This is a genomic window from Pseudomonas sp. P179 (genome assembly GCF_000478485.2).
GTDB lineage: Bacteria > Pseudomonadota > Gammaproteobacteria > Pseudomonadales > Pseudomonadaceae > Pseudomonas > Pseudomonas aeruginosa.
Map to the genome: position 1 here is coordinate 341,144 of NZ_KI517354.1, position 53,839 is coordinate 394,982.

Annotated in this window: 52 protein-coding genes and 2 pseudogenes (1 of these 54 only partly in view); 27 read left to right on the forward strand and 27 right to left on the reverse strand. The window is 68.1% G+C overall.

The genetic code is table 11. From position 1 onward, the window contains the following. From HMPREF1224_RS45265 to HMPREF1224_RS14190, 7 genes and pseudogenes are all read right to left on the reverse strand, one after another. Positions 1-268 (reverse strand): annotated as a pseudogene (locus HMPREF1224_RS45265) (ShlB/FhaC/HecB family hemolysin secretion/activation protein); the annotation flags it as partial. 312 nt (positions 269-580) lie between these two features. Further along, entirely contained in the window at positions 581-1,105 is a 525-nt protein-coding gene (locus HMPREF1224_RS14165; protein ID WP_003120098.1) for a hypothetical protein, read from the reverse strand. A 46-nt stretch (positions 1,106-1,151) separates the two neighbouring features. After that, positions 1,152-2,300, reverse strand: a complete 1,149-nt coding sequence (locus HMPREF1224_RS14170) for a PepSY-associated TM helix domain-containing protein (RefSeq protein WP_003113288.1) — start codon at positions 2,298-2,300, stop codon at positions 1,152-1,154. A gap of 117 nt (positions 2,301-2,417) precedes the next feature. Beyond that, positions 2,418-4,880, reverse strand: coding sequence for a ferrioxamine receptor FoxA (foxA, locus tag HMPREF1224_RS14175; protein WP_003113289.1), 2,463 nt, complete (start codon positions 4,878-4,880; stop codon positions 2,418-2,420). 143 nt (positions 4,881-5,023) lie between these two features. Further along, positions 5,024-6,010, reverse strand: coding sequence for an anti-sigma factor FoxR (foxR, locus tag HMPREF1224_RS14180; RefSeq protein WP_003113290.1), 987 nt, complete (start codon positions 6,008-6,010; stop codon positions 5,024-5,026). An 8-nt stretch (positions 6,011-6,018) separates the two neighbouring features. Beyond that, positions 6,019-6,537, reverse strand: a complete 519-nt coding sequence (locus tag HMPREF1224_RS14185; RefSeq protein ID WP_003089775.1) for a sigma-70 family RNA polymerase sigma factor — start codon at positions 6,535-6,537, stop codon at positions 6,019-6,021. A gap of 88 nt (positions 6,538-6,625) precedes the next feature. Further along, on the reverse strand, positions 6,626-7,540 hold the full coding sequence (locus tag HMPREF1224_RS14190; RefSeq protein ID WP_003089777.1) for a LysR family transcriptional regulator: 915 nt from the start codon (positions 7,538-7,540) through the stop codon (positions 6,626-6,628). A gap of 124 nt (positions 7,541-7,664) precedes the next feature. Between HMPREF1224_RS14190 and gtdA the strand changes: the two genes are divergently transcribed. The 5 genes from gtdA to HMPREF1224_RS14215 all read left to right on the forward strand — a co-directional run bounded on the left by gtdA (position 7,665) and on the right by HMPREF1224_RS14215 (position 12,471). Then, positions 7,665-8,726, forward strand: a complete 1,062-nt coding sequence (gtdA, locus tag HMPREF1224_RS14195; RefSeq protein ID WP_003106350.1) for a gentisate 1,2-dioxygenase — start codon at positions 7,665-7,667, stop codon at positions 8,724-8,726. Positions 8,727-8,738: 12 nt separating this feature from the next. Continuing rightward, positions 8,739-9,437 (forward strand): fumarylacetoacetate hydrolase family protein, encoded by a 699-nt coding sequence (locus tag HMPREF1224_RS14200; RefSeq protein ID WP_003089781.1) that lies wholly within the window; start codon positions 8,739-8,741, stop codon positions 9,435-9,437. A 77-nt stretch (positions 9,438-9,514) separates the two neighbouring features. Next, positions 9,515-10,861: an MFS transporter gene (locus HMPREF1224_RS14205; RefSeq protein ID WP_003113292.1), complete on the forward strand. Its 1,347-nt coding sequence runs from the start codon at positions 9,515-9,517 to the stop codon at positions 10,859-10,861. Between the two features lie 12 nt (positions 10,862-10,873). Next, positions 10,874-11,518, forward strand: coding sequence for a maleylacetoacetate isomerase (gene maiA, locus HMPREF1224_RS14210; RefSeq protein ID WP_003113293.1), 645 nt, complete (start codon positions 10,874-10,876; stop codon positions 11,516-11,518). Positions 11,519-11,559: 41 nt separating this feature from the next. Next, positions 11,560-12,471: a SphA family protein gene (locus HMPREF1224_RS14215; protein WP_003139136.1), complete on the forward strand. Its 912-nt coding sequence runs from the start codon at positions 11,560-11,562 to the stop codon at positions 12,469-12,471. On the opposite strand, the gene HMPREF1224_RS14220 is transcribed toward HMPREF1224_RS14215, so the two are convergent. From HMPREF1224_RS14220 to dsbD, 4 genes are all read right to left on the reverse strand, one after another. Beyond that, positions 12,453-13,787, reverse strand: coding sequence for a cytochrome P450 (locus HMPREF1224_RS14220; protein ID WP_010793051.1), 1,335 nt, complete (start codon positions 13,785-13,787; stop codon positions 12,453-12,455). The two genes, HMPREF1224_RS14215 and HMPREF1224_RS14220, sit on opposite strands and share 19 nt — an antisense overlap. Before the next feature lie 72 nt (positions 13,788-13,859). Continuing rightward, positions 13,860-14,630 (reverse strand): thiol:disulfide interchange protein DsbG, encoded by a 771-nt coding sequence (dsbG, locus tag HMPREF1224_RS14225; protein ID WP_003089790.1) that lies wholly within the window; start codon positions 14,628-14,630, stop codon positions 13,860-13,862. Next, on the reverse strand, positions 14,627-15,463 hold the full coding sequence (locus HMPREF1224_RS14230; protein ID WP_003089792.1) for a TlpA family protein disulfide reductase: 837 nt from the start codon (positions 15,461-15,463) through the stop codon (positions 14,627-14,629). Before HMPREF1224_RS14230 ends, dsbG begins: the two co-directional genes overlap by 4 nt. After that, positions 15,463-17,226, reverse strand: coding sequence for a protein-disulfide reductase DsbD (gene dsbD, locus HMPREF1224_RS14235; RefSeq protein WP_003103572.1), 1,764 nt, complete (start codon positions 17,224-17,226; stop codon positions 15,463-15,465). The genes HMPREF1224_RS14230 and dsbD overlap by 1 nt, the downstream gene beginning before the upstream one ends. Positions 17,227-17,388: 162 nt before the next feature. Here dsbD and HMPREF1224_RS14240 point away from each other — a divergent pair, with 162 nt between their 5' ends. Both HMPREF1224_RS14240 and HMPREF1224_RS14245 read left to right on the forward strand, forming a co-directional pair. Then, positions 17,389-18,069 carry a response regulator gene (locus HMPREF1224_RS14240; protein WP_003103570.1) on the forward strand — a complete coding sequence of 227 codons (681 nt, stop codon included), beginning with the start codon at positions 17,389-17,391 and terminating at the stop codon, positions 18,067-18,069. Then, a complete protein-coding gene (locus HMPREF1224_RS14245; RefSeq protein ID WP_010793052.1) occupies positions 18,066-19,388 on the forward strand; it encodes an ATP-binding protein in 1,323 nt (440 codons plus the stop codon). Before HMPREF1224_RS14240 ends, HMPREF1224_RS14245 begins: the two co-directional genes overlap by 4 nt. 175 nt (positions 19,389-19,563) lie before the next feature. Here HMPREF1224_RS14245 and HMPREF1224_RS14250 read toward each other — a convergent pair whose 3' ends face one another. From HMPREF1224_RS14250 to HMPREF1224_RS14265, 4 genes are all read right to left on the reverse strand, one after another. Next, complete coding sequence (locus HMPREF1224_RS14250) at positions 19,564-20,439, reverse strand: c-type cytochrome (protein ID WP_003103565.1); 876 nt, start codon at positions 20,437-20,439, stop codon at positions 19,564-19,566. Then, positions 20,436-21,089, reverse strand: coding sequence for a c-type cytochrome (locus HMPREF1224_RS14255; RefSeq protein WP_010793053.1), 654 nt, complete (start codon positions 21,087-21,089; stop codon positions 20,436-20,438). The genes HMPREF1224_RS14250 and HMPREF1224_RS14255 overlap by 4 nt, the downstream gene beginning before the upstream one ends. 114 nt (positions 21,090-21,203) lie before the next feature. Beyond that, positions 21,204-22,205, reverse strand: a complete 1,002-nt coding sequence (locus tag HMPREF1224_RS14260; RefSeq protein ID WP_010793054.1) for an LLM class flavin-dependent oxidoreductase — start codon at positions 22,203-22,205, stop codon at positions 21,204-21,206. Between the two features lie 150 nt (positions 22,206-22,355). Then, a complete protein-coding gene (locus HMPREF1224_RS14265; RefSeq protein WP_003089808.1) occupies positions 22,356-22,970 on the reverse strand; it encodes a TetR/AcrR family transcriptional regulator in 615 nt (204 codons plus the stop codon). 187 nt (positions 22,971-23,157) lie between these two features. Between HMPREF1224_RS14265 and HMPREF1224_RS46085 the strand changes: the two genes are divergently transcribed. Both HMPREF1224_RS46085 and ptrC read left to right on the forward strand, forming a co-directional pair. Next, a complete protein-coding gene (locus tag HMPREF1224_RS46085) occupies positions 23,158-23,277 on the forward strand; it encodes a PA2485 family small membrane protein (protein WP_003116878.1) in 120 nt (39 codons plus the stop codon). 16 nt (positions 23,278-23,293) lie between these two features. Beyond that, the gene (gene ptrC / locus HMPREF1224_RS14270) at positions 23,294-23,488 is read left to right on the forward strand and encodes a type III secretion system co-regulatory protein PtrC (protein WP_003089814.1); all 195 of its coding nucleotides are present in this window, start codon (positions 23,294-23,296) and stop codon (positions 23,486-23,488) included. 25 nt (positions 23,489-23,513) lie between these two features. On the opposite strand, the gene HMPREF1224_RS14275 is transcribed toward ptrC, so the two are convergent. Beyond that, entirely contained in the window at positions 23,514-23,786 is a 273-nt protein-coding gene (locus HMPREF1224_RS14275; protein WP_003089816.1) for a hypothetical protein, read from the reverse strand. 97 nt (positions 23,787-23,883) lie between these two features. On the opposite strand from HMPREF1224_RS14275, the gene HMPREF1224_RS14280 reads away from it, so the two are divergent. The 6 genes and pseudogenes from HMPREF1224_RS14280 (at position 23,884) to HMPREF1224_RS14300 (ending at position 28,942) form a co-directional block, all read left to right on the forward strand. Beyond that, a complete protein-coding gene (locus tag HMPREF1224_RS14280; protein WP_003122659.1) occupies positions 23,884-24,648 on the forward strand; it encodes an AraC family transcriptional regulator in 765 nt (254 codons plus the stop codon). A 26-nt stretch (positions 24,649-24,674) separates the two neighbouring features. Further along, positions 24,675-25,490 carry an AraC family transcriptional regulator gene (locus HMPREF1224_RS14285; RefSeq protein WP_003113300.1) on the forward strand — a complete coding sequence of 272 codons (816 nt, stop codon included), beginning with the start codon at positions 24,675-24,677 and terminating at the stop codon, positions 25,488-25,490. An 80-nt stretch (positions 25,491-25,570) separates the two neighbouring features. Further along, positions 25,571-25,945 carry a cupin domain-containing protein gene (locus HMPREF1224_RS14290; protein WP_003089825.1) on the forward strand — a complete coding sequence of 125 codons (375 nt, stop codon included), beginning with the start codon at positions 25,571-25,573 and terminating at the stop codon, positions 25,943-25,945. 376 nt (positions 25,946-26,321) lie between these two features. Beyond that, positions 26,322-26,795 (forward strand): hypothetical protein, encoded by a 474-nt coding sequence (locus tag HMPREF1224_RS45270; RefSeq protein ID WP_123822998.1) that lies wholly within the window; start codon positions 26,322-26,324, stop codon positions 26,793-26,795. After that, positions 26,783-27,947: pseudogene (locus HMPREF1224_RS14295) on the forward strand (peptidase domain-containing ABC transporter); the annotation flags it as partial. The gene HMPREF1224_RS45270 and the pseudogene HMPREF1224_RS14295, both read left to right, overlap by 13 nt. Next, entirely contained in the window at positions 27,947-28,942 is a 996-nt protein-coding gene (locus HMPREF1224_RS14300) for a TolC family protein (protein WP_010793055.1), read from the forward strand. The pseudogene HMPREF1224_RS14295 and the gene HMPREF1224_RS14300, both read left to right, overlap by 1 nt. A gap of 139 nt (positions 28,943-29,081) precedes the next feature. On the opposite strand, the gene mexS is transcribed toward HMPREF1224_RS14300, so the two are convergent. Next, positions 29,082-30,101 (reverse strand): oxidoreductase MexS, encoded by a 1,020-nt coding sequence (mexS, locus tag HMPREF1224_RS14305; protein ID WP_010793056.1) that lies wholly within the window; start codon positions 30,099-30,101, stop codon positions 29,082-29,084. A 220-nt stretch (positions 30,102-30,321) separates the two neighbouring features. Here mexS and mexT point away from each other — a divergent pair, with 220 nt between their 5' ends. The 4 genes from mexT (at position 30,322) to oprN (ending at position 37,336) form a co-directional block, all read left to right on the forward strand. Continuing rightward, positions 30,322-31,236 carry a multidrug efflux system transcriptional regulator MexT gene (mexT, locus tag HMPREF1224_RS14310; RefSeq protein ID WP_003089829.1) on the forward strand — a complete coding sequence of 305 codons (915 nt, stop codon included), beginning with the start codon at positions 30,322-30,324 and terminating at the stop codon, positions 31,234-31,236. A gap of 230 nt (positions 31,237-31,466) precedes the next feature. Further along, positions 31,467-32,711 (forward strand): multidrug efflux RND transporter periplasmic adaptor subunit MexE, encoded by a 1,245-nt coding sequence (gene mexE / locus HMPREF1224_RS14315; protein ID WP_003103549.1) that lies wholly within the window; start codon positions 31,467-31,469, stop codon positions 32,709-32,711. Positions 32,712-32,732: 21 nt separating this feature from the next. After that, positions 32,733-35,921 (forward strand): multidrug efflux RND transporter permease subunit MexF, encoded by a 3,189-nt coding sequence (mexF, locus tag HMPREF1224_RS14320; protein ID WP_003089834.1) that lies wholly within the window; start codon positions 32,733-32,735, stop codon positions 35,919-35,921. Then, entirely contained in the window at positions 35,918-37,336 is a 1,419-nt protein-coding gene (gene oprN / locus HMPREF1224_RS14325; protein WP_003113303.1) for a multidrug efflux RND transporter outer membrane subunit OprN, read from the forward strand. The genes mexF and oprN overlap by 4 nt, the downstream gene beginning before the upstream one ends. Positions 37,337-37,489: 153 nt before the next feature. Here the strand turns inward: oprN and HMPREF1224_RS14330 are convergent, their stop codons facing one another. Next, the gene (locus HMPREF1224_RS14330) at positions 37,490-38,005 is read right to left on the reverse strand and encodes a DinB family protein (protein ID WP_003089838.1); all 516 of its coding nucleotides are present in this window, start codon (positions 38,003-38,005) and stop codon (positions 37,490-37,492) included. A gap of 58 nt (positions 38,006-38,063) precedes the next feature. Next, on the reverse strand, positions 38,064-38,942 hold the full coding sequence (locus HMPREF1224_RS14335; RefSeq protein WP_003122653.1) for a LysR substrate-binding domain-containing protein: 879 nt from the start codon (positions 38,940-38,942) through the stop codon (positions 38,064-38,066). 127 nt (positions 38,943-39,069) lie between these two features. On the opposite strand from HMPREF1224_RS14335, the gene HMPREF1224_RS14340 reads away from it, so the two are divergent. From HMPREF1224_RS14340 to HMPREF1224_RS14350, 3 genes are read left to right on the forward strand one after another with little or no spacing between them, the layout of a single operon-like run. Next, the gene (locus tag HMPREF1224_RS14340; RefSeq protein ID WP_003109549.1) at positions 39,070-39,702 is read left to right on the forward strand and encodes an ankyrin repeat domain-containing protein; all 633 of its coding nucleotides are present in this window, start codon (positions 39,070-39,072) and stop codon (positions 39,700-39,702) included. Positions 39,703-39,719: 17 nt separating this feature from the next. Beyond that, on the forward strand, positions 39,720-40,175 hold the full coding sequence (locus HMPREF1224_RS14345; protein WP_003122651.1) for a nucleoside deaminase: 456 nt from the start codon (positions 39,720-39,722) through the stop codon (positions 40,173-40,175). Further along, positions 40,172-41,398 (forward strand): CynX/NimT family MFS transporter, encoded by a 1,227-nt coding sequence (locus HMPREF1224_RS14350; protein WP_003113304.1) that lies wholly within the window; start codon positions 40,172-40,174, stop codon positions 41,396-41,398. The genes HMPREF1224_RS14345 and HMPREF1224_RS14350 overlap by 4 nt, the downstream gene beginning before the upstream one ends. 43 nt (positions 41,399-41,441) lie before the next feature. On the opposite strand, the gene HMPREF1224_RS14355 is transcribed toward HMPREF1224_RS14350, so the two are convergent. Together HMPREF1224_RS14355 and HMPREF1224_RS14360 are read right to left on the reverse strand one after the other, a co-directional pair. Next, the gene (locus HMPREF1224_RS14355) at positions 41,442-41,609 is read right to left on the reverse strand and encodes a hypothetical protein (protein WP_003089849.1); all 168 of its coding nucleotides are present in this window, start codon (positions 41,607-41,609) and stop codon (positions 41,442-41,444) included. A 103-nt stretch (positions 41,610-41,712) separates the two neighbouring features. Then, positions 41,713-43,053: a leucine-rich repeat-containing protein kinase family protein gene (locus HMPREF1224_RS14360; protein WP_010793057.1), complete on the reverse strand. Its 1,341-nt coding sequence runs from the start codon at positions 43,051-43,053 to the stop codon at positions 41,713-41,715. Between the two features lie 117 nt (positions 43,054-43,170). On the opposite strand from HMPREF1224_RS14360, the gene HMPREF1224_RS14365 reads away from it, so the two are divergent. Further along, positions 43,171-44,424: an SMI1/KNR4 family protein gene (locus HMPREF1224_RS14365; protein ID WP_010793058.1), complete on the forward strand. Its 1,254-nt coding sequence runs from the start codon at positions 43,171-43,173 to the stop codon at positions 44,422-44,424. 3 nt (positions 44,425-44,427) lie between these two features. Here HMPREF1224_RS14365 and HMPREF1224_RS14370 read toward each other — a convergent pair whose 3' ends face one another. Together HMPREF1224_RS14370 and HMPREF1224_RS14375 are read right to left on the reverse strand one after the other, a co-directional pair. Continuing rightward, complete coding sequence (locus HMPREF1224_RS14370; protein WP_010793059.1) at positions 44,428-45,045, reverse strand: immunity protein Imm33 domain-containing protein; 618 nt, start codon at positions 45,043-45,045, stop codon at positions 44,428-44,430. A 251-nt stretch (positions 45,046-45,296) separates the two neighbouring features. Continuing rightward, positions 45,297-46,643 carry an OprD family porin gene (locus HMPREF1224_RS14375; RefSeq protein WP_003089861.1) on the reverse strand — a complete coding sequence of 449 codons (1,347 nt, stop codon included), beginning with the start codon at positions 46,641-46,643 and terminating at the stop codon, positions 45,297-45,299. Positions 46,644-47,005: 362 nt separating this feature from the next. Between HMPREF1224_RS14375 and HMPREF1224_RS14380 the strand changes: the two genes are divergently transcribed. Further along, positions 47,006-47,224: a hypothetical protein gene (locus HMPREF1224_RS14380; RefSeq protein ID WP_003089862.1), complete on the forward strand. Its 219-nt coding sequence runs from the start codon at positions 47,006-47,008 to the stop codon at positions 47,222-47,224. A gap of 157 nt (positions 47,225-47,381) precedes the next feature. Here the strand turns inward: HMPREF1224_RS14380 and catA are convergent, their stop codons facing one another. Genes catA through HMPREF1224_RS14395 form a run of 3 tightly spaced genes read right to left on the reverse strand, consistent with a single transcriptional unit; the run spans position 47,382 to position 49,802 of the window. Further along, complete coding sequence (catA, locus tag HMPREF1224_RS14385) at positions 47,382-48,314, reverse strand: catechol 1,2-dioxygenase (RefSeq protein WP_003113307.1); 933 nt, start codon at positions 48,312-48,314, stop codon at positions 47,382-47,384. 44 nt (positions 48,315-48,358) lie between these two features. Then, complete coding sequence (gene catC, locus HMPREF1224_RS14390) at positions 48,359-48,649, reverse strand: muconolactone Delta-isomerase (RefSeq protein WP_003089864.1); 291 nt, start codon at positions 48,647-48,649, stop codon at positions 48,359-48,361. A 31-nt stretch (positions 48,650-48,680) separates the two neighbouring features. Next, positions 48,681-49,802 (reverse strand): muconate cycloisomerase family protein, encoded by a 1,122-nt coding sequence (locus HMPREF1224_RS14395; protein WP_003113308.1) that lies wholly within the window; start codon positions 49,800-49,802, stop codon positions 48,681-48,683. Between the two features lie 161 nt (positions 49,803-49,963). Here HMPREF1224_RS14395 and HMPREF1224_RS14400 point away from each other — a divergent pair, with 161 nt between their 5' ends. Further along, on the forward strand, positions 49,964-50,836 hold the full coding sequence (locus HMPREF1224_RS14400; protein WP_003089870.1) for a LysR family transcriptional regulator: 873 nt from the start codon (positions 49,964-49,966) through the stop codon (positions 50,834-50,836). An 8-nt stretch (positions 50,837-50,844) separates the two neighbouring features. Here HMPREF1224_RS14400 and HMPREF1224_RS14405 read toward each other — a convergent pair whose 3' ends face one another. Next, complete coding sequence (locus tag HMPREF1224_RS14405) at positions 50,845-51,846, reverse strand: AraC family transcriptional regulator (RefSeq protein ID WP_003113309.1); 1,002 nt, start codon at positions 51,844-51,846, stop codon at positions 50,845-50,847. A gap of 316 nt (positions 51,847-52,162) precedes the next feature. Between HMPREF1224_RS14405 and antA the strand changes: the two genes are divergently transcribed. Together antA and antB are read left to right on the forward strand one after the other, a co-directional pair. Further along, positions 52,163-53,557: an anthranilate 1,2-dioxygenase large subunit gene (antA, locus tag HMPREF1224_RS14410; RefSeq protein WP_003113310.1), complete on the forward strand. Its 1,395-nt coding sequence runs from the start codon at positions 52,163-52,165 to the stop codon at positions 53,555-53,557. Further along, on the forward strand, positions 53,554-53,839 hold the 5' portion of the coding sequence (gene antB / locus HMPREF1224_RS14415) for an anthranilate 1,2-dioxygenase small subunit (protein ID WP_003158531.1). It continues 206 nt past the right edge of the window; only the first 286 of its 492 coding nucleotides appear in the window; it begins with the start codon at positions 53,554-53,556; its stop codon lies beyond the right edge, outside the window. Before antA ends, antB begins: the two co-directional genes overlap by 4 nt.

Consider the following 53,839-nt stretch of genomic DNA (forward strand, 5'->3'; position numbering starts at 1 on the left):
TTTCGTCGAGGTGCCCGGCGCCTTCCAGCTCGATGCGGCGGATCTCGAAGCAGCGCTCGTCGTCGCCGGAGGCATCCGCAGCGGCGGGCGCTCCCTTGCCGGGCAGTTGCTGGAGTTCCTCCAGGCGCTTGCGCTGTTCGTCCAGCAGGCGCTGCTGGCGGTCGCGGATCAGGTCGCGGTCGCCGGGGGAGGTGAAGGGGGCGGCGCTGGCAAGCAGCGGCAGTAAAACCAAGCCAGCGACAACCGCTCGATAGCTAGAACGCAACATCCGATGTCCTGCGAGTTCCCTTCAATATCCACCGCATAGCTAAACGACATGGGCGTGTTGAGGGGGGATTAGTCCAAAAGTAGGAATGCTAATCCAAACAGGGACAGGAGGGAATGGCACTTTGCCTTCATTGCGTCGTCCTGGCTGTACGGACGTTTCAGGATCGATGCGATGTCGTCATTTTCGTAATGGGAAGGACCTATCGGTCTCCAGGCAGCGCTCGGCCGGGTTCTGGTGAGCTGATTATTTGCGCTCGTGGCCCGGCAGAAAGAAGCCCCGCCAAGGCGGGGCTGCTTTGACGCAGACTCGAATTCACTTCACCGGCAGGTCCTTGCCCCACAGGCGCACCGCCTTGATCCCTTCCGCGCCGCCTTCGAAGACGAAGGTCTGGCGGATGCCGGCCTTGGCCGGAACGGTGACGTCGTCGGGGTTGGCGAGGGCGACCAGGGCGTTGGAGTAGCCGTCGTTGTCGATCACCAGCAGCGCGCCGGTCTGGGTCAGGTTGATCAGGCGCACGGTGGCGTCGCTGTCGTTCTTGAAGCCGAGGGTGACGGCCAGTTGCTGGTCGCGCGGCTCGGTCTTGAGCACTTCGACCTGGCCGATCTCGGCGAAGCCGGCGTTGTCGGAGACCACCTTGGCGCCATCGGCGCCCTGGGCCGACTGGCGGCCGCTGGTGATGCCCTCGCTGACCCCGCCGAGGAGGTTCTTGCCGGTCTCGATGGCCGAGGACACCGCGGCCTTGGCCGCATCCTTGACCGAGCTGCCCTCCTCCGCGGCCACGGCGCTGCCGGCGGCCAGGGGCAGGAGCAGTCCCAATGCGGCGATCCTTGCGTTCATTCGTCCATCCTCTGGTGGTGTGGGAGGCAGCCAGACTAACAGCCGTCTAGCGGCCGTTCCAGTGGCGCGCCCGGCGCTTGCGCCACCAGATGTAGACACCGGTCAGCGACAGCCCGGCGATGGCCAGGCCGAGGGCGGCGATGGCGATGCGTCCCGGCAGGCCGGCGATGCGCCCGCCGTGGATCGGGTACTGCAAGCGGTAGAAACGCTCTCCCCAACTGCCCTGCCCGGCGACTTCCTGGCCTAGCAGGCGGCCGTCGCTGCCGTGGAAGAACAGCCAGGACTTGCCCATGGGGTCGTCGTGGTCGCCGAAGCCGGCGCCGAAGAAGTTGTATTCGAAGCTGTAGTACAGCTCGCCGATCGGCTCGGCGATGCCCAGCCGCGCCGCTTCGACGCTGGCCAACTGGAAGGTGCGGTCGTAGTCCAGGCGGGTCTCCCCCAGTTGCTCCCTGGGCAGCCGCCCGCGCGCCTCGTAGACGCTCGGTTCGATCGGCGAGAACAGCGATACCAGCGGCTTGAACACCTGGCTCGGCAGGTTCAGGGCGACGCTGCTCAGCGCCACCGGCGCCAGCAGCAGCCAGAGCCAGAGGCCGCCGGCGCGATGCAGGTCGAAGTTGAAGCGGTAGGCGTTGCCGCGCTTGATCTTCCAGGCTGTCGTCCACTTGCTCCAGAACGGCCGGCCGCGCGGCAGGGTCAGCCAGGCGCCGACGAAGCAGTCGAGGAACCAGAACATCGCCACCCCGCCCATCAGGTACAGGCCCCAGTTCCCCGGCAGGGTCAGGTTGTGGTGGAACTCCAGGACCCAGGGAACCAGGTTCGCCGGCTGGAAGCAGCAGGCCGCCCAGAGGCGCTTGCCGACTTCCTCGCCGCTGACCGGGTCGAGGTAGAACACGTCGTGCTCGACCTTGGCGCCGGCCTCGCGCGGCACGGTGGCGAGCAACGCCGGATGCCCGCCCGCCTCGGGATACTCCATATACCACACCAGTTGTCGCGGATAGCGTGACTCGACGCGTTGCACCAGGCTGCCCGGGGAAAGGCGCTCGCCGCCCTCGCCCACGGCGTAGAAGCCGGGGTTCAGCCATTCGTCGATTTCATGATGGAAGGCCAGCAGGCTGCCGGTGAGACCGGCGAGGAAAAGGAACAGCGCGGTAGCCAGACCGACATAGCGGTGCAGCAGGACCAGGACGGGGCGCATGGGGGCTCCAGGTAACCAGGGTACGGCCGGCGACGCCGGCGAATGCCCGGCGCGTACGTTGCGCGCCGGGCTGCTTGGCCGGTACCGCGGCGCTGGCGCCGGGGCCCGGGAGGACGGTCAGAACTGGTAGTTCACCGTCGCGGTGACGTTGCGCTTCTCGCCGAAGTAGCAGAAGTCCAGGCTGTAGCAGGACGCCACGTAGTCCTTGTCCAGCAGGTTGTTGGCATTGAGGCTGACGTCCAGGCCTTTCAGGCCGAGCTTGCCGAGGTCGTAGCCGATCCGCGCGTCGACCAGGGTGTAGTCCGGCACCCGCAAGGTGTTTTCCTTGTCCGCCCAGGTCTCGCCGACGTAGCGAGCGCCGCCGCCGATGCTCAGACCGCTGAGCGGGCCGGCGTCGAAGGCATAGTCGGCCCACAGCGAAGCCATGTGCTTGGGCGCCTGGTTCGGCGTATGGCCCTGGTTGCCGTCCAGCGACTTGGTGTAGGTGATGTCGGTGTAGGTGTAGCTGCCGAGCAGTTTCAGGTTGTCGCTGAGCTGGGTATGGGCCTCCAGTTCGAGCCCCTGGGAGCGCACTTCGCCGACCGAGGTGTAGAAGTTGTCCTGGGGTTCCTTGGAGGCGACGTTTTCCTGGGTGATATGGAACAGCGAGGCGGTGTAGAAGCTGTTGCTGCCCGGCGCCTGGAACTTCAGGCCGAGTTCCCACTGCTTGCCCTCGGTGGGCGCCAGGGGCGTGCCGGAGGCGTCGGAATAGGCGTTCGGGTTGAACGACTCGGAGTAGCTGACGTAGGGCGCCAGGCCGTTGTCGAACAGGTACAGCGCGCCGATCCGCCCGGTGAATTTCTCCCAGTCGTCGTCGGCCTTGCTGCCGGTGCTGCGGTTCTTGTCGGTGACGCTGACCCAGTCCTGGCGCAGGCCGAGCGAGAAGCGCCACTGGTCGATGTCGATCAGGTCCTGGAGGTAGACGCCGGTCTGCTCCAGGCGGCGGGTGTGGTTGTCGTCCGGGAAATAGCTGATGGCGTCGTCGCCGTAGACCGGGTTGAACGCGTCCAGCGCCGAGGCCGAGCCGGAACGCCAGTCGACCACGGTGCGCCGGCGCTGGTAGTCGAGGCCGGTGAGCAGGGTGTGGCGCGCCGCGCCGGTGGCGAATTCGGCCTGCAGCATGTTGTCGACGATATACGCCTGCAGGTGCTCGCGGGCGCCGCTGAAGTAGCGGTTCAGCTTGTTCGGCTCGCTGGCGCTCCAGCCGTAGGCGTAGACCTGCGACAGGTCGACGTCGGAGTCCAGGTAGCGGAAGTTCTGCCGCGCCGACCAGACGTCGTCGATGCGGTGCTCCAGCTGGTAGCCGAACATCCGCTGGGTGCGGTCGAAGTCGTCCTTGCTCGGCTCGCCATCGAAGAACTCGCGGGAGATGTGCCGGCCGTTGTGGTGCGACAGGGTGCCGTCGGCCGGTACGCCGCCGTGGTAGCCCCCGTTGGGATCGTGTTGCAGGTAGCCTTGCAGGGTCAGGGTGGTGTCGTCGCTGAAGTCGATGGCCAGGGTCGGGGCGATGGCGTAGCGCTCCTCCTTGACGTGATCGAACTGGGTGTCCGAGCCCTTGCCGAGACCGATCAGGCGGTAGGCGATGCGCTTCTCCTCGTCGAGCGGCCCGCTGAAATCGAAGCCCATCTCCTTCTGGCCCATGTTGCCGATGCTGCCGGTGATCTGGCGGTAGTCCTCGTACAACGGCTTCTTGCTGGTCAGCGCCACCAGGCCGCCCGGCAGGCTACGGCCGTAGAGCACCGAGGACGGCCCCTTGAGCACATCGATGCGTTCGAGGAAGTACGGGTCGACCTGCATCGAGCTGAAGGTACCGCTGTCGCCCATGGCCTTGAGCCCGTCGAGGTAGATGTTGTCCACGCTGTTGTCGGCGAAGCCGCGCATCACCACGTAGTCGTAGCGGTTGGAGGCGCCGACCTGGCCGGTGAAGATGCCGGGGGTATAGCGCATCGCCTGCTGCACGGTCTTGGAGGCGGTGTCGTCGATCTGCTCGCGGGTGATCACCGAGACGGTCTGGCTGGTTTCCAGCAGCGGCTTGCTGGTCTTGGTGGCGATCTGGCTATGGGTGGCCAGGTAGCCATCGGTGCTGCCCAGGTTGTTGCCGAGGGCGAAGACCTCCACCGCCTGCATGTTCAGCACATCGCCGTCCTTTGCCGGCGCCTCGCGCAAGACGAAGCTGCCGTCGCCCTGGTCTTCCGCTTCCAGCGGGGTGTCGGCGAGCAGCCGGGCCAGGCCCTGCTGCACGGTGAAACTGCCGCGCAACCCCTGGGAGCTGTAGCCACCGGTCTGCGCCGGAGTGGCCGAGAGGGTGATGCCGGCTTCGCGGGCGAAGCGGTTGAGCACGTCGCCCAACTGTCCGGCGGGGATCGCATAGGGCCGCGCCTGTTCCGCCGCCGCTTCGGCGGCCGAGGCGCAGAGCGGCGCCGCGCCGGCCGCCATGGCCAACGACAGCAGGGCCGCGCGCACCGAACGGCTCAGGCGCGAGGCGCGGGGGAAATCGAGGGACGACGGGGCATTGCGGAGGACGACGGCGGTGGCGGTCATGAACGGGATCCGTTGGAGTCGTTGAAGGGTGTTCAATCGGTAAAGCCGGACCAGTCGCGGAAAGCCGACAAAAATAATGAAAATAATTTTCAGTGCGTTTTGCTCCGGACGAAAGCAAGCGTCCACGCGGCCGCCGGCGCGACTCAGGCGGCGACCACCCTCACCCACCAGCGGGTATGTCGCTGCAGGCGCACCGGCAGGGTCCGCGCGAGCACCTGCAGCAGCTTGTCGGTGTCGTCCAGGCGATAGACCCCGGACAGGCGCAGGTCGGCGACCTCCGCGGCGCAGCCGAGGTAGCCGTTGCGGTAGCGGGCGACCTCGGCGAGGAAATCGGCCAGGCGCATGTCGCGGGTGACGATGAGGCCATCGGCCCAGGCCACGGCGTCCATCTGCGGCCGTTCGAGGCGCCGCACGCCGTCGGCGGCGATCCGATAGCTCTGCCCCGCCTCGGCCACCGGAGCCTGCAGCGGACGCGCGCCGAAGGCATCGATGCGCACCGAACCCTCGCTGACGCTGAGACAGGTGGCGGCATCTTGCAGGCGTACGTTGAAACGGGTGCCGAGGGCCTCGAACAGCCCTTGCGCGGTACGTACCCGCAGCGGCCTGTGCGTGGGCGATTGCGTATCGGCGCCGCTGGCGAGGAAGATCTCGCCGCGGGCGAGGAGAATCAGGCGCTGGCCGGCGTCGTAGCGCACGTCGACCGCGCTGTCGGTGTTCAGTTGCAGGCGGGTGCCGTCGACCAGCTCGATACTGCGCCGCTCGCCGGTGGCGGTGCTGTAGTCGGCGCTCAGGCGCTGCCAGGGCAGGCTATCGCGACCGACCCAGGCCACGGCGCCGCCGGCCACCAGCAGCGACAGCAGTTTCAGCGCCTGGCGCCGCTGCAGGCGCTGCGCGCTACTGTCCAGGGTGCCGTAGGCGACCCCGCCGGGCAGCGCCTTGAAGCGTCCTTGCAGTTCTTCGTTGAGCGCGCTGACCTGCTGCCAGGCCCGCTCGTGCTCGCCGTGCTCCGCGCGCCAGGCCGCGCAGGCGCGCTGCAGGCGATCGTCGGCCGGCTGCGAGCGCAGGCGGACCAGCCAGTGGATGGCCTGCCTGACCACCGCTTCGTCGACCCTACCGCGCGTCCCGTCCACGGCTCCGCTCATTCGCCGTAGCGCAGCAGGTAGCAGTGGTACAGCGCCTCGGCCACGTAGCGCTCGACGCTACGCTGGGAAACCCCCATGCGTTCGGCGATCTGCCGGTGGCTGAGGTCTTCGCACTGGGCCAGGAGGAAGGCGGTGCGGACCTTCGGCTTGAGCCCGTCGAGCATCCGCGAGATTTCCTCCAGCAGTTCCAGCACCAGTTCCCGCGCCTCGGGCGACGGCGCCTGTGCCTCGGGCAGGTGGGCGATGCTTTCGAGGTAGGCGCGCTGCAGTTCCTCGCGACGCCAGTGGTCGATCACCAGGCCGCGGGCGATGGTCCGCAGGAACGCGCGCGGCATGCCGATCTCGCGCAGTTCGCGCTTGAGCAGGATGCGCAGGAAGGTGTCCTGGGCCAGGTCCGCCGCGTCCGCCGCGCAGCCCAGCTTGCCGCGCAGCCAGTTCTGCAACCAGCCATGGTGCTCGCTGTACAGCGCATGCATGGCGCGATGGTGGGCGCTGAGAAGGATCGGGGCGGACATGGGAAAGTCGGGGTGACACATGAATGATAATGAATCGCATTGTCGAGAAGCCGCGGCCTTTTTGCAATAGCACCCGCCGGCCGGCGCCCTACTCGGCCGCCGCGCCTTCGCGCAGGCAGGCCAGCAGGTCTTCGCTGGCACGGTCGCGGTGCGGTTCGTCGCGCCAGCACATGCCCACCGCGCCCTCGCCGGGAATCTCCAGCGCCAGCCTGGCCACCAGGCCGAGCCCGGCAAGGTGCTCGACCACCCGCGCCGAGCCGATGGATAGCATGTCGCTGCCACGCAACAATTCGATGTTGGCCAGCATCGACGATGACTCCAGGCGGTAGGCCGGCGGCTGCCGGCCGCCCTGGGTCAGGGCCATGTCGAGCTTGCTGCGGATCGGCGAGCCGGGCGGCCAGACGATCCAGTCGTAGCGCCGCACGTCTTCCCAGTCCAGCGCGGCGGCCTGGGCCAGGGGGTGACCGGGGCGCGCCATCACCACGATCGCCTCGCTGTAGAGCACCTCGCAGCGCAGGCTGGCGCGCGGCGCATAGTTGTCCAGGCGCCCCACCACCACATCGAGCTGGCGTTTCTCCAGCCGCTCGAGAAGGCCGTTCATGGTGCCTTCGAGCAGTTCCACCTGGGCCCCGGGGTAGCGTCCGAGGAACGCCCGCAATGCGCGCGGCACCAGGCTCGGCGCGGAGGCCGGCGACGTGCCGAGGAGCACCCGGCTGCCGCTGCCGCTGCGCATCGCCTCGAGGTTCTGCCGCGCCCGCTCCATCTCGGTGAGTACGCGCTGGGCGTGGTTGAACAGGGTCATGCCATAGGGCGTCGGGCGCAGGCCACGGGCGTGACGCTCGAACAGCGGCGCGCCGACGTCCTCCTCCAGTTCCTTGAGCCACTTCGACAGGCCCGGTTGGGTGGTGTGTGCGGCCCGGGCGGTGCCGCTGAGGTTGCCGGTCTCCATCAGGCTGACCAGCAGTTGCAGGTGTTGCAGGCGCAGGCGGCGGGTCCAGTCCATCGCAAGCCATCCTCGAATACGTATAGGTCGATGTCTAAATATCATTATTCGGTTATGCCTTCACCTCGAATAATGACTACCAGACCGAGGCGGCCCCGCCTCCTCCCGCCGGAGATTCATCGGTATGCATAACGACAATTCCACCGAGAAGCGCGCCGACTTCTATCGACGCATCCGCCAGCAGCACCTCACCCCGCTCTGGGAAGCCCTGCACAGCCTGGTCCCGGCGCAACCCGCCGGCGGCTGCCAGGCGGCGCTGTGGCGCTATCGCGAACTGCGCCCGTTCCTGCTCGAGGCAGGCGACCTGATCAGCGCCGAGGAAGCGGTGCGCCGCGTGCTGGTGCTGGAGAACCCGGACCTTCCCGGCCAGTCGGCGATCACCCCGAGCCTCTACGCCGGCCTGCAACTGATCCTGCCGGGCGAGATCGCCCCCAGCCACCGGCACACCCAGTCGGCCCTGCGCTTCGTCGTCGAGGGCTACGGCGCCTACACCTCGGTGGACGGCGAACGCACCCGCATGGAGCCGGGCGACTTCATCATCACCCCGTCCTGGACCTGGCACGACCACGGCAACCGCGCCGCCGCGGAAGGCGGCGAGCCGGTGGTCTGGCTGGACGGCCTGGACATCCCGATGCTGCGTTTCTTCGGCGCCACCTTCGCCGAAAACCATGATGAACCGGTACAGCCGTTGCGACGTGGCGAAGGCGACAGCCTCGCCCGCTACGGCAGCAACATGCTGCCGCTGCGCCATCAGCCGACGACGCCGACCTCGCCGCTGTTCAGCTACCCCTACGCGCGCAGCCGCGAGGCCCTCGAGCGCCTGGCGCGCCTCGAACGGCCCGATCCCTGGGAAGGCCACAAGCTGCGCTACGTCAACCCGGCCACCGGCGGCTGGGCCATGCCGACCATCGCCACCTGCCTGCAACTGCTGCCGGCCGGCTTCCTCGGGCAGCCCGCGCGCAGCACCGACGCCAGCGTCTATTCGGTGGTGGAAGGCAGCGGCGTGGCGCAGATCGGCGGCCGGCGCTTCGCCTTCGAGGCCAAGGATCTGTTCGTCGTGCCCTCCTGGGCCGAGCTGCGCCTGGAAGCCGGCGCCACCGACTGCGTGCTGTTCAGTTTCTCCGACCGCCCTGTGCAGCAGGCGCTCGGCATCCTCCGCGAATCCCGCGAAACCCTCGCCCACTGAAGGACCCGTCCCATGAACCATCTCTTCGCGCCCGAAGCACCCGTCAGCCTCACCATCCATGGCAGCGACCAGACCTTCCCGGTGCGGCGGGTCTACTGCGTCGGCCGCAACTACGCCGCCCACGCCCGGGAAATGGGCTTCGATCCCGAGCGCGAGCCGCCGTTCTTCTTCTGCAAGCCGGCCGACGCGGTGGTCCCGGTCGCCGCCGGCAGCACCCTGGAGCTGGCCTACCCGAGCCAGACCGGCAACTACCACTACGAGATCGAACTGGTGGCGGCGATCGGCAAGGGCGGCTGCGACATCCCCCTGGAGCAGGCCGAGGAACACGTCTGGGGCTACGCGGTGGGCCTGGACATGACCCGCCGCGACCTGCAGATGCGCATGCGCGAGATGGGCCGGCCCTGGGAGATCGGCAAGGCCTTCGACCGCTCGGCGCCGATCGGCCCGCTCTACCCTGCCAGCCAGGTCGGCCATCCGCGCCACGCCGCCATCAGCCTCCAGGTCGACGGCGAGGATCGCCAGCGCAGCGACATCGACCAGTTGATCTGGTCGGTGGCGGAAACCGTCAGCTACCTGTCGCGCTTCTTCGAGCTGCGCCCCGGCGACCTGGTCTTCACCGGCACCCCGGAAGGCGTCGGCGCGGTCGAGCGCGGCGAGCGGATGCTCGGCGCCATCGACGGCCTCGGCGAACTCAGCGTCCGCGTGGTCTGACCCACCGCCCGCGCACGGCGCGGGCCCACCCTGCCCTTCATCCGGGCTGTCGCCAAGGCGACGGCCGAGGAACGCTCATGCCTACGCCCGACAAGAACAACAAGATCGACGTCCAGGCTTTCATCGATGCGCAGGCGGTTTCCGCCTTCCAGTTGCGAGTCCTGTCGCTGTGCTTCCTGATCGTCGCCATGGACGGATTCGACACCGCCGCCATCGGCTTCATCGCCCCGGCCCTGGCCCACGACTGGCAACTGAGCCCGGCGCAACTCAGCCCGATCCTCGGCGCCGCGCTGGCCGGCCTGGCCCTCGGCGCCTTCGCCGCCGGCCCGCTGGCCGACCGTTTCGGACGCAAGAGCGTGCTCCTGCTCTCGGTGCTGTTCTTCGGCGGCTGGAGCCTCGCCTCGGCCTACGCCGGTTCGGTGGAAACCCTGGCCCTGCTGCGCTTTTTCACCGGCCTCGGCCTGGGCGGGGCGATGCCCAACGCGATCACCCTGACCTCCGAATACTGCCCGCGCCGGCACCGCGCGCTGATGGTCACCGCGATGTTCTGCGGCTTCACCCTCGGCTCGGCGCTGGGCGGCCTGCTCGCCGCGCGGATGGTCCCGGCGTTGGGCTGGGAAAGCGTGCTGCTGCTCGGCGGCGGCCTGCCCCTGGCGAGCCTGCCGCTGCTCTGGGCATGCCTGCCGGAGTCGGTGCGCTTCCTCGCCCGCCGCGCACCGGACGCGGCGCGCCTGCGGCGCATCCTCGAACGCCTGGGGCGCCTGCCCGACGGCTGGGCCGGACGCCTCGAACTGCCCGCCGACGAGTCCGACGGCACCTCGCCCCTGCGGCAGATCCTCGGCGCCGAGCTGCGCGGCGGCACCCTGCTGCTCTGGGCCACCTTTTTCATGGGCCTGCTGATCATCTACCTGCTGACCAACTGGCTGCCGACGCTGATCGGCGGCACCGGCTTCAGTCTCGGCGAGGCGGCGACGATCAGCGCCATGTTCCAGCTCGGCGGCACCCTCGGCGCACTCCTCCTGGGCAGCGCCATGGATCGCTTCGACGCGCACCGGGTGCTGAGCCTGGCCTACGTCGGCGGCGCCCTGTTCATCCTCGGCATCGCCAGCCTCTACCACAGCTTCGCCCTGCTGGCGCTGTGCGTCGCCGGCGTCGGTTTCTGCATCAGCGGCTCGCAGGTCGGCGCCAACGCCCTGGCCGCCGATTTCTATCCGACCCGCAGCCGCGCCACCGGGGTCAGCTGGGCCCTCGGCCTGGGCCGCATCGGCTCGATCGTCGGCTCCCTTAGCGGCGGCGCCCTGCTCGGCCTGGGCCTGGGCTTCAGCGGCATCCTCGCCCTGCTGGTGATCCCGGCGCTGCTCGCCGCCGTGGCCGTGCATCGCCTGGGCCGGCGCCGGGCCAGGCCTTCTCCCACCACTCTCTGAACAGGACTTTCCATGCAGCTCTACAGCTTCTTCAACAGCTCCACGTCCTATCGGGTGCGTATCGCATTGGCCCTGAAAGGTCTGGATTACCAGGTAGTGCCGGTCAACCTGCGGCAGGGCGAGCAACTGCGCCCGGCCGACCGCCAGCGCAACCCGATGGGCGCGCTGCCGACCCTGGTCGACGCCGACGGCCGTCGGTTCAGCCAGTCGCTGGCGATCATCGACTATCTCGATGCCGTGCAGCCCGAACCGCGCCTGATCCCTCTCGACCCACTGCATCGCGCCCAGGCGCTGGAACTGGCCCTGCTGGTGGCCTGCGACATCCATCCGCTGAACAACGTGCGGGTGCTCAAGTACCTGACCCAGGTCCTCGGCATAGACGCCGAGGACCGCCAGCGCTGGTACGCGCACTGGGTCGCCGAGGGCCTGGCGGCGGCGGAGACCCTGCTGAACCGACACCGTCGCGGCGCCTTCTTCGCCGGCGCCGCAGCGGGCATCGTCGAGTGCTGCCTGGTGCCGCAACTGGCCAACGCCCGGCGCATGGGCTGTGACCTGGCGCCCTACCCGGCGTTGCTCGAACTGGAGGGGCGCTGCCTGGCGCTCGAAGCCTTCCAGCGCGCCAGCCCCGAGCGCCAGCCCGACTACCTGCCGGACTGACGCGCTGCCCCGTGGAAAACAACAACAAGAAGGACACGCCCATGACCACCCGCATCCGGGCCAGCCTGCTGGCCCTGCCCCTGCTGCTGCCCTCGTTCCAGGCTATCGCCGCGCTGCCGGGGATGAACCTCGGCCAGACCTCCTTCCTCGACGGCAAGGCCCTGCCCGGCACGCTGTTCCAGCAGTTCGTGAATATCTACGAGGCCGACGACTTCATGGACGCCAACGGTCACCGGCGCCCGCTCGACAACCGCCTGCGCACCCTGCTCGCCACCAGCCACTTCGCCCACATCAGCCAGCACCAGCTGTTCGGCGCCTACTACGGCGCGGAAATCCTCGTCCCGGTGCTGCTCGCCGATCCCGACTTCGAACCCCACGCCGGCAGCGCCAACGGCCTCGGCAACCTGATCGTCAGTCCGTTCATCCTGCAATGGCCGCAGACCGAGCTGTTCGGCCGGCCCTACTGGCAGCGCCTGAACCTCGCCTTCCAGTTACCCACCGGGCGCTACGACAGGCATCGGGCGATCAATCCCGGCAGCAACCACTGGAGCTTCAACCCGCACTACGCGCTGACCTGGGAATTCGCCGAAGGCTGGGAAGCCAGCGCTCGCCTGCAGTACCTGTTGCCGGGCAAGAATCGCGACCCGGCGCCGCCGTTGGCCGACGACTACCTGCAGCCGGGCCAGGCGTTCCACGCCAACTACTCGGTATCGCTGGCGCTGGATGCGCATTGGCGAGTCGGGTTGTCCGGCTACAGCCTGCGACAGATCACCGACGAGCGGGTCGACGGGCACGACCGCCCGGACTCCCGCGAGCGGGTCGATGCCATCGGCCCGGCGCTGATGTTCGGCTGGGGCAAGTCGCGGCTGTTCCTCAACGCCTATCACGAATACGGCGCACGCAACCGCAGCGAGGGCAGCCGGCTGATCCTGCGCTACTCGCAGGTCTTCTGAGCGTCGCCTTCCGGGACGATCGGCAAGCGCTCCAGGGTGCGGAACACCGAGCTGCGCCGCCAGCGCAGGTCCGTCGGTTCCGAGGCCAGGGCGAAACGGCGACGCACCAGGCCGCGCAATGCGCATTGCAATTCGAGCCGGGCCAGGTACGCGCCCAGGCAGTAGTGCGGACCATGGGCGAACGCCACGTGCTGCTTGGCGTTCGCTCGCTGCAATTGCAGACGGTCGGGGGCGGCGAACATCTCCGGGTCGCGGTTCGCCGCGAGGAAGCTCAGCCAGACCTTCTCTCCAGGCGGAATCCGCTGGCCGCCGATCTCCACCTCCTCCAGGGTGCAACGCACGCCGCCGCGCACCGCGCCGTCGAAGCGCAGCAGTTCCTCCACCGCGTTCGCCGCCAGCTCCGGGCACCGCCGCAGCAGATCGAGCTGGTCGGGATGGGTGAGCAGCGCCAGCGTAGCGTTGCCGACCATGCTGATGGTGGTTTCGAACGCGGCCATGAACACCATGGCATAGGCCGCCACCAGGTCCTCGAGGCCCAGTCCGGCCTCCAGCATCGCGGCGCCGTCGAGGATGCTCGGCGCCGCGCCGGACGGCGGGCGCGAAGAGCCATCGCTCCAGCCGCGCGCCTGGCGTTGCAGGTAGTCGCTGAAGGCGGCCGCGCTGCGGTTGATCTGCCCGGCATCGCCGTGGCTGGCGGCGAGATCGAGCCCGGCGGCCAGGTCGCGGCCCCAGGGCAGCAGTTGCCCGGTGTCTTCGCGGGGAAAGCCGAACAGCTCGGCGGCCACCCGGATCGTCAGCGGTTCGGCGAAGTCCCTGAGCAGATCGGGCTCGCGGCGCTCCAGCAAGCTGTCGAGGAGCTCTTCCACCAGCGCCTCGATGCACGCCTCCCAGCGGCGCACGGCGTCGGGGCCGAAGGCCGGAGCGAACAGCCTGCGCAGGCGGGTGTGCCGCGGCGCGTCGTTGAACAGCATGAAGTTGTCGTAGAAGCGCGCCAGCGGTTGCAATTGCTGGTGGCCGAACCAGCTGGCGCCGCCCTGGCGGACACCGGCGGCGCCAAGGCGAGCGGGGTCGGCGGAGAAACGGCGGTCGCGCAGGCACGCCGAGACATCGGCATAGCGACTGATCCACCAGATCGAGGCCTGGTCGCGGCAGACCGGCGCACGGGAGCGGATCAGCCGCAACAGCGGATAGGGATCGGCGACGAAGTCGGGATGGTAGGTGTGGATGTCGAAACCGTCGCTCCGCGGAGCGAGCGCCGGACGCTGAGCGTCATGGCGCGGCTGCGCGCTGCCTTCCTCGCTGAATGCGTCGTCCATGGCCCTCGCTCCGCTGGGTTGGCGTAACGCAGGGAGTATAGATGGCCGGCGGCTCGGCGCCGGCCCGGAGGATCAGCGCGGACCGAGGATCTCCGCCAACTGGTCCGGCTGCGGCGCGCCCTGTTGCTGCTGCATGCGCCCCTCGGCATTGAGATAGAAGATCGCCGGGGTCGCCGCGGCGCCCATCGACTCCATCAGTTCCATGTTGCCGGCGAGCTGCTTGCGCACCGCCGCCGGGATCTTCGCCAGCGGCTTCAGGGTGCTGGCCTTGCCCGCCTGCTCATGGTCGTGCAGGGCCTTCTGCGGGTCCTTGCTGGCCAGCAGCGCAGCGGACTTGGCTTCGCTGTCCTCGCGAATGATGCCGACCATGATATGCCGCAACTGCACCTTGCCGGCATCCACCCAGGGTCGCGCCTGCTCCCAGAACATGGTGCAGTACGGGCAGTTCGGGTCGCTGAACAGGTAGACCACGCGCGGCGCGTCGGCACGGCCATCGGCGATCCAGGCGCTCTGCTCCATCTTCTGCCACATTTCCTTGGCCAGCGGCGCATACACCAGGCGCTCCAGCGGTTCGCGGCTGAGGTCCTTGCCCTGGGCGTCGAACAGGTGGCCGGTGAGTACGTGCTTGCCGTCGGGCGTCAGGTACAGCGCCATGCCCTGGTTCTGGTATTCGGCGGCGTAGCCGCGCAGGCCATCCGGGGCGTCGAAGCTGCCGAGGATGCGGGCGCCCTTCTCCTGGACCATGCGGATCGGCGCCGGCAGCTCCTCCGCCGCCGTGGCCAGGCCGGCGTTGAGGAGGGTCAGGCCCAGGCCAAGGGTGATCAGGTTGCGCGGCAGTCTCATTCGGAACTCCTGGTTGCGGGGGCGGCAGCGGCCGGCTCGAAGGCTTCGAGGTAGCGCGCCAGGCTGCCGCGGGACAGTTCGCCGAGATGGCTGCCCAGCAGGCGGCCCTCGGCGGTGTAGAAAACGGTGGTGGGCAAGGCGACCGAGCCGACCTGCTGGCCAAGCTGCCCGCCGTTGTCGAACAGCAGGTTGTCCAGGCGCAGGTTCTCGCCCTGGAGGAAATGGCGCACGGTCTCGGCGCTCTCGCCCTGGTTGGCGAAGAGGAACACTACGTCGGGATTCTCCGCCTGCGCCTGTTGCAGCACCGGCATCTCGCGCCGACACGGCGGGCACCAGCTGGCCCAGAGGTTGATCACCAGCGGGCGGCCCCGGAAATCGGCCAGTTGCACCGACTCGCCGGCGGCGTTGCGCAGGCTCAGTTCGGGCAGGCGCGTACCGCGCTCGTAGATGCCCAGGCCCAGGCTGCCAAGCAGCCAGAACGCCAGTCCGAGGCTGGCGCCGACACCCAGCGAGCGACGTAGCGCCGGTCGCCGCCAGGCCCAGAACAGCGCGCCGAGCACAGCGGCGAGCAGGCCTGGCCAGGCGAGGAAACCGCCATCGCGGATATCCAGCATCTGTGCGAAGTCGCCACGGTACTGCGGCCAGTAGCGCACCACGAAGGCCAGGCGCGCCACCAGCAGGCCGAGCAACAACAGGTTGAACAGCACCGGCTCGGCGTTGCGCCCGCCACCGCGCGCCGCCAGCCAACCGCCGAGCAGCGCGGCGCCGAGGGCGAGGAACAGCAGCAGGTGTTGCAGCGAGACCACCAGCGGCCCCAGGGAAAAACTCAGCATCAGCCGCGCTCCCGGGTCGCCTGCCAATGGGCGAGGAAGCCGCCGGCGTCGACTTCGCCGGTCAACCGGCGCGCGCGGCGCTCCTCGCCTTCCGGGCCGATCCAGATCAGGCTCGGCGGGCCGGGTACCTGGTAGCGGTGCAGCAGCTCGCGGCTGGCGGCGTTGTCCGCGGTCACGTCGAGCCGCAGCAGGCGCACGCCCTGCAGGGCGGCGAGCACATCGGGCTTGGCGAACACCTGTTTCTCCATGATCCGGCAGGACACGCACCAGTCAGCGTAGTAGTCGAGCAGCACCCATTGTCCCTCGGCCTTGGCCGCAGCCAACTGACGGTCCAACTCGGCCGGCTGGCTCACCGTGAGGAACGCCTCGTGCGCGCTGGCCGTCGGCGTAGCGCCCCGGTTCGCCGCCGCATACACCTGTAGCGGACGCCAGGGGTCGTCGGCCCCGGCCGCGGCGCCCAGCAGCATCGCCGCGCCCCAGAGACCGAAGATGCAGCCCGCCGCGCCGAACAGCACCGCGTGCCGCGCCAGGCCTCGCGCTGTGTGCAGCGCGGCGTAGGCCAGGACCAGCAGCAACGCGCCGCCAAGGCCGATCCACAGCGCCTCGCCGAGCAGCGGACGCAGGAGTATCCAGGCGGTGCCGAGGAAAAGGAAGCCGAACACGCCCTTGACCAGGTTCATCCAGGGACCGGGCTTGGGCAGGAAGCGGCTGCCGACCGTCACCAGCAGCAACAGCGGCATGCCGATGCCGAGGCCCAGGCTGAACAGCACCAGGCCGCCATGCAGGGCATTGCCGGTCTGCGCGATATAGAGCAAGGCGCCGGCCAGCGGCGCGGTCATGCACGGTCCCACCAGCAGCCCGGACAACGCGCCGAGCGCAGCGGCACCGGCCAGGCTGCCGCCCTTGCGGCCGCGACTGAGACCGTCGAGGCGGTCGCGCAGGGCAGCCGGCAGTTGCAGCTCGAAGAAGCCGAACATCGGCAGCGCGAGGAACACGAACAGCGCGGCGAAGCTGCCCAGCAGCCACGGCTGTTGCAGCCAGGCCTGCAGGTTGCCGCCAAGCAGCGCCGCGACCACCCCGAGTCCGGCGTAGACCAGCGCCATGCTCAGCACGTAGCTACCGGCCAGCAGCAGGCCTCGACGAGGGCCGGCGCCGCTACCGACCACCAGCCCGGCGAGGATCGGCAGCATCGGCAGCGAACAGGGAGCGAACGCCAGCAGCAGGCCGAGGCCGAAGAACAGCAACAGGCTCCAGGCCAGGTTGCCGGCCTGCAGGCTGCCGGCCAGGCCCTGGTCCTCGGCGACTTCGCCGCTCGTCCCGGCGGCGGCAGGGCCGGTACCGCCCAGGTCGAGCGCCTGGCTCTGCGGCGGATAGCACAGGCCGGCATCGGCGCAGCCCTGCCAGCCCAGGCGCAGTTGTCCGGCGGCGGCCGCCGGCAGGGTCAGTTCCAGGCTCTGGCGATAGACCTGCGACTCGCCGAAGAACTCGTCGCTGTGGCTTTCGCCGGGCGGCAGCTGCGGCTGCAAGGCCGGGTCGAGTCCGTCGAAGCGCAGGCGCTTCTGGTACAGGTAGTAGCCCGGCGCGATCTGCCAGCGCAGTTGCACCTGGCCGTCGTCGAGGCGCTCCCAGGTGAAGCGGAAGGCTTTCTCCACCGGCAGGAAATCCGTCTGCGTCGCGCCGCGCGGCGCGAACAGGTCGTCGCCCGGTTGCGCCTGGGACAGGCCCGGCAGCAGGAGCATCAGGAGCAGGATCAACACACGCATGGATAACGCCTTCTACGATGAACTCGGCGGCAGCATGGCCAGCGACGATTAACAGGCCGTTAACGCGGCCACGGGAAAACCCCGGCGACGCGCCGGGCGGGGCATAATCCTGGCTTAATTCGCCCGCTTCAGACTCCTATCCCTTTAACCAGCGATACCGCCATGCATGTACTGCTCACCGAAGACGACGACCTGATCGCCAGCGGCATCGTCGCCGGCCTCAACGCCCAGGGCCTGACCGTGGACCGGGTGGCCAGCGCCGCCGATACCCAGGCGCTGCTCCAGGTGGCGCGCTTCGACGTGCTGGTCCTCGATCTCGGCCTGCCCGACGAGGACGGCCTGCGCCTGCTGCAACGCCTGCGCCAGCAGGGCGTCGACCTGCCGGTGCTGGTGCTGACCGCGCGCGACGCGGTGACCGACCGGGTCGCCGGGCTGCAGGCCGGCGCCGACGACTACCTGCTCAAGCCCTTCGACCTGCGCGAACTCGGCGCCCGCCTGCATACCTTGCAGCGGCGCTCCGCCGGGCGTTGCGTCAACGTCATCGAACACGGCCGCCTCAGCTACGATCCGAGCACCCGCGAAACCTGGCTCGACGGCCGCCCCGTGGAACTGTCGCGACGCGAACAGGCGCTGTTGCAGGCATTGCTCAACAACCGCGGGCGGATCCTCAGCGGCGAGCAGCTCAAGGACAGCGTCTATGGCTTCGGCGACGAGGTCGAGAGCAACGCCCTCAACGTCCACATCCATCACCTGCGGCGCAAGCTCGGCAACGCCATCGTGCAGACCGTGCGCGGCCTCGGCTACCGCCTCGGGCCGGCGCGCGGCGACGGAGACGACGCATGAGCCTGCGCCTGCGCCTGACCCTGATCCTCGGCTCGGCCTTCATCCTGCTCTGGTCGCTGGCCGCGGCCTGGATGCTCTGCGACCTGCGCGGGCAGATGATGCGCTCCTTCGACCAACGCCTGGCGGCCTCGGCGCGGATGGTTGCCGGCCTGCTCCAGCAGTTGCCGCAGCCGCAGCCGGCGGACGGCCAGACCACGCGCCTGAGCGCGGAGCAACTGGGAATTCCCAACGGCATGGCCTGCCAGGTCAGCTCACTGCGCGGCGAAGTCCTGGCGCAGAGCCATGCCACCCCGGAGCGGGCGCTGGACAGCACCGCCAGCGGCTTCCGCGACCAGGAAATCAACGGCGTGCTGTGGCGCAGCTTCACCGTGCAGGCCGGCGATCTGCGGGTCAGCACCGCCGACCGCCTGGAAGAGCGCGACGTGCTGCAACGCTCGGTGGTGGTGGCCGCCGCGGTGCCGGTGACGGTCGCCCTGCTCGGCAGCCTGGCCCTGCTCTGGCTCGGCGCCGGCCAGGGCCTGGCGCCGCTCAAGCGGATTCGCGACGCCCTCACCCGACGTGGCGCCGACTCGCTGGAGCCACTGGAGCTGGCGGCCCTGCCGAGCGAACTGAAGCCGCTGGTGGAAACCCAGAACCAGTTGTTCCAGCGCATCGCCCAGGCCATCGAACGCGAGCGACGCCTGACCGGCGATGCCGCCCACGAGCTGCGCAGCCCGCTGACCGCGATCAAGACCCACCTGCAGGTCGCGCGCATGACCGAGGGCGCCGCCGCCGAGCAGGCCCTGGCCCACGCCGAGGAAGGCGCCGACCGTCTGCACCGGACGCTGGACCAGCTGTTGCTGCTGGCGCGGGTGGAAGGCAGCCTGTCGTTCGACGACGGCGTGCAATGCGGCGCCGAGGACGCCGCCCGGGTAGCCATGCACGACGCCGGCCACGGCGACGTGCGGATGTTCGAGCTGAAGCTGGCCGACGGCTTGTCCGAGGCGCCGCTGGAAGTCCCCTCGGTGCTGGCCATCGCCGCGCTGCGCAACCTGCTGGACAACGCCCTGCGCCACACCGCCGCCGGCACCCGGGTGGAGCTGGCGGTGGAAACCGCGCAAGGCTGCGCGCGCTTCCACGTCCGCGACCACGGTCCGGGCATCGCCGAAACCGACCTGCCGCACCTCACCCGGCGTTTCTGGCGCCACGGCAAGAGCGGCGGCAGCGGGCTCGGCCTGGCCATCGTCCAGGCTATCGTGCAACGCTGCCAATGCCGGCTGGACTTCGACAGCCGCGCGGACGGCCTGCGGGTGACGCTGGAAATGCCGCTGCGCGAGTGATGCGCGGGCCCACCCGCCAACCGGCCCCCGTAGGGCGAATAGCCGCCCGCGGCTATCCGCCGGACCGAGGCCCAGGCATCGGCGGATAACGCCGTTGGCGTTATTCGCCCTACCCCCGCGCCGACCTGCTTCCGCCGGACCGGGTCTCCGTCCTGCGGACGCCAGGCCACGAGGGTCAGATTCCCTGTCCCAGCAGCACGCCGTTGACCTTCTGTCCGTACAGGTTGACGCCGTCGTTGGCATGGAACTTCTGCCGCGTCTTCTCCACCGAACCGTCCACCAGGCGCGGGTCCTGCGGGCGCTCGTGGCTGTTCATGAAGGCGGCGACGTCCCAGGCGTCGCGGTCGCTGAGGGTACCGGGCTTGCCCAGCGGCATGTTGTACTTGATGAAGGAGGCCGCGGTGTTGATGCGGTGCATGCCCGCGCCCCAGTTGAAGGACTGCGCGCCCCACAGCGGTGGGAACACCGTCTGCCCCAGAGCCATCTGGCCCTGGCCGTCGGCGCCGTGGCAGATCGCGCACTGCGCGGCATAGACCTTGGCGCCGCGCTCGATGCTGTAGCCGCCTTCCGGCGGGGCCACGTCCGGATAGCCGCGTCCGGGCAGGCTGACCCCGGTCGGCGCCTGGCTCGCCAGCCAATAGGCGTAGACGGTCAGGGCCTTGATCTCCGGGCTGTCGGCCGCCGGCACCTTGCCGTTCATGCTGAACTGGAAACAGCCCTGCAGGCGCTCGGCGAACGTATTGACCTTGTTGTTCTTGGCGCGGAACGCCGGATAGACCGGATAGGCCGCCCACTGCGGCGCGGAGTTGGCCCGGCGGCCCTGGTCGAGATGGCAGTTGACGCAGTTGAGCTGGTTGCCGACCAGATGCGGCGCGTTCTTCCGGGTTTCCACGAACAACGCCTGGCCCTGGCGGACCATTTCGCCGAAGGCGTTGTCCGGGAGGCTGCTTTCCGCCGGCGGCTGGAACGGCTCCGAGGGCGCCGTTGCCGCGTGGACGGGAGCGACCAGCAGGCCGGCGACGGCCAGGGAAAGGATCGACGGCATGTTCATGGCTGGCCTCCTGCCTGACCGAGGGTGGCGAAGAACTGGCTGACGCTGCGGATCTCCTCTTCGCTGAGGGATTTGGCGATATGTCCCATCAGATCGTTCGGGTCGTTGCGGCGAGTGCCAAGCTGCCAGGCGCGCAACTGGTTGCTCAGGTACATCTCGCCCTGCCCCTGCAACGGCGGGAAGGCCTCCCCCACGCCGATGCCGGCCGGACCGTGACAGGTCACGCACTCGGGAATGTTGCGCTCCCAGGCGCCACGTACCGCCAGGGTCTCGCCGGGGCTGCGCGGGGTGGCCACGCGCGACAGCTCCACCGGCTTGGGCGCCGGCATTGCCGCGAGGGTATTGGCGAGCGCCTGGATCTCGTCGTCGCCGAGAGCATCGGCTATGCCCTTCATCACCGGGTGCTCGCGACTGCCGCCCTGCTTGAGGTCGTGCAGCTGCTTGCTCAGGTAGGCGGCGGGAAGGCCCGCCAGGCGCGGAAAGCCGGCGGCGGCCAGGCCCATGCCATCGGCGCCGTGGCAGGTGACGCAGGCCGCGGCGGCCGGGTTGGCGCCGCCCTGTGTGTAGAGTTTCTGGCCGTCGACGGCGGCCTGGGCCGTCGCCGCCAGCAAGGCGGTCAATGAAAACAGCAGTCGGTGTGCAACCGGCATGGCAGGGTTCCTCTCTGGCTTATTGTTTTTAGTTCTAAGTTTAGAACCAAAAAACCTATCGCCGAAAGACCCTACCGCACGCAGGTCTACATCATTTTCCCTACAGGCCCCGGATCACGCCCCTTTCAGCCCCGCGACGATTTCGCAAGAGCGCAGCCGATGGGCGTGCTCGTAGAAGTCGCTGGTGAAGATAAGCTCGTCGGCGCCGGTCTGCTCCAGGAGGATCTCCAGGCGCGCACGAACCTTCTCCGGACCGCCGATCACCGCCAGGCCGAAGAAGCTGCCGACCGCATCCTGCTCGTGGGGCAGCCACAACGGCGCCATACTTTCCACCGGCGGCTTCTGTTTCAGGCTCTCGCCGCGGATCAGCGCCAGCACGCGCTGGAAGGCGGTAGTGACGAGGAACTCGGCCTCTTCGTCGGTAGGTGCGGCGATCAGCGGCACGCCGATCATCGCGTAAGGTTTGTCGAGTACCGCCGAGGGCTGGAAGTTGCTGCGGTAGATGCGCAGCGCCTCGTGCAGGTAACGCGGTGCGAAATGCGAAGCGAAGGCATAGGGCAAGCCTTTCTGCGCCGCCAGGTGAGCGCTGAACAGGCTCGAACCGAGTAGCCAGATCGGCACCTGGGTACCCTCGCCCGGCACCGCCAGCAGGCTCTGCTGGGAACGGCGCGGGCCGAGCAGCATTTCCAGCTCGGCGACCTGCTCGGGGAAGTCGTCGCCGTTGCCCAGGCGGTCGCGACGCAAGGCGCGCATGGTCGCCTGGTCGGCGCCGGGGGCGCGGCCAAGGCCGAGGTCGATGCGGCCCGGGTAGAGCGTCTCCAGGGTGCCGAAGTTTTCCGCCACCACCAGCGGCGCATGGTTCGGCAGCATCACCCCACCCGAGCCGACGCGGATCCGCGAGGTGCCGCCGGCGATATGGCCGATCAGCAGCGCGGTGGCGGAGCTGGCGATGCCATCCATGTTGTGGTGCTCGGCCAGCCAGAAACGGTTGAAGCCCAGGCGCTCCACATGGCGCGCCAGGTCCAGGGAGTTGTGCAGGGCTTCGGCCACGCTGCCGCCGGTGCGCACCGGCACCAGGTCGAGCATGGACAGGGGAATATCAGCAAGCGTTGTCATGAAAGCTCCAATCGGCAGCGGGCGATGGCCGGGGCGCGAGACACGCGCGGAAGGACCTCGCCCGGGGTTTGGATCAATTCTATATCACGCGTTATAGTTTTTGCCCACGGAGAATCCATGGGCTTTTTCCAGTCAAGGCGCGCTGTGGCGTCAGGCGGCCTCGACCGCCAGCAGGGAATCCCAGGCCGCCATCGCGCAGCGGCCGATGGCCAGCAACTGCTGGCGGCTGGCGCCGTCGCGGGCCTGGATCGACAGGCCCTGGAGCACGCTGCTGTAGAAACTGGTGAGCGCGTCGAGATCGGCTCCGGCCGGCACGTCGCCGTCGGCCACGCCTCGTGCGAAACGCTCGCGCAGCAGGCGCGCGGCGCGCCGCCGGTGATCGCGCAGGTAGTCTTCGACGCCTTTGTTGGCCGGCGAGAAATTGGTCGTGCTGAGGTCGACCAGGCAACCGCGCGGCTTGCCTTCCGTGGTGTAGCTGACGGCGGCGCTTTCCAGCAGCGCGGCGATCGACTCGCGCGCCGTCGGCAGGGCGAAGGCGCCCTTGGAAAGCTGGCACTCCTGGCTCAGGTAGAGTTCCACCGCCGAACGGAACAGCGCCTCCTTGGAACCATAGGCGGCATACATGCTCGGCGCGCAGATGCCACCCATGGCCTCCTTCAGCGCGGCCATGGTCGCGCCTTCGTAACCGGCCTCCCAGAACACGTCGAGCGCCCGGCGCAATGCCTGTTCACGATCGAAGCCGCAGGGGCGTCCACGCTTGGCCATGGGAATTCCTGAGAAAAAAACACGTCATATGGTAACACCGGCGAACAGTCGCAAGGCTGGAGGGGGTCGCTTGATCCATCACCGCGCTCGATATACACCATGCAGGCTTTTTACTTCTGCCGGTTCTCCCGCTGGGCAAACATGCTCTCCAAGGGCAGACGCCCACCCTTCCCCAGGAGAACCGATCATGTCCAGCTTCAGCGCCCTCGCCAGCTACTTCGCCGCTTCCGCGTTCTACAGCAATGCAGTGACCCCTACTCGCCCGGTTCAGGCCAGCGCGCCCGCATCGACCAGCGAGAAGAAATGAACCCAAGGAGGCATCCATGCTCTCAGCCCGCTCCCGCAAGGCCCCGACCTATGGCGTCACCTATGTGAGCCTCGAGGATTGCACCCTGCACTTCGAGACCGAGTACATCATCGAGCGCCGCGACGGCAGCCTCGCGCACATGCCGATGCGCACGCCGGTCAGTGAGCGCGAAGCCCTGCAACGCCTGATCGAAAGCTGCATCGACGACTGATACCTCCAGTGCCCGTGTGCCGCTCTCAGGAGCGGCCAGCGGCGTTTTCCCAATCCGCCACCAGCGTCCGCAGTCGCGCGTCGCGCAGTTCGAAGAGTTCCAGCAGCCCCAGTGCCCGGATCGCCGGCAGCAGGGCGCGCAGGTCTTCTTCAGCCTGCCGCCGTTGCGCCGCGGGCAGTTCCTCCTCAAGCAGCAGCCGGGCGTTGGCGATGAACGCGCCGACGCTGCCCTTGCGTATCTCCACGCCGCCCAGGCGGATGCGGTCCTGTCGGTCGGGAAGGATGTCTTCGGCTTTCATGGCGTGCTCCAGGCAAGAATGATGAGCCGCCAGGCTACATCCGCAGTCGAATGGCCTATTATCCATCCCGAGCCAATCATCGTCGCTTTTCCGCCAAATGCTTCCGGAACCCCTGCCCGTCCCGCTCTTCGCCCTGCGCATCGACCGCGCAGCCAGCCGCACGGCCTCCCACCGCCATGCCTGCGGCCAGCTCTACTGCCTGGAGCGCGGTCTTCTGGTGGTCGAGGACGAGCATGGCCGCCAGGCCCTGCCTCCGCGCCAGATCGCCTGGATCCCACCGGGTCACCCACACTCGGCGCACTCCCACGGCAGCCTGGCGGGCTGGAGCGCCTACCTCGCCGCCGAACACTGCCGCGACCTGCCCCGGCACCCCGGCGTGCTCGCCTGCTCGGCTTTCGTGGCGCTGATCGTCGAACGCGCCACCCGCTGGCCGACCGGCTCCGCCTGGAGCACCGAACGCGAGAACCTGCTGCGCGTGCTGCTGGACGAACTGCGCCACGCCGTGCCCCAGCGGACCCGCCTGCCCTATCCGGGGGATTCGCGCCTGCGCAGGATCGCCGAGGCATTGCTGGCCAACCCCGGCGATCCGCGACCGGCGGCCGAATGGGCACGCTGGGCGGGCCTCAGCAGCCGTAGCCTGAGCCGGCTGTTCGGCGCCGAGACCGGTATGAGCTTCGCGCAATGGCGGCAACTGGCGCGACTGCACGCGGCCGTCGAACGGCTGGCAGCGGGCCAGGCGGTCGGCGAGGTCGCCTGGTCGCTCGGCTACGAAAGCCCGAGCAGCTTCGCCAGTGCCTTCCGCACAGTATTCGGCGAGACGCCGTCCGGCTATTCCAGTCGCGCCAACGAAGCGCTAGCCTGAACCTTCCGCGCCACGAGCCTTTCCCCATGAGCCACGCCAATACGCCCCGCGACTGGGTTCGACGCGCCCCGCAACACGGTGCGGTGGAACGCATCGAGGCTTACTTCGCCGGCCACGGCTACGATCCGCATCGCCACGACACCTATGCCATCGGCCAGACCCTGGCCGGGGTGCAGAGCTTCCGCTATCGCCGCAGCCAGCGCCACAGCCTGCCGGGCGGCTGCCTGGTGCTGCATCCCGACGAGCTGCACGACGGCGAGGCCGGCAGCCAGGAAGGGTTCCGCTACCGGATGCTCTACGTCGAGCCGGCGCTGATCCAGCAGGCCCTCGGCGGCCGGCCGCTGCCGTTCGTGCGCGGGGGCTTGTCCGACGACCCGCGCCTGATCGCCGCCAGCCGGGCCCTGCTACAGGCCATGGATACCCCGCTGGAGCCGCTGGAAGAACAGGACGCCCTGTTCGAACTGGCCCACGCCCTCGACGCCGTGGCCGGCAACCGGGCGCGCGGCAGGCGCCACTTCGACTTCGTCGCCGCCGAGCGCGCCCGGCAGTACATCCACGCGCACCTGGAGCGCCCGCTGGGCCTCGACGAACTGGCGCAGGTCGCCCAGCGCGAACGCTGGAGCCTGTCGCGCGATTTCCGCGCGCTGTTCGGCACCAGCCCCTACCGCTACCTGATCCAGCGCCGGCTGGACATCGCCCGCCGGCTGATGCTCGGCGGCCAGACGCTGGCCGAAGCCGCGCTTGCCGCCGGTTTCGCCGACCAGAGCCACATGACCCGCCATTTCGGCCAGAGCTACGGCCTGCCGCCGGCACGCTGGCTGCGTATGCTCGGCCGCGCCTAGCCAGGTTGCACGATCATCCAAGACCGCCCGCTCCGTAGCCGCCTACCCTGGCGCCAGAGACCAACCACCGGAGCGCACCGATGTCCACCAGCACAACCCAAGCGATCAACTTCGCCGCCAAGCTCGCCCTGTTCGACGACCGCTGGCAACCCAGGGTGATCGCCCAGATGAACGACTACCAGTTCAAGCTGGTGAAGATCGAAGGCGACTTCGTCTGGCACAGCCACGCCGACACCGACGAGACCTTCATCGTCCTCGCCGGTCGCCTGCGCATCGATTTCCGCGACGGCGCGGTGCACCTGGGCCCCGGCGAGATGTATGTGGTGCCGCGCGGCGTGGAGCACAAGCCGTTCGCCGAGGGCGAGGTGCGCATGCTCCTGGTGGAGCCCTGCGGCGTGCGCAATACCGGCGACCAGGGCGGCGAGCGGACGGCCGTCAACGATCTGTGGATCTGAACGAATAAGCAGTGTGCTTTGGCGGCAATGTATATTCGCGCCGCCATAGCGCCTACATATACATGCAAACCTGCCATTGGAGACATCCTCTAAAACACAGCACGCTCAAGAATAAAAACTGCCAAGGCACATAATAAATTTCCAAAACCGCCAGAAACGACACATCTCCACATCCTTCAAAAACCCCTCCCAAGGGCATTTCAAAAGCGCCACCCCACCTAGACCGTCAAACATGCTTCTGTCTACTCCATGATACCCAAAGCCTCTCACGCAAGAAAAATCCATTAGTTTTCACAGAATTCTCTTACACACATCAAAAACGATATCGTGCTAAAAAACTAACGCCACACCACCCCAACCAGCAGGGAATATAAAATTGTCAGAACACAATTTTAGCAAACTCAAAATCAGGAGAAGTCCTACACTCATAATTTCCGGCTACGGAGCGGGAATCGCCATACTCTTCTCAATCTTCAATGACCAACTAGGAATGGAGAAAAAATGGCTAGCAACCATTGACGCAACATTATCAATCTGCGCCATAATATTTTACACAGGAATCATTCATCTTATTTCAACAACAAAAGCGCTTAAAGAGCTAAACAAAGAAAAATCTAACCAACTAGAGCCACGAAAACGCATTCAAACACTTAGCGGGCTTCTAATCATGATCTCCACAGGTTTATTCGGCCTCTATCTGATTGGCAATAGCGATATATCACCAGGAGCAAAACTGTCATCATCTACAACCGGCCTAATACTACTTAGCTCTTGCATTATCGCTTTACTAATAACTTTTGAAAAAATCTCAAAGGAGTTATCAGGTGCGCGAACTAAATCGCCGCCATGAGCCTCTACGCCCTCGGCCGCTGGATCTGGTACCGGCCGTTGCGCAACGCCACCGAGGAGCAGATCGTCGAAGCTGTTCCAGCGCCAGGACGAGCGCCGCTCGGTATGGCTCGGCCTGCTGGTGGAACAGATCAACGCCGGCCTGCGTACGCAGAAGCTGCAACTGTTCTACCAGCAGCTCAACGGCCTGCTGTTCGGCGTGGAGAACCTGCTGGTGATCTGGCTCGGCGCGACCATGGTGATGGACGGCCAGTTCAGCGTCGGCATCCTGATGGCCTTCAACGCCTACAAGTCGCAGTTCGACAGCCGCGTCGGCAGCCTGATCGACAAGTTCTTCGAGCTGCGCATGCTCCAGTTGCAGGGCGAGCGCCTGGCCGACATCGTGCTCCAGGCCCCGGAGGTCAGCCACGGCGACATCCTCCCGGAGAACCTCCGCGAGCGCGAGGCGAGCATCGAGATCCAGGGCCTGCGCTACCGCTACGCGGAACAGGAGCCCTGGGTCCTCGACGGCCTCGACCTGCGCATCGCCGGCGGCGAGTCGGTGGCCATCGTCGGCCCCTCGGGCTGCGGCAAGAGCACCCTGTTCAACGTCCTGCTGGGCATCCTCCCGCCAGTGGAGGGACAGATCCGCATGGCCGGCCTGGACCTTGCGCAACTGGGCCTGGACGGCCTGCGCGAACTGGTCGGCACGGTGCTGCAGGACGACGTGCTGTTCGCCGGTTCGCTCAGCGACAACATCAGTTTCTTCGACCCGCAACCGGACATGCCCTGGCTGCTGCAGTGCGCGCAGATGGCTGCCATCCACGATGACATCCAGGCCATGCCGATGGGCTACAACACCCTGGTCGGCGACATGGGCACGGTGCTCTCCGGCGGCCAGAAGCAGCGGGTGATGCTGGCCCGGGCGCTGTACAAGAAGCCGCGCATCCTGTTCCTCGACGAAGCCACCAGCCACCTCGACGTACACTGCGAACAGCGGGTCAACGCCGCCATTCGCGCGCTGCGCATCACCCGCATCATGGTCGCCCATCGGCCCGAGACCATCGCCTCGGCGGACCGCGTGATAGTCCTCGGCCAGGGCAAGGTAAGCCTCGACGAAAGCACCGCGCGCCTGGCCGAACGCCAGGCCGCCGCGGCGCGGGAGCAGGCCTGATGCGTGCCCTCGCCGGCCTGTTGTGCGGCCTGCTCGGCCTGGTTCCCGGCGCCGCCGCCTACGAGCCGGACGTGTTCGGCACCGCCGGCCAGGTCGCCGGCCAGGCCTACTACGACGCCCTCGCCGCCCAGCGCAGCCTGGCCGCCTCGCGGCAGGTCGCGGAGCTGGCGGCGCAGAACCTGGAAGCCGCCGACGCCAAGTACCGGGCCGGCGCCGCCGCCCTTTCCGATCGCCTGCAGGCGCAGACCGCGCTGTCCCAGGCGAGCCTCGCCCAGGTCCGCGACGAAGGCGCCCTGAGCAACGCCCTCGGCGTCATCGCCCTGTGCATGGGCCTGGCGCCGGATACCCCGCTGCGCCTCTCCGGCGAGCTGGAGGCGCAACCCGACACCGGCTTCGTCAAGGCCATCGACGAGATGCTCGCCGAAGCCCGCCGCGAGCATCCGGCGCTGCTCGCCGCCCAGGCGCGGCTGAAAGCCGCCGCCGCCTCGGTGGAGGAAAGCCGCGCCGCCGGCCGGCCGAGCCTGGCGCTGAGCGCCAACCTGGCACGCAGCCATAGCGACCAGGCGATGGCGTTCAACGGCGATACCCGCGAACGCGACCGCAGCATCGGCCTGCAACTGAACATCCCGTTGTTCGAAGGCTTCGAACGCACCTACCAGGTCCGCAACGCCCTGGCCCTCCGCGAAGCCAGCGAAGCGGAGCTGGCCGACACCGAGCAGCAGGTTTCGCTGGAGGTGTGGAACAACTACCAGTCGCTCAGCGTCGAGACCCGCAGCCTGGCGCGCACCCGCGAACTGGTCGAACAGTCGCGGCAAAGCCTGGAGGTGGTGCAGGGCCGCTACCGCTCAGGGGTCGGCAGCATGATCGAGCTGCTCAACGCCCTGACCGCCTACGCCAGCGCCGAGGACCAGCACATCCGCGCCCTCGGCAACTGGCAGACCTCGCGCCTGCGACTGGCGGCGAGCCTCGGTCGCTTGGGGCTTCAAATGATCTGAAGCCGGATTACAGATATTTTCAAGAAGAGTCGAACTGTCCCTTTGCTCTCCTAACGCGCTGGCGACCAGAACCCAGAGACCTCTGTCCCCCACGAAAAAGCCCGGCTCGATGGCCGGGCTCTTTCGCTGCGGGTCGTCCTCAATCGGCGACGTGGATCACCACCCGGCCACGCTTCGGACAGGTTTCCATGTAGCGGTGCGCCTCGACCACCTGGTCGAACTCGAATACCCGGTCGACCACCGGTTTGAGCAGGCGATCGCGGGTCAGTTGCTCGATGTGCGCGAGGGCCTTGCTCACCGACTCGTCGTTGCGTTCCAGGCCCATCTCCGGATGACCGGTGAAATCCATCAGGCAGTGGCGGTAGAACTGCAGGTGCTTCTTGAACGCGGCGCAGGCCGGGAACGCCGACTCGTTGCCGCCGTTGCAGCCATACAGCACCAGCTTGCCGCGGGTGGCGGAGACATCGCCGAGCAGGGTCATCTGCGGGCCGCCCAATTCGTCAAGGATGACATTGACGCCCTTGCCCTCGGTGAAGCGCTCGACTTCCAGGACCAGGTCCTGCTCGTCGGTCACCACCACCTTGTCGGCGCCCTGCTCGCGGAGGAACTCGCGCTCCTCGGCGGACTTGGTGGAAGCGATCACCCGCGCGCCGAGAGCCTTGGCCAACTGGATCGAGACCGGTCCGTACATGCGCGCCGCCTCGGTGATCAGCACGGTCTGCCCGGCCTTCAACCCGGCCAGGTCGACCAGGCCGAAATAGGCCACCAGCAGGCCGGTGTAGTAGACGCTGGCCTCCACCGGGGTGAGTACCTCGGGGTATACCGCCAGGGCCGCGCGCGGCATCAGCACCACGTCGCCATAGGCCGGATAATGATCGGGGGTATGGGCGGGGAAACTGGCCACGCGGGAACCCAGCGGCAGGTCGCCGACGCCGACGCCGACCGCCAGCACCTCGCCGGCCAGTTCGAAGCCGAGACCGGACGGCAGCGCAGCCTGCTCCGGGGCCAGGTTCTGACGCCAGAGCACATCCTTCCAGCTCACGCCGATCGCCTGGACACGCACCAGGACTTCCCCTGCGGCCGGCGCCGGGGTCGGCAGCTCTTCGCATTTGAGGACCTCTGGCGGGCCAAACTGATGAAAACGGATCACTCGGGACATCGCAAACCTCTGCAGTGCATCACGGGGTGAATAACCTCATGGGTTGTGACTGTATCCGCCCATGCCTGACAAAACCACCCGTCGTTATTGATAATGGCTATGCCTGTCAGTGATCCTATGCCCCTCCGGCACCTCGCCAGGCCCCGCCCCGTCTCGCACGCAAGGCTTGACGGCGAGCCCCCGCGGTTGCAGCCTCTAGCCCCTGGAAACGAGGAACGCCATGAACCGAAACGACCTGCGCCGCGTCGATCTGAACCTGCTGATCGTGTTCGAGACTCTGATGCACGAACGCAGCGTGACCCGCGCCGCAGAGAAACTGTTCCTCGGCCAGCCGGCCATCAGCGCCGCGCTGTCGCGCCTGCGCACGCTGTTCGACGACCCGCTGTTCGTCCGTACCGGACGCAGCATGGAACCCACCGCGCGAGCCCAGGAAATCTTCGCCCACCTGTCGCCGGCGCTGGATTCCATCTCCACCGCCATGAGTCGCGCCAGCGAGTTCGATCCGGCGACCAGCACCGCGGTGTTCCGCATCGGCCTTTCCGACGACGTCGAGTTCGGCCTGCTGCCGCCCCTGCTCCGCCGCCTGCGCGCAGAGGCGCCGGGGATCGTCCTCGTCGTGCGCCGCGCCAACTATCTATTGATGCCGAACCTGCTGGCCTCGGGGGAGATCTCGGTGGGCGTCAGCTACACCGACGAACTGCCGGCCAACGCCAAGCGCAAGACCGTGCGCCGCAGCAAGCCGAAGATCCTCCGCGCCGACTCCGCGCCCGGCCAGCTGACCCTCGACGACTATTGCGCGCGACCGCACGCGCTGGTGTCCTTCGCCGGCGACCTCAGCGGCTTCGTCGACGAGGAGCTGGAAAAATTCGGCCGCAAGCGCAAGGTGGTCCTGGCGGTGCCGCAGTTCAACGGCCTCGGCACCCTCCTGGCCGGCACCGACATCATCGCCACCGTGCCCGACTACGCCGCCCAGGCGCTGATCGCCGCCGGCGGCCTACGCGCCGAGGACCCACCGTTCGAGACCCGGGCCTTCGAACTGTCGATGGCTTGGCGCGGCGCCCAGGACAACGATCCGGCCGAACGCTGGCTGCGCTCGCGGATCAGCATGTTCATCGGCGATCCGGACAGTCTCTGAGCCCTCCGGCAGCTACCCGCACGAGGCGTCGCAACGGGAAAATCGATCGCGCGCCGCGGGTGTGCGGCTTATTCCATCGAAAGCACTGTCCATAACCATCGACTGTTACAGAAAACGAAAAACCATGTATCACTGTTCGTGATAATCAAAATCTCGTCGTTCGATTAGTTCCCTGCCGGAGCAGCCCGCAGACTTCGCCAATCCCGAAAAACCGACTGGCGGAGTCAAGCATGGAACAGTCATCCCACTTCTCCTGGCGCTACCCCCTCGCACTCGCGGCCGTACTGGTCCTGAGCGCCTGCGGCAAGGCCCCGGAAACCACCCAAGGCATGGCGGCGCCCAAGGTCAGCGTCGCCGAAGTCATCGAACAACCGCTGAACGAGTGGGACGAATTCACCGGCCGCCTGGAGGCCCCGGAGTCGGTGGAGCTGCGCCCGCGGGTGTCGGGCTACATCGACCGCGTGGCCTTCCATGAAGGCGCACTGGTGAAGAAAGGCGACCTGCTGTTCCAGATCGACCCGCGCCCGTTCGAGGCCGAGGTCAAGCGCCTCGAAGCCCAGCTGCAACAGGCCCGCGCGGCCCAGGCGCGGAGCGTCAACGAAGCCCAGCGCGGCGAACGCCTGCGCGCCAGCAACGCGATCTCCGCGGAACTCGCCGACGCCCGCACCACCGCCGCCCAGGAAGCCAAGGCGGCGGTCGCCGCGACCCAGGCGCAACTGGACGCGGCACGCCTGAACCTGAGCTTCACCCGGATCACCGCGCCGATCGACGGTCGCGTCAGCCGCGCCGAGGTCACCGCCGGCAACCTGGTCAACTCCGGGGAAACCCTGCTCACCACCCTGGTCAGCACCGACAAGGTCTACGCCTACTTCGACGCCGACGAACGCGTGTTCCTCAAGTACGTCGAGCTGGCCCGCCAGGCCGGTCGCGACACGCGCAGCGAGAGCCCGGTCTACCTCGGCCTGAGCAGCGAGGACGGCAACCCGCACCTGGGCCGGCTGGACTTCCTCGACAACCAGGTCAACCCGCGTACCGGCACCATCCGCGGCCGCGCCGTGTTCGACAACGCCAAGGGCGAGTTCACCCCGGGCCTCTACGTGCGCCTGAAGCTGGTCGGCAGCAAGACCTACGCCGCCACCCTGATCAAGGACGAAGCGGTCGGCACCGACCTGGGCAAGAAGTTCGTGCTGGTCCTGGATGGCGACAACAAGACCGTCTACCGCACCGTCGAGATGGGACCGAAGCTGGAGGGCCTGCGCATCGTCCGCAGCGGCCTGAGCAAGGGCGACCGGATCGTCGTGAATGGCCTGCAGCGGGTCCGCCCGGGCATGCAGGTGGATCCGCAGAAGGTCGAGATGGCCAGCGCCGACACCCTGGCCACCCTCGCGCGCCTGCGGCAGTCGGTCGGCGACAGCGAACCACCGAAGGTGGCGGCGTCCAAGGACAACGCCACTCGCAACGAGCCGCGCGGCTGAGCGCGGCGATAGGAAGAACCGATGAATTTCTCCCAATTCTTCATCCAGCGGCCGATCTTCGCCGCGGTGCTGTCGCTGCTGATCCTGATTGGCGGCGCCATCTCCCTGTTCCAGCTACCCATCAGCGAATACCCGGAAGTGGTGCCGCCGACCGTCGTGGTCCGCGCCAACTTCCCCGGCGCCAACCCGAAAGTCATCGGCGAGACCGTCGCCTCTCCCCTTGAACAGGCGATCACCGGGGTGGAGAACATGCTCTACATGTCCTCCCAGTCGACCTCCGACGGCAAGCTGACCCTGACCATCACCTTCGCCCTCGGCACCGACCTGGACAACGCCCAGGTGCAGGTGCAGAACCGCGTCACCCGGACCGAGCCGAAGCTCCCGGAAGAAGTGACCCGGCTCGGCATCACCGTCGACAAGGCCTCGCCCGACCTGACCATGGTCGTGCACCTGACCTCGCCGGATAACCGCTACGACATGCTCTACCTGTCGAACTACGCGGTGCTCAACGTGAAGGACGAACTGGCCCGCCTCGACGGCGTCGGCGACGTCCAGTTGTTCGGCCTCGGCGACTATTCGCTGCGCGTCTGGCTGGACCCGAACAAGGTCGCCTCGCGCAACCTCACCGCCACCGACGTGGTCAACGCCATCCGCGAGCAGAACCGCCAGGTCGCCGCCGGCACCCTGGGCGCGCCGCCGGCGCCGAGCGATACCAGCTTCCAGTTGTCGATCAACACCCAGGGTCGCCTGGTCACCGAGGAAGAGTTCGAGAACATCATCATCCGCGCCGGCGCCAACGGCGAGATCACCCGTCTGCGCGACATCGCCCGGGTCGAGCTGGGCTCCAACCAGTACGCCCTGCGTTCGCTGCTGAACAACAAGCCGGCGGTGGCGATCCCGATCTTCCAGCGTCCCGGCTCGAACGCCATCGAGATCTCCAACCTGGTGCGGGAGAAGATGGCCGAGCTGAAGCACAGCTTCCCGCAAGGCATGGACTACTCCATCGTCTACGATCCGACCATCTTCGTCCGCGGCTCCATCGAGGCGGTGGTGCACACCCTGTTCGAAGCCCTGGTGCTGGTGGTGCTGGTGGTGATCCTGTTCCTGCAGACCTGGCGCGCCTCGATCATCCCGCTGGCCGCGGTGCCGGTGTCGCTGATCGGCACCTTCGCGGTGATGCACATGCTCGGCTTCTCGCTCAACGCGCTGTCGCTGTTCGGCCTGGTGCTGGCCATCGGCATCGTGGTGGACGACGCCATCGTGGTGGTGGAGAACGTCGAGCGCAACATCGGCCTCGGCCTCAAGCCGGTGGAAGCCACCAAGCGTGCCATGCGCGAGGTGACCGGGCCGATCATCGCCACGGCGCTGGTGCTCTGCGCGGTGTTCATCCCGACCGCGTTCATCTCCGGCCTCACCGGGCAGTTCTACCGCCAGTTCGCCCTGACCATCGCGATCTCCACGGTGATCTCGGCGTTCAACTCGCTGACCCTGTCGCCAGCGCTGGCGGCGGTCCTGCTCAAGGGCCACCACGAGCCGAAGGACCGCTTCTCGGTGTTCCTCGACAAGCTCCTCGGCAGTTGGCTGTTCCGTCCGTTCAACCGTTTCTTCGACCGCGCCAGCCATGGCTACGTCGGCACGGTGAACCGGGTCCTGCGCGGCAGCTCGATCGCCCTGCTGGTCTACGGCGGACTGATGGTGCTGACCTACTTCGGCTTCTCCAGCACGCCGACCGGTTTCGTCCCGCAGCAGGACAAGCAGTACCTGGTGGCCTTCGCCCAGTTGCCCGACGCGGCCAGCCTGGACCGTACCGAGGCGGTGATCAAGCAGATGTCCGAGATCGCCCTGGCGCAGCCCGGCGTGGCAGACTCGGTGGCCTTCCCCGGCCTGTCGATCAACGGCTTCACCAACAGCCCGAACAGCGGCATCGTGTTCACCCCGCTGAAGCCGTTCGACGAGCGCAAGGACCCGAGCCAGTCGGCCGGGGCCATCGCCGCCGCGCTGAACGCCAAGTACGCCGACATCCAGGACGCCTACATCGCGATCTTCCCGCCGCCGCCGGTACAGGGGCTGGGGACCATCGGCGGCTTCCGCCTGCAGATCGAGGACCGTGGCAACCAGGGCTACGAGGAGCTGTTCAAGCAGACCCAGAACATCATCACCAAGGCCCGTGCGCTGCCTGAGCTGGAACCCAGCTCGGTGTTCTCCAGCTACCAGGTCAACGTGCCGCAGATCGACGCCGACATCGACCGCGAGAAGGCCAAGACCCACGGCGTGGCGATCAGCGACATCTTCGACACCCTGCAGGTCTACCTCGGCTCGCTGTACGCGAACGACTTCAACCGCTTCGGCCGTACCTATCAGGTCAACGTCCAGGCCGAGCAGCAGTTCCGCCTCGAACCCGAGCAGATCGGCCAGTTGAAGGTGCGCAACAACCTCGGCGAGATGGTCCCGCTGGCGTCCTTCATCAAGGTCAGCGACACCTCCGGTCCGGACCGTGTGATGCACTACAACGGCTTCATCACCGCCGAACTCAACGGCGCCCCGGCCGCGGGCTACAGCTCCGGCCAGGCGCAGGCGGCGATCGAGAAGCTGCTGAAGGAGGAACTGCCCAACGGCATGACCTACGAGTGGACCGAGCTGACCTACCAGCAGATCCTCGCCGGCAATACCGCGCTGTTCGTCTTCCCGCTCTGCGTGCTGCTGGCCTTCCTCGTGCTGGCCGCCCAGTACGAGAGCTGGAGCCTGCCGCTGGCGGTGATCCTGATCGTGCCGATGACCCTGCTGTCGGCGATCACCGGGGTGATCCTGGCCGGCAGCGACAACAACATCTTTACCCAGATCGGCCTGATCGTTCTGGTGGGGCTGGCGTGCAAGAACGCGATCCTGATCGTCGAGTTCGCCAAGGACAAGCAGGAGGAAGGCATGGACCGCGTCGCCGCGGTGCTGGAAGCCTGCCGCCTGCGCCTGCGGCCGATCCTGATGACGTCCATCGCCTTCATCATGGGCGTGGTGCCGCTGGTGATCTCCACCGGCGCCGGCGCCGAGATGCGCCATGCGATGGGCGTGGCGGTGTTCTCCGGGATGATCGGGGTGACCTTCTTCGGCCTGCTGCTGACGCCGGTGTTCTACGTCCTCATCCGCCGCTTCGTGGAGAACCGCGAAGCGCGCCGCGCCGCCAACGACAAAGGCCTGCCAGAGGTGCATGCATGATTCACGCGCAGTCGATCCGGAGCGGGCTCGCGTCCGCCCTGGGTCTGTTCAGTCTGCTGGCGCTCAGCGCCTGCACGGTGGGTCCGGACTACCGGACCCCCGACACCGCGGCGGCGAAGATCGACGCCACGGCGAGCAAGCCCTACGACCGCAGCCGCTTCGAAAGCCTGTGGTGGAAACAGTTCGACGATCCGACCCTGAACCAGTTGGTCGAACAGTCGCTGAGCGGCAACCGCGACCTGCGCGTGGCCTTCGCCCGCCTGCGCGCCGCCCGCGCCCTGCGCGACGACGTGGCCAACGATCGCTTCCCGGTGGTCACCAGCCGCGCCAGCGCCGACATCGGCAAGGGCCAGCAACCGGGAGTGACCGAGGACCGGGTCAACAGCGAGCGCTACGACCTTGGCCTGGATAGCGCCTGGGAGCTTGACCTGTTCGGGCGCATCCGCCGTCAGCTGGAGTCCAGCGACGCCCTCAGCGAAGCAGCCGAGGCCGACCTGCAGCAACTGCAGGTCAGCCTGATCGCCGAGCTGGTGGACGCCTACGGCCAACTGCGCGGCGCGCAACTGCGCGAGAAGATTGCCCTGAGCAACCTGGAGAACCAGAAGGAGTCGCGCCAGCTCACCGAGCAACTGCGCGACGCCGGGGTCGGTGCCGAACTCGACGTACTGCGCGCCGATGCGCGCCTGGCGGCCACCGCCGCCAGCGTGCCGCAACTGCAGGCGGAAGCCGAGCGCGCCAGGCACCGTATCGCCACCCTCCTCGGCCAACGGCCGGAAGAGTTGACAGTGGACCTTTCGCCGCGCGACCTGCCGGCGATCACCAAGGCCCTGCCGATCGGCGATCCCGGCGAACTGCTGCGCCGCCGGCCGGACATCCGCGCCGCCGAACGGCGCCTGGCCGCCAGCACCGCCGACGTCGGCGTGGCCACCGCCGACCTGTTCCCGCGGGTCAGCCTCAGCGGCTTCCTCGGCTTCACCGCCGGGCGGGGCTCGCAGATCGGCTCGAGCGCCGCCCGCGCCTGGAGCGTCGGCCCGAGCATCAGTTGGGCCGCCTTCGACCTCGGCAGCGTGCGTGCCCGCCTGCGAGGCGCCAAGGCCGACGCCGACGCCGCGCTGGCCAGCTACGAACAGCAGGTGCTGCTGGCCCTGGAAGAATCGGCGAATGCCTTCAGCGACTATGGCAAGCGCCAGGAGCGCCTGGTCTCGCTGGTCCGCCAGTCGGAAGCCAGCCGCGCCGCCGCGCAACAGGCGGCGATCCGCTACCGCGAAGGCACCACCGATTTCCTGGTGCTGCTGGACGCCGAACGCGAGCAACTCTCCGCCGAAGATGCCCAGGCCCAGGCCGAGGTCGAGCTGTACCGCGGCATCGTGGCGATCTACCGCTCCCTCGGCGGTGGCTGGCAACCCAGCGCCTGAACCGGCTATCCCCGGCCGATGGAAATCGGCCACTCCAGCCCCGCGATTGCAGCTCCTGGTCGCGGGGCTTTTTTATGCGCAGCGCGGGGGCTCGGTCGAGCCCCACGTCGTTTCTCGGCGATGGCGTAGAGGCTCGGCGGCCATTGCCGCGGGCTATTCCCGCCGCTCCGGCTGCGCGGAGTGGATATACAGGGTGTAGGTATCCGCCGGCCGGGGCGCGCCCGCCAGGTCGAGGGCATGACCGATGGCGCCGCGATGGTAGGTGCCATGGTTGACGATATGGAAGAGGATCTCCTGGCGCGTCATGCCGCCGTCGCGGCCATCGGCGAAGCGGAAGCGCAGCCATTCGCCGCGACGCTCCAGCGGCAGCTCGGCGACATAGCCGGCGAACCAGGCGGCCGAATCTTCCAGCCGGCGACGCAGGACGTCGTAGCCAGGCACCACCTCGCTGTTGGTCTGTTGGTGGGGCGCCGGCTCGCCCAGCAGGCGCGCCCTGAACAGTTCCTCGACGATCGCCATGTGATTGAGCTGTTGCAAGGCGAAGGCCAGCGAGGCCGGGAACGCCTCGGCGTCGATCCGGGCGATGGCATCGAGGGTGCGGCGGTCGGACCAGGCCTTGTAGTTGAAGGACTCGACCAGCAGGTCGACTTGCAGGGTGGGTCGGGACATGTGGCGGGCTTCCGTGTCCATTCGCTGAGGGAGCCGGATCATAGCCCGGAGACAGCGCTCAGCGCTCGCCCTGCAACCCTTCCAGGCGTGCATCGCAGAGGTCGCGCAGGCGGTCGCGGAGGGTGCGCCCGGCGCTGTCCAGCTCGGGCCGCGCGTAGAGCGCCAGCTCCAGGCCAGCGATGGGCGGGAAGCCGGCCTGCGCGCCAAGCAGGCGATGCTCGGGCCCGACGCAGCCCAGCGGCAGCAGGCTGACCCCCAGTCCGGCGCCGACCGCGGCCACCAGGCTGGCCAGGCTGGCGCTGGAATAGCCGATGCGCCAGCGACGCCCGATGCTCTCCAGGGCATGGATCATCTCCTGGCGATACAGCGCGCCGACCGGGAACACCACCAGCGGCACCGGCTCCTCCGGCGAACCCTCGCCGAACGGCCGCGTGGCGCTGCCGAACCAGCCCAGCGGCTCGGCCCAGCGTGCATGGCAGTCGCTGTCGGCCCCCCACTGCTTGACCAGCAGCAGGTCCAGCTCGCCGCTGCGATAGAGGCGCAGCAGGTGATGGCTGAGACCGCTCTCGACCTCCAGGCGCAGTCGCGGACGCTCTTCGGTGAAGCGCGTCAGCACCGGCATCAGCACTTCGCCGGCGAGGTCTTCCGGCACGCCGAGGCGCAGCACGCCGTCGCCATGGGCCGGGCTGAGGGCCTCGCTGGCCTCGTCCGAGAGCCGCAGCAGGCGCCGCGCGTAGCCAAGCAGACGCTCGCCTTCCTCGGTCGGCAAAACCTGCCGCTGGCTGCGGTCGAGCAGGCGGCAACCGAGGTTCTGTTCGAGGCGGATGACCTGCTGGCTGACGGTGGACTGGGTCAGATGCAGGTGTTCGCCGGCGCGGGTGAAGTTGCCGGTGTCGACAACGCTGACGAAGGTACGGAGCAGGACCAGATCGAGCATGCACACTCCCACTGAAAGGCATTACATCATTTAATTTCAGCATACATGACATCGACGCCATACTTTTCGCCAACGCCTATCGGAGCCCATCGACATGTCCCTGGCCAATCTATGCAGGAGCGGAGCCATGCTGGTCTGCGCAGCATTCAGCGGAGGCGCCGGCGCGAGCGACGCCGGAGCATTGCTCGAAGCCGCGCGTCGCGGCGATACCGCGCAGGTCGCCAGCCTGCTCGAACGCAAGGTCGAGGTCGACGCGCCCAGCGCCGACGGTAGCACCCCGCTGCTGCTGGCCACCGCCAACGACCACCTGGCGGTGGCGCGCCAGTTGATCGAGGCCGGCGCCGACGTCAACCGGCAGAACAGCCGGCTCGACAGCCCGTATCTGCTGGCCGGCGCCGAGGGCCGCCTGGAAATCCTGCGCCTGACCCTGCTCCACGGCGCCGACCTGAAGAGTACCAACCGCTATGGCGGCACCGCGCTGATCCCGGCCTGCGAACGCGGCCATGTGGAAGTGGTGAAGACGCTGCTGCAAGCCGGGGTCGATCCCAACCATGTCAACAAGCTCGGCTGGACCGGGCTGCTCGAGGCGATCCTGCTGAGTGACGGTGGTCCGCGCCACCAGGAGATCGTGCGCCTGCTGATCGACGCCGGCGCCGACGTCAACCTGGCCGATGCCGACGGCGTCAGCCCGCTGGCCCACGCCCGCCAGCGCGGCCAGGGCGGGATCGAGCGGCTGCTGCTGGCCGCCGGCGCCCAATGAAAGCGAAGGAGAAAGACATGTCCGATGAAATCTTCATGCGCGAGGCCATCGCCCTCGCCCGCGCCAACGTCGAGGCCGGCGGCCGCCCGTTCGGCGCCGTGCTGGTGCGCGACGGGCGGGTCCTGGCCCGCGGCGTCAACCAGATCCACGAGACCCACGATCCCAGCGCCCACGCCGAACTGCAGGCGATCCGCCAGGCCAGTCAGGCGCTCGGCAGCCCGCGTCTGGACGGTTGTGTGATCTACGCCAGCGGCCATCCCTGCCCGATGTGTCTGGCCGCCATGCATCTCTGCGGCATCCAGGCGGCCTGGTTCGCCTATTCCAACGAGGACGGCGAACCGTTCGGCCTGTCCACGGCCACGCTCTACGCCGAGATGGCGCGCCCGCCACAGCGGCAAAGCCTGCCGCTACGCGCCCTGCGTCCTGCCGGCGAAGAGGGTCTGTACCGGCAATGGCGGCAACGCCAGGCATGAGCGCGCGAATCCCTTCCGGCGGCCAGGCCGCCACCGGCGTCGGCGCGGCGGAGGTCAGTTGGGTCGGCCTGCTGGTGATCTTCTGCCTCGGCATCAACCTGCGACCGATCCTCACCGGCATCGGCCCGCTGCTCGAGGAAATCACCGCCGGCACCGGTCTCGGCTTCCAGGGCGCGTCGCTGCTGACGGTGTTGCCGGTGCTCTGCATGGGCCTGGTGGCGCTGTTGCTGCCCTGGCTCGGGCGCTGGCTGGCCGAGCACCGCGGCATCGTCTGCGGACTGCTGGCCATCGCCGCAGCCTGCCTCTGGCGCCTGGAACTGGATAGCGGGCTGGCGCTGATCGCCAGCGCCGCGCTGGCCGGCAGCGGCGTGGCGATCATCCAGGCGCTGGTACCGGGCGTGGTCAAGCGCTGGTTCCCGAGGCGGGTCCCGGCGGCGATGGGCCTCTACTCGGCCTCGCTGATGGCCGGCGGCGGAACCGCGGCGGTGCTCAGCCCGCGGATCGCCGAACACTTCTCCAACTGGCAGGCCGGCCTCGGCGCCTGGGCCGTACCGGCCCTGCTGGCGCTGCTGCTGTGGATGTTCGCGCGGCCAAGGGAGGTGCTGCCGAGCGCTGGCGAGGGGCCGGTCCGGCACTTCTTCGGCAATCGCCGTGGCTGGCTGCTGGCGGTGTATTTCGGGCTGATCAACGGCGGCTACACCAGCATGGTGGCCTGGTTGCCGGTGTACTACCGCCAGCTCGGCTGGAGCGCCCAGGACAGCGGCGGGCTGGTCGGGATCATGACCATCTTCCAGGTGCTCGCCGCGCTCAGCGTGCCGCTGCTGATTCGCCGCCGCCTCGACCGCCGGCCCTGGCTGCTGGCCGCGCTGCTGGTCCAGCTCGGCGGCTTCTGCGGCCTGCTGCTGATGCCGCTACAGCACGCGGCACTGTGGGTGGCGTTGATCGGCTACGGCCTGGGCGCCTGCTTCGCCCTCAGCCTGACCCTGACCCTCGACCACCTCCACGAGCCGCGTGCGGCGGGAAGCCTGGCGGCCTTCGTGCAAGGCATCGGCTTCATCATCACCGGCATCGTGCCCTACCTGACCGGCTGGCTGCGCGACGCCACCGGCAGCTTCCAGGCCTCCTGGCTGCTGCTCGCGGCGAGCGTGGTGGCGATGTTGCTGGTGACCCTGCGCTTCGCCCCGTCCGGCTATGCCCGGGCCATGGGCGAGACGCGCGACTGAGCGGCGGACCTCCGCGCCCGCCATTGCAGGCGCGGGTGGCGCTTCAGTAATGGGTGGCGATATAGATGCGGTAGCTGATGATGGCCAGCATGCAGATCACCCCGACCCACATGAGGAACAGGCCGAACGGCGTGTCGCGCTTGGTGAAACCCGTGCCGATGAAGAGCATGCCCAGCACGATGATTGCGAAAGTGACGCCGTAGGAATCCATGTTTACCCTCGTTGGCCGCGTTCCTGACATACTTGTCAGTCTAGCTCCAAGCCCGCTAGAACTACGTTGATATTTATCAGCCTGCGGTCAATTTCGGACAAATTCATCGAACTTGAGGAAACGCCTGGCTGCGAGCGGCAAGGTCGCGCAAGATCGCCTGGATCTCGCCGAAGTCCGGCCGCTCGCTCACCCGTGGCAGCGCGCAACGTCGCTGCAACTCGACCAGCGCCGCACGTAGCGAGGCCTGCCCCGGCGGCGCCTCGCTGCGCTCGAGCAACTCTTCCAGCAGGCAGGCGAAGGCACGTACTTCCAGGCGCCGCAGGGCGCCGGCGAGCACGGCGTCGTCCGGGAGAAAGGACGCGGCGCCGAAATCGCCCAGCAGGCAGGCGCCATCCTCGCGCCAGAGGATGTTATGCGCATAGAAGTCGCCATGGCTGATGCCGCGTCCATGCAGATGGGCCATCAACGCGGCGAGCGAGGCCGCCAGGTGCAGCGCCGTGGCCAGCTCGAAGCGCAGTCCCGGCGGATAGACGTCGCGGGTACAGGACTCCAGGCTCGGCGGCCCCGCCAGGTTGCGATAGGCGTCGTCGAGCAGCTCCAGCACCAGCCCGTCGCGCCCTTGCGGATGCCCGGCGAGCTGGCCGAGCACCTCGATCAATTGCGCATGGCGCCCCGCCGCCAGGCAGGCGGCCATCTCGCTGGCGGGGGTGCCATCGCTGGTCACTTCGCCCTTGAACAGCTTCAGCGCCACCGTGCGCGTCGAGCCGTCCGGCTGGTGCCAGCCGGCGCGATGGATGACCCCGGAGGCTCCTTCGCCGATCAAACCGTCCAGGCTCAGCTCGCTCCAGTCCAGCGCAGCGATGCCGCTGTCGGCCAGCGCCGGCAGACGGCACAACGGGTTGCCGGCGTAGGCCAGCCAGGCCAGGCGCGGCAGCGTCGCCAGCCAGGCCGGCAGGCGCTGGAAACGGTTGGCGGCGATCCGCAGCAGTTCCAGGCCTTCGCAAGCGGCCATGCTCTCGGGCAAGGCCTCCAGGCGGTTGCCGGCCAGCATCAGCTTCTGCAACGGCCGGCGGCCCAGTTCCTCGGGCAGCGTGGCAATCCGGTTGTCGGTGAGGATCAGCCAGCGCAGCGCTGGCGGCAGGGCCGCGGCCGGCACCCGCTCGATGCGGTTGGACTTGAAGCCGACCATGCTCAGCGCCGGACAGTCGCCCACCGCCGCCGGCAATTCGGCGAAGTCGTTGGCGGAACAGAACAGCACCTTGAGACGATGCAGCCGGCCGAGGTCGTCCGGTAGGCTGTCCAGGGCATTGCCGCTGAGGTTGAGCACCTCCAGGGAGTCGGCCAGTTCGAAGATTTCCCGGGGGAACTCGCGCAGGCCGCAGGACAGGTCCAGGCGCGTGGCGCCGGCCAGTTCGCCGCTGCGCAGTTGCTGCAAGGTGTGCATGGTTCGACGGACTCCGGCCAGGGCGGATGGAAAGCCGCGCATGATAGCCAAGGCGTTGCGGAACGCGCACCCTCGCCGTGCTAGAGTGGCCGCCCCGAATCGACAGGACCACAGAGAATGGAACTCTCCCCCGCCGAACGCCAACTCCTGCTGGCCCATCGCCTGGCCGTGTTCGACGGCTGCGTGGTGTACGACGCCCAGCCGCCGGTGTCCGCCGAACACGTCCAGCGTCTTGCCGAAGGCCTGGCCGGACCGATTCCAGAAGAGCTGCTGCGCCTCTGGCGCACCTGTTTCGGCGGGCGCCTCGGCTATGACCTGGAAGTCGACTACGACGGCCACCGCCACCCGTTCTCTTTCAGCGAACTGTTCTATCCGGACAGCGACGGCTACCACGACCTCTGGGGCTGGATCGAACACGAGCTCGAGCTGGCGGCGGAAGCCGCGGCAGAAGAAGGCCGCGACTGGAACGGCAAGCTGGCCTACCTGCCGTTCGGTGGCTTCGAGTACCTGGAGCGGCTCTACGTCTGCGTCGAACCCGGCCCCGAGCATGGCGCGGTAATCGCCTGGAGCCACGGCCTGCCGCCGGCCTGGGCCGGACGCCTGCACCAGGATTCGGTGACGCGCCTGGCCGACGACGTCGGCGGGCTGTTCCGCCTGCTGTCCTTCGAACAGGACCCGTTCGACGCCGAGAACGCCTGCGGCGTGGCCGACGAGCTGCTGGAAGCGCTGGACGCCCTGGAGGCCGCCGGGGAGCCCGGCAAGGCGCTGAAGGGCCGCCTGGAAGTCCTGCTGCGCCAGCGCATCCTCGACTGGCGGCCGGCCCTCGCCGACGGCAGCCTGGCCGCCGAGCCAAGGCTGCGTCAACTGGCCCTGGCCGAAGCTGCGCAAGACGGCGACATCGACCTGCTGCAACGCCTGCGCGATGCCGGCTGCGACTTCGCCGAAACCTTGCGCGGACGCGGCGGCGTGCTGGAGGCCTGCCTCGCCCGCGGGCGCCTGGAGGCCGCCAGATGGCTGCTCGACCAGGGCGTCGCGGTGCACCAGGACAGCCTGCAGATTGGCGCCGCGCACCTCGATGCGGTCCTGGCCGAACGCCTGTTGCGGCTCGGCGCGATCTCCGACCCGAATACGGTGCTCCTCGCCCTGCAATACGGCGACGCCGACGCCGCGCGGATCATGGCGCGACCGCTGCTGGAGGAGTCGCCGTCGCGGGCCAGCGCCCTGCGCCTGGCCCTCGCCAGCCGCGCCGAGCGCGAGCGCAGCGACGCCAGGCGGGTCAGGTCGGGAAAGATGGGCAGCAACCGCAGTCCCGACGACTACCTGGCCCTGGCCGAGCGCCTGGAGCGCTTCCTCGCCGAGCTGCCTGGCTGAGGCTCAACCCTCCGGTCCCTGCACCTCTATGAAGGAACCGTCGGCCAGCCGCTCGAACGCCCGTCCCGGCGGCGCCTCGAGCAGCGGCAGGATGCTGTCGTCGGCGTTCAGCACCGAGCCCAGGCTGACGTAGGCGGTGGTCCCGGCGGTATTCATGTAGTCGTCCGACTCGTCGCCGGCCATCAGCCGCCAGCCGCTGTCGTTTTCCTCTTCCGGCGCCTCGCGGTAGAGGTAGCCGACCGCCTTCCCCTCGTCTATCACCCGGCGCGTCACGAAGCAGCGCCGGGCATAGCGCGAGATCGGCGTTTCCCGCGGGTCGTGCTCGGTGTTGATGATGTGCCGCGCCTCGAAGACGATGCGCTCGCCCAGCGACAGGTCGCGGATGTATTGCGGATAGTTGTCCAGGCGGCCGCTGAAGGCGCCATCCGCCTCGATGCCCTCGACCGTCACCCAGAGCCGCTCGGCGCGCGGCGCATCGGGGTTGTCGGTATCGAAGGCGAAGATCAGCTTGACGCTTTCCCCGGCGGCGACCCGGTCGATGGTCTCCGCGTCCGGTTTGTAGAAGGTGTAGGGATGGCGGACAGCGATCGCGCTGGCGTCCACCAAGGTCCACGAGGCCATGTCGACTCCCGCTTGGCTGGCTACGCGGCGCCCGTAGCCTGGGCTGCCACGGGCACGCCGGTGCCCGGGCGGCATGGGTGGAATGGCGTGGCCGAGGTTCGGGTCGCGGCGCCCACCGGCAGGTCGAAGCCATGCCCGGCCAGGAACCGCCCTTCGGCCCGCCTACCCAGAGGAAAGTAGCAGCGCCGCCGCGCAGCCGCCAGCAACGGGCTGTCGCAGAGCGCCGCCCCGGATGGGGCGGCGGCGCGCCTTCAGAGGATTTGCAGCGGGTATTCGACGATCAGGCGGACTTCGTCGAGGTCCGACTCGAAGCTGTCGGAGCGCACCGTGGCCTGGCGCACGCGGAACGCCAGGTCCTTGGCCGCGCCGCCCTGCACCACGTACTTGACCTCCACGTCGCGTTCCCAGCGGCCCTGGTTGGTCAGCGGGTTGCCGTTGGCGTCGGTGCGCATGTAGACGCTGTTGGCATTCGAATAATCGGCGTCCCAGCCCTTGCCATAGCGGGTCATGAAGCTCAGCCCCGGCACGCCGAAGGCGGCCATGTCGAGGTCGTAGCGGAGCATCAGCGAGCGTTCCTTGGGCGAGTTGAAGTCGCTGTACTGGATCGAGTTGTCCAGGTAGATGGAGTCGGTCTGGCGCAGGTAGTCGAAGTCGTCGTCGCCGTTGTTGCGCTGGTACGACAGCAGCACCTGGTGCGGGCCGTAGGCGAAGCCGCCGCGCACGCTCCAGATGTCGTTGTCGAGTTCGCCCATCACCTGCCTGCCCTGGTCCTTGACCTTGTAGTAGTTGGCGCCGCCGAGCAGGGACAGCTTGTCGTCCAGCGGATAGTTGAAGCTGGTGCCGGCGTAGTACTGGTCCCAGGCGTCCTTCTGGCGGCTGCCGTAGAGGCTGACGCTCCAGTGCTCGGTGGCCTGGTAGTCGCCGCCGGCGTAGGCGACCCACGGCGAGTCGATGCGCCGGCCGGTGTAGAAGCTGTAGAAGTCGTCGCTGCCGCTGGTGCTGTTCGGCTGGGTCATCGAGTTCAGCTTGCCGGCCTGCAGGGTCAGGCCCTTCGCCAGGCTGTCGTTGACCAGGGTGAAGCCACGGAAGCTGGAGGGGAACAGCCGGCTGTTGCCGTACTGGATCACCGGGGTTTCCGGGAACACGTCGCCGACCCGCAGCACGGTGCCATACCAGCGCAGCTTGACCGCGCCGCCGGCTCGCGAATAGTCGTCCTGCGGCCGCCCCTGGTCGTCATAGGGCAGCAGGTCGACGCTACCGCCGGCGCCGGAACGCCCGCCGCCGCTGTCCAGGCGCACGCCGAGCTGGGCGAAGGCGTCGATGCCGACGCCCAGCGTGCCCTGGGTGAAGCCCGAGGAAAAGTTGGCCATGAAGCCCTGCACCCACTCCTCGGTGTAGCCGCCGCCCGCCGGGCTCGATTGGCCCTTGCGGAAGTCGCGGTTGAAGTAGAAGTTGCGCAGCAGCAGGTTGACCTCGCTGCCCTCGATGAAACCTTCCTTGCTCCGCTCGGCGTTCTCCTCGGCGACGGCCGAGGCCATCAGTCCGGCGCCCAGCAGCAGTGGAAGCGTCCACAGTCGTTTCTTTCCATCCCCTTGCATGGCGATTGCTCCAGATCGGTTCATGTCTGTTTTTCTTCTGCGGCCATGCCTTGCGGCGCTGGCTGTGCGTGAACTTCTGGTCGATCGCGCCCCCGCGCAGTCCTGCCGCAACCGGCATTGACCGTGGGGCTGATTCTGGAACCGGGGAAATGACGCAGACATGAGGCGGGGATTACTTTTCCGCAATCTTAACTCGCACTTAATGCGCTTCGCGCAGACTCCTCCGCCATGCAACGGAGCATCGCCGAAGTTATCGGAAACGTAATTTTCCACTCACCCTCGGGTAATCCGTCCGCTCTTACTCTTTGCTCAAACGGGACGAATACCTCGCCCCGGCGACGAGCCAACCCGAGAGGTTTGCCATGAAGATCATCCCGATGCTGCTGGCCGCCCTGCTGGCGACCGGCGCCGCTACTGCCCAGGCCCAGGACGGCAGCGAACGCTCCTGGCAGTACAACGCCGAATTCCGCGCCGCGCAGAAAGAACTGCGCGAAAAGCGCCTGCAGAAGCAACAACTGGAAGCGCAAGCGCAGAAGACCGACCGCAGCAAATGCGCCGAGCGCAAGAACGGCAACGGCTGAGCAGCCTTTCACCGAGCAATACACTTGTCCTTTTTGGGTTGCTCCTTTGGACAAGTCCTGAGGCGCCAGTCATGGCGCCTTTTTTTATCCGCCGTCGCGCCTGGCGGAAGAAGGCGGCATGGTCGCCAGCGACCAGCCGCCCTCCCCGCTCCCCGCCTTACCCCTGCAATGCCCGCGGCCGCTGGCTGCGGCGCTCGGCGGCGGGTGCCGGGCTGGCCTGGAGCTGGAAGTCGAAATCCAGTTCGGCGAAGCGTCCGCCCTCCACGCCGCGGTCGCGGGCCGCGGCGGGGTCGTCGTTGAAGCGCAGGTCGCCGATCAGCCCATCGCGGGTGGCGTAGGCGAAGTCGTCCCACAGGTAGCGGTCGCCCGCCAGGTTGATCTGGGTGGTCAGGTGGCGATGGCCGGGCGCCGAGACGAAGAAGTGAATGTGCGCCGGCCGCTGGCCGTGGCGGCCGAGGCGGTCGAGCAGTTCCTGGGTCGGGCCGTCGCTCGGGCAACCGTAGCCGGACGGCACGATGCTGCGCGCACGGTAGCGGCCGTCGGCGTCGGTACGGATGCGCCGGCGCAGGTTGTATTCGGACTGGCTGCTGTCGAAGTAGGAATAGGTGCCTTGGGTATTGGCGTGCCAGACATCGACGATGGCCCCGGCCAGCGGCTGGCCGTCGGGACCGCTGACGCGGCCCTGGAGGAACATCACGGTGCCGGCGTCGCGGCCGTCGTCCATCCGTGCCTCGCCGTCGCTCAGCGGCGCGCCGGCGACGTACAGCGGCCCTTCGATGGTGCGCGGCGTGCCGCCGGTGAGGCCGGCCTCGGCGTCCTGGGCGTCGAGCAGCAGGTCCAGGTAATGCTCCAGGCCCAGCCCGGCGGCCAGCAGGCCGGCCTCCTGGCGGCTGCCCAGGCGGTTCAGGTAGTCCACCGCTTTCCAGAATTCGTCGGGCGTGACCTGCATTTCTTCGATCAGCTTCGCCGTGTCGTCGAGGATGCGCCGCACCAGGGCCTTGGTGCGCGGATCGCCGCGTTCGTTGAGCTGGCCGCTGGCCTCTTCGAAGAAGCGCTGGACGTCGGCAGTCTGGGAAATCTTCACGGTCATGGCGTTTGCCTCTGCTTGTTGTTGTCGGGCGTGGGAAGGGAATCTCAGCGGTCGTCGGCATGGATCGACGAGGGATGCCGGCAAAGCCCGTCGATCTCGATGTCCATGTAGGGAAACAGCGGCAGCCGGGTCAGGGTGTCGTGCAGCGCCTCGACGCTGGGCAGGTCGAACAGGCTGTAGTTGGCGTAGTGCCCGGCGATCCGCCAGAGGTGCCGCCAGCTGCCCTCGCGCTGGAGGCGCTGGGCCATTTCCTTCTCCTCGGCCTTGAGCCGCTCGGCCTGTTGCGGGTCCATGTCGACGGGCAACTTCACGGTCATCTTCACGTGGAACAGCATCGGTCGTTTCTCCTCTGTCTGCGGGACGGCTTCAGCGCCGGCGGAAGCGCGCCAGGCGCTCCTCGTCGAGCGCCAGGCCGAGACCCGGCGCACGCGGCACGTGCAAGTGGAAATCCTGGTAGCGCGGCGACTCGAGGAGGATGTCCTCGGTCAGCAGCAACGGGCCGAACAGTTCGCTGTGCCAGGCCAGGCGGTCGAGGGTGACGAAGGCGTGGGCGGCGGCCAGGGTGCCGATGCCGCCCTCGAGCATGGTCCCGCCGTACAGGCCGATCCCGGCCGCCTCGGCGATCGCCGCGCTACGCAGCACCGCGCGCGGTCCGCCGTTCTTGGCGATCTTCAGGGCGAACACCGGGGCGGCGCCCTCGCGAGCCAGGTGGAAGGCATCCTCGACGCTCTCGATGGCCTCGTCGGCCATGATCGGCGCGCCGCCGCGGCTGCTCAGGCGCGCCAGGCCTACGCGGTTGTGGCGGGCGATGGGCTGTTCGATCAGGGCGATGCCGTTGTCGCCGAGCGTCGCGCAGGCACGCTGGGCAACGCCTTCGTCCCAGGCCTGGTTGACGTCCACCCGCACGCTGGCGCGCTCGCCGAGGGCGCGCTTGATGGCGATCGCGTGGGCCACGTCGGCATCCACCTCACCGGCGCCGATCTTCAGCTTGAAGTGCCGGTGGCGGCGCAGGTCGAGCATCCGCCCGGCTTCCTCGATGTCGCGGCCGGTGTCGCCGCTGGCCAGGGTCCAGGCCACCTCCAGGCTGTCGTGCAGGCGGCCGCCGAGCAGTTCGCTGACGGCCAGGCCGAGGCGCTTGCCATGGGCGTCGAGCAAGGCGGTCTCGACCGCCGAGCGGGCGAAGGTGTTGCCCCTGATGTGTCGGTCCAGACGCTGCATCGCGGCATTCACGTTGTCCGCCGGCTGGCCCAGCAGCAACGGGGCGAAATGCGCGTCGAGATTGCTCTTGATGCTCTCCGGGCTCTCGCTGCCGTAGGCCAGGCCACCGATGGTGGTGGCTTCGCCGAGGCCCTCGATGCCGTCGCTGCAACGCAGGCGGAGGATCACCAGGGTCTGCCGGTTCATGGTGTGCATGGCCAGCTTGTGCGGGCGGATGGTCGGCAGGTCGACGATGATCGACTCGAGGCTTTGGATCACGGCTTGGCTCATTCTCGGGGGTCCACCAGGGTTGCGGTCGGGTTTTCGACGGTTCGCTGCTCAAGGCTCGCTCGATACCGAGCGGGTTTCGCCGTCGTTTCGGCCAAGCATCCATCGCCTTCTTCACTGGGGTCCAATATCATCTTCCTCTCGAACCATACCCTGGAGGTATCATGGAGCTTCGTCACCTGCGCTACTTCCAGGCGCTGGCCCGGACCCTCAACTTCACCCGCGCCGCCGAGCAGTTGCACATCGCCCAGCCACCGCTGAGCCGGCAGATCCAGCAACTCGAGGAAATGCTCGGGGTGGCCCTGCTGGAGCGCGGCCGGCCGCTGCGCCTGACCGAAGCCGGGCGCTTCTTCCACGAACAGAGCGCGACGCTCCTGGACCAACTGGAAAGCATCTGCGACAGCACCCGGCGGATCGGCCAGGGCCAGCGCCAGTGGTTCGGCATCGGCTTCGTGCCCTCGGCGCTGTATGGCGTGCTGCCGGAGCTGATCCGCCACCTGCGCGGCGACCCGGAGCTGGAGCTGGGCCTGCTGGAGATGACCACCCTGCAACAGGTCGAGGCGCTGAAGAGCGGGCGTATCGACATCGGTTTCGGACGCATCCGCATCGACGACCCGGCGATCCGCCAGAGCGTGCTCAGCGAAGAGCCGCTGGTCGCCGCCCTGCCCGCCGGGCACCCGTTGCTCGGCCAGCCGCTGAGCCTGGAGCGCCTGTCGCGCGAGCCGTTCGTGCTCTACCCCGGCCAGCCGCGGCCGAGCTACGCCGACCACGTGCTGGCGCTGTTCGCCACCCACGGCCTGAGCCTGCGCGTGACGCAATGGGCCAACGAGATGCAGACCGCCATCGGCCTGGTCGCCGCCGGACTCGGCGCGACCCTGGTGCCGGCCTCGGTGCAGTTGCAGCACCGCGACGACGTCGCCTACCAGGCCCTGGCCGACGCCTCCCTGACCTCGCCGATCATCGTCAGCCGGCGCCAGGGCGACGGCTCCCCGCACCTGCGGCGCTGCCTGGCGCTGATCGGCCGCGAGGACGCCTGAACGCCCTCTCAGGAGCGCCGCGCAGCGCGGCGCTGGGTCATGCTCGGGGTTTCCTCGAAGCGCTTGCGGTAGTCCACGGAGAAGCGTCCGAGGTGGCTGAAGCCCCAGCCCAGGGCGATCGTCGAGATGCTGCGGGCGCCGCCGCTGGCGAGGATTTCCTCGCGCACCGCGGCGAGCCGGTAGTGCTTCAGGTAGCTCATCGGCGACACCCCGAAGTAGCGACGGAAGCCCTCGAACAGCTTGAACCGCGAGACCCCGGCGGCGCGTTCCACGTCCTCCAGGCTCAGGGTCTCGCGGGCGTTGGCCTGGAGAAACTCGCGGGCGCGCAGCAGGTAGTGCGGCGGGCGCCCGCCAAGGCCCTGCTGCAGGGCCTCGCTGTAGTTGTTCGGCTGGGCCAGGATCAGTCCCTTGATCAGCGCGCGTTCCAGGTCGCTGCTGAAAAACGCCTGGGCGTAGAGTTCGCTGCGCGCCATCTCCTCGCTGATGTGCCGCACGGTGCGCCACCAGGACGCAGAGGCGCCGTCCAGGGCATCCATCTCCGGATCGAAGCGCAAGGGCGTATCGATCGGCCGCTGCAACATCTCCTCCAGGACCTTGCGCATCGCCGTGCGGCCGATCACCACCTGCAGCTTGCGGCAGTCCCCGGCGATGCTCAGCTCCTGGCGCTCGTTGGGCGCGATGATCACCCCGCGGCGGACGTCGGAGAGCAGGCGCAGCCCGCCCCGGCACAGCTCCTGCTCGCCGCTGAGTGGCAGGCTCAGGCTGTAGGCGTTGAACGCCGCGGCATCCTCGACGGTGATGGTGACGTCGGTACCGTAGCCGATGTAGCCGAGGGTGGTGCACATCGACTTCAGCACGTTGCCGTGGTGCTGGAACTGCACCAGTCCCGGGCTCGCCGCTTCGAGCCGGTGCGGCCCGCAGACCTTCGACATCCAGGAACGGGCGGCGGCCAGGTCCAGGTGGTCGGCATGGAGATCGCCACGATCGGCGACGGGATGGGTCCTCATCATGGTTCGGCACTCGACACGGCAAGGCTGGGGGTGCGCTCTGCTGGCGCTCTGTTTTCAGCAAAATGCAAGGCATATGCCGGCGCAAGGCCGGCTCCCCGCATCCTCCACTATCCGGATAGCGTTCGCCGACTTTCCGGACAAAGCGTCCGCCGCAAGCGCCGCTCGAACCTCGGCCGAGCCCTCCGCGAGCCCCCCGGCCGCTCCTCGGCGGCTGCGGATTTTCGGGATGCGCATCGTCGACTAAGCGGATAGCCCGCCCCCGCTCGCGGCCGTTGAATGGGTCACCCATAACGACAACGCACAAGGGTGAGAACGCATGAACGCTACCCGCAGAAGCCTCGAACAGTGGCGCGACTATGTCGGCGGCTGCCTCGACTTCCGTCCCGAGGAAGGCATCTTCCGCATCGCCCGGGACATGTTCACCGAACCGGAGCTGTTCGACCTGGAGATGGAGCTGATCTTCGAAAAGAACTGGATCTACGCCTGCCACGAAAGCGAACTGGCCAGGCCCCACGACTTCGTCACCCTGCGCGCCGGACGCCAGCCGCTGATCGTCACCCGCGACGGCAACGGCCAGTTGCACGCGCTGGTCAACGCCTGCCAGCATCGCGGCGCGACCCTGGTGCGGGTCGGCAAGGGCAACCAGTCGACCTTCACCTGTCCGTTCCATGCCTGGTGCTACAAGAACGACGGCCGGCTGGTGAAGGTCAAGGCGCCGGGCGAATACCCGGAAGGCTTCGACAAGGCCACCCGCGGCCTGAAGAAAGCGCGCATCCAGAGCTACAGGGGCTTCGTCTTCGTCAGCCTGGACGTCGCCGGCGAGGACGACCTGGTGGACTTCCTCGGCGACGCCCGGGTGTTCCTCGACATGCTGGTGGCGCAGTCTCCCAGCGGCGAGCTGGAAGTGTTGCCCGGCACCTCCACCTACACCTACGAAGGCAACTGGAAGCTGCAGAACGAGAATGGCCTGGACGGCTATCACGTCAGCACAGTGCACTACAACTACGTAGCCACCGTGCAGCACCGCCAGCAGGTCGAGGCCGAGCGCGGCGGCGTGGCCGCCACCCTCGACTACAGCAAGCTCGGCGCCGGCGACGCGGCCACCGACGACGGCTGGTTCTCCTTCGCCAACGGCCACAGCGTGCTCTTCAGCGAGATGCCCAACCCCGCCGTACGCCCCGGCTACGCCAGCGTGATGCCGCGGCTGGTGGCGGAATACGGCCAGGCCCGCGCCGAGTGGATGATGCATCGCCTGCGCAACCTCAATCTCTACCCCAGCCTGTTCGTCATCGACCAGATCAGCTCGCAGCTGCGCATCGTCCGCCCGCTGGCCTGGAACCGTACCGAGATCGTCAGCCAGTGCATCGGCGTAAAGGGCGAGTCGGACGCCGACCGGGAGAACCGGATCCGCCAGTTCGAGGACTTCTTCAACGTCTCCGGGATGGGCACGCCCGACGACCTGGTGGAGTTCCGCGAAGCCCAGCGTGGCTTCCAGGCCCGCCTGGAGCGCTGGAGCGACATCTCCCGCGGCCACGGCAAGTGGCTCGAAGGCGCGACGCCGAACAGCCAGGCGCTGGGTATCGCGCCGCTGCTGACCGGCACCGAGATCACCCACGAAGGCCTCTACGTCAACCAGCACGCGCATTGGCGGCGCTTCCTCCTCGACGGCCTGGAGCGCCTGGCCCTGCGCGCGAAGGAGGTGACCCCATGAACGCCGGACTGCAGTACCGCGTCGAACAGTTCCTCTACCGCCACGCCGAACTCTGCGATGCCCAGGACTGGGACGGCTACCTCGCGCAGTTCGACGAACAGTGCGAGTTCCACCTGCCGCAGTGGGAGTCCGAGCAGCGCTACACCCGCGATCCGAAGCGCGAGATGTCGCTGATCTACTACCCCAGCCGTGCCGGCCTGGAAGACCGGGTGTTCCGTATCCGCACCGGCAAGGCCGCGTCCACCGTGCCGATGCCGCGCACCCTGCACCAGATCGGCAACG

What these genes read in the sequence shown, in the direction of transcription:
- HMPREF1224_RS14185 (WP_003089775.1), bottom strand. Translation starts at nt 6,537, where the DNA reads ATGTCCGCCCCGATCCTTCTCAGCGCCCACCATCGCGCCATGCATGCG.
- dsbG (WP_003089790.1), bottom strand. Translation starts at nt 14,630, where the DNA reads ATGAGACTGCCGCGCAACCTGATCACCCTTGGCCTGGGCCTGACCCTC.
- HMPREF1224_RS14170 (WP_003113288.1), bottom strand. Translation starts at nt 2,300, where the DNA reads ATGCGCCCCGTCCTGGTCCTGCTGCACCGCTATGTCGGTCTGGCTACC.
- HMPREF1224_RS14245 (WP_010793052.1), top strand. Translation starts at nt 18,066, where the DNA reads ATGAGCCTGCGCCTGCGCCTGACCCTGATCCTCGGCTCGGCCTTCATC.
- mexT (WP_003089829.1), top strand. Translation starts at nt 30,322, where the DNA reads ATGAACCGAAACGACCTGCGCCGCGTCGATCTGAACCTGCTGATCGTG.
- antA (WP_003113310.1), top strand. Translation starts at nt 52,163, where the DNA reads ATGAACGCTACCCGCAGAAGCCTCGAACAGTGGCGCGACTATGTCGGC.
- HMPREF1224_RS14335 (WP_003122653.1), bottom strand. Translation starts at nt 38,942, where the DNA reads ATGCTCGATCTGGTCCTGCTCCGTACCTTCGTCAGCGTTGTCGACACC.
- HMPREF1224_RS14220 (WP_010793051.1), bottom strand. Translation starts at nt 13,787, where the DNA reads ATGGACGACGCATTCAGCGAGGAAGGCAGCGCGCAGCCGCGCCATGAC.
- HMPREF1224_RS14280 (WP_003122659.1), top strand. Translation starts at nt 23,884, where the DNA reads ATGCTTCCGGAACCCCTGCCCGTCCCGCTCTTCGCCCTGCGCATCGAC.
- HMPREF1224_RS14230 (WP_003089792.1), bottom strand. Translation starts at nt 15,463, where the DNA reads ATGCTGAGTTTTTCCCTGGGGCCGCTGGTGGTCTCGCTGCAACACCTG.
- HMPREF1224_RS14200 (WP_003089781.1), top strand. Translation starts at nt 8,739, where the DNA reads ATGAACCATCTCTTCGCGCCCGAAGCACCCGTCAGCCTCACCATCCAT.
- HMPREF1224_RS14345 (WP_003122651.1), top strand. Translation starts at nt 39,720, where the DNA reads ATGTCCGATGAAATCTTCATGCGCGAGGCCATCGCCCTCGCCCGCGCC.
- HMPREF1224_RS14205 (WP_003113292.1), top strand. Translation starts at nt 9,515, where the DNA reads ATGCCTACGCCCGACAAGAACAACAAGATCGACGTCCAGGCTTTCATC.
- catA (WP_003113307.1), bottom strand. Translation starts at nt 48,314, where the DNA reads ATGACCGTGAAGATTTCCCAGACTGCCGACGTCCAGCGCTTCTTCGAA.
- HMPREF1224_RS14240 (WP_003103570.1), top strand. Translation starts at nt 17,389, where the DNA reads ATGCATGTACTGCTCACCGAAGACGACGACCTGATCGCCAGCGGCATC.
- HMPREF1224_RS14400 (WP_003089870.1), top strand. Translation starts at nt 49,964, where the DNA reads ATGGAGCTTCGTCACCTGCGCTACTTCCAGGCGCTGGCCCGGACCCTC.
- foxA (WP_003113289.1), bottom strand. Translation starts at nt 4,880, where the DNA reads ATGACCGCCACCGCCGTCGTCCTCCGCAATGCCCCGTCGTCCCTCGAT.
- HMPREF1224_RS14395 (WP_003113308.1), bottom strand. Translation starts at nt 49,802, where the DNA reads ATGAGCCAAGCCGTGATCCAAAGCCTCGAGTCGATCATCGTCGACCTG.
- mexS (WP_010793056.1), bottom strand. Translation starts at nt 30,101, where the DNA reads ATGTCCCGAGTGATCCGTTTTCATCAGTTTGGCCCGCCAGAGGTCCTC.
- mexF (WP_003089834.1), top strand. Translation starts at nt 32,733, where the DNA reads ATGAATTTCTCCCAATTCTTCATCCAGCGGCCGATCTTCGCCGCGGTG.
- HMPREF1224_RS14165 (WP_003120098.1), bottom strand. Translation starts at nt 1,105, where the DNA reads ATGAACGCAAGGATCGCCGCATTGGGACTGCTCCTGCCCCTGGCCGCC.
- HMPREF1224_RS14215 (WP_003139136.1), top strand. Translation starts at nt 11,560, where the DNA reads ATGACCACCCGCATCCGGGCCAGCCTGCTGGCCCTGCCCCTGCTGCTG.
- HMPREF1224_RS14265 (WP_003089808.1), bottom strand. Translation starts at nt 22,970, where the DNA reads ATGGCCAAGCGTGGACGCCCCTGCGGCTTCGATCGTGAACAGGCATTG.
- catC (WP_003089864.1), bottom strand. Translation starts at nt 48,649, where the DNA reads ATGCTGTTCCACGTGAAGATGACCGTGAAGTTGCCCGTCGACATGGAC.
- HMPREF1224_RS14330 (WP_003089838.1), bottom strand. Translation starts at nt 38,005, where the DNA reads ATGTCCCGACCCACCCTGCAAGTCGACCTGCTGGTCGAGTCCTTCAAC.
- HMPREF1224_RS14290 (WP_003089825.1), top strand. Translation starts at nt 25,571, where the DNA reads ATGTCCACCAGCACAACCCAAGCGATCAACTTCGCCGCCAAGCTCGCC.
- HMPREF1224_RS14405 (WP_003113309.1), bottom strand. Translation starts at nt 51,846, where the DNA reads ATGATGAGGACCCATCCCGTCGCCGATCGTGGCGATCTCCATGCCGAC.
- HMPREF1224_RS14360 (WP_010793057.1), bottom strand. Translation starts at nt 43,053, where the DNA reads ATGCACACCTTGCAGCAACTGCGCAGCGGCGAACTGGCCGGCGCCACG.
- HMPREF1224_RS14255 (WP_010793053.1), bottom strand. Translation starts at nt 21,089, where the DNA reads ATGCCGGTTGCACACCGACTGCTGTTTTCATTGACCGCCTTGCTGGCG.
- mexE (WP_003103549.1), top strand. Translation starts at nt 31,467, where the DNA reads ATGGAACAGTCATCCCACTTCTCCTGGCGCTACCCCCTCGCACTCGCG.
- HMPREF1224_RS46085 (WP_003116878.1), top strand. Translation starts at nt 23,158, where the DNA reads ATGTCCAGCTTCAGCGCCCTCGCCAGCTACTTCGCCGCTTCCGCGTTC.
- HMPREF1224_RS14355 (WP_003089849.1), bottom strand. Translation starts at nt 41,609, where the DNA reads ATGGATTCCTACGGCGTCACTTTCGCAATCATCGTGCTGGGCATGCTC.
- HMPREF1224_RS14250 (WP_003103565.1), bottom strand. Translation starts at nt 20,439, where the DNA reads ATGAACATGCCGTCGATCCTTTCCCTGGCCGTCGCCGGCCTGCTGGTC.
- HMPREF1224_RS14260 (WP_010793054.1), bottom strand. Translation starts at nt 22,205, where the DNA reads ATGACAACGCTTGCTGATATTCCCCTGTCCATGCTCGACCTGGTGCCG.
- ptrC (WP_003089814.1), top strand. Translation starts at nt 23,294, where the DNA reads ATGCTCTCAGCCCGCTCCCGCAAGGCCCCGACCTATGGCGTCACCTAT.
- HMPREF1224_RS14365 (WP_010793058.1), top strand. Translation starts at nt 43,171, where the DNA reads ATGGAACTCTCCCCCGCCGAACGCCAACTCCTGCTGGCCCATCGCCTG.
- HMPREF1224_RS14340 (WP_003109549.1), top strand. Translation starts at nt 39,070, where the DNA reads ATGCTGGTCTGCGCAGCATTCAGCGGAGGCGCCGGCGCGAGCGACGCC.
- maiA (WP_003113293.1), top strand. Translation starts at nt 10,874, where the DNA reads ATGCAGCTCTACAGCTTCTTCAACAGCTCCACGTCCTATCGGGTGCGT.
- HMPREF1224_RS14370 (WP_010793059.1), bottom strand. Translation starts at nt 45,045, where the DNA reads ATGGCCTCGTGGACCTTGGTGGACGCCAGCGCGATCGCTGTCCGCCAT.
- gtdA (WP_003106350.1), top strand. Translation starts at nt 7,665, where the DNA reads ATGCATAACGACAATTCCACCGAGAAGCGCGCCGACTTCTATCGACGC.
- HMPREF1224_RS14375 (WP_003089861.1), bottom strand. Translation starts at nt 46,643, where the DNA reads ATGCAAGGGGATGGAAAGAAACGACTGTGGACGCTTCCACTGCTGCTG.
- HMPREF1224_RS14350 (WP_003113304.1), top strand. Translation starts at nt 40,172, where the DNA reads ATGAGCGCGCGAATCCCTTCCGGCGGCCAGGCCGCCACCGGCGTCGGC.
- dsbD (WP_003103572.1), bottom strand. Translation starts at nt 17,226, where the DNA reads ATGCGTGTGTTGATCCTGCTCCTGATGCTCCTGCTGCCGGGCCTGTCC.
- HMPREF1224_RS14285 (WP_003113300.1), top strand. Translation starts at nt 24,675, where the DNA reads ATGAGCCACGCCAATACGCCCCGCGACTGGGTTCGACGCGCCCCGCAA.
- HMPREF1224_RS14275 (WP_003089816.1), bottom strand. Translation starts at nt 23,786, where the DNA reads ATGAAAGCCGAAGACATCCTTCCCGACCGACAGGACCGCATCCGCCTG.
- oprN (WP_003113303.1), top strand. Translation starts at nt 35,918, where the DNA reads ATGATTCACGCGCAGTCGATCCGGAGCGGGCTCGCGTCCGCCCTGGGT.
- HMPREF1224_RS14380 (WP_003089862.1), top strand. Translation starts at nt 47,006, where the DNA reads ATGAAGATCATCCCGATGCTGCTGGCCGCCCTGCTGGCGACCGGCGCC.
- HMPREF1224_RS14300 (WP_010793055.1), top strand. Translation starts at nt 27,947, where the DNA reads ATGCGTGCCCTCGCCGGCCTGTTGTGCGGCCTGCTCGGCCTGGTTCCC.
- HMPREF1224_RS14190 (WP_003089777.1), bottom strand. Translation starts at nt 7,540, where the DNA reads ATGGACTGGACCCGCCGCCTGCGCCTGCAACACCTGCAACTGCTGGTC.